The organism is Alteromonas sp. CNT1-28, from assembly GCF_022348345.1.
Lineage (GTDB): Bacteria > Pseudomonadota > Gammaproteobacteria > Enterobacterales > Alteromonadaceae > Alteromonas > Alteromonas macleodii.
Map to the genome: position 1 here is coordinate 1 of NZ_JAKREZ010000016.1, position 57671 is coordinate 57671.

Sequence of the window (57671 nt, forward strand, 5' to 3'; positions counted from 1 at the left end):
GCGTTTTATTTTTTCGGCTGGTGTTTCTTTTGAACTTGGCATAAGTGGATGCTGAAATGGTTTCGACCAGTCGAGTCTACCATGCTTTCTGAGCCAAACTAATACCGTCGACCTTCCTTGTATTCCGAAGTGAGCTTGTCCCTGTTTATAAGTGAATTCGCCTTTTTCTACACGCTCAACCACACCCAATTTAAAAGCTAATGTGTAGTCACGCTGTGTGCGCTTAGGTCTTTGATTACTTGAAGTTGTCATAAAGAAATCCTCTTTATGTCAACGTATTTTAGGACGGGACATAGAAACGAAAAAAGGCGAGCATCCTGCTCGCCTTTTTCCGAAAGAACTTAAACTTAATTAGTTAATAATTAAGCTAATGCGCCTTTAGCCGCTTCGACTAGTGCGCTGAAAGCTGCTTTGTCATGTACTGCGATGTCGGCAAGGATCTTACGATCGATTTCAACAGACGCTTTCTTCAAACCGTTAATGAAACGGCTGTATGACATACCATTTTGACGAGCAGCAGCGTTGATACGTGCAATCCATAGTTGACGGAATTGACGCTTGCGCTGACGACGGTCACGGTAAGCATATTGACCAGCTTTAGTTACAGCTTGTACCGCTACGCGATATACACGTGAACGTGCGCCGTAATAACCTTTTGCCTGCTTGAGGACTTTTTTGTGACGAGCACGTGCGATAGTGCCGCGTTTTACTCTAGCCATTAATCAGTCTCCTAAGTCTTATACGTAAGGCAACATGCGCTGAACCAATTTGGTATCAGAGTCATGAACCAGTTTTTTGCCACGAAGGTGACGTTTACGCTTAGAGCTCTTCTTAGTCAGAATGTGACGTAAGTGAGACTGTTTGCTTTTAAAGCGGCCAGAACCCGTTTTCTTGAAACGTTTGGCGGCACCGCTTACAGTTTTCATTTTAGGCATTGCTAAAACTCCGCATTGTTTAATATCGGTATTTTTCGTGTTGCAGTCACTTCATACCGGTTAATGTTTAGCAGCAAGGTGTTTAAGGGTGCAGATTCCTTAAAACTTTAGACCGTTACTACTTCTTATTCGGGGCTAGCACCATGATCATCTGACGGCCTTCCACACGACGTGGGAAAGACTCGCATGTAGCGATATCTTCTAAATCGGTTCTAACGCGGTTTAGTAAATCGATACCGATGTCTTGGTGCGCCATTTCACGACCGCGGAAGCGGATCGTAACTTTGGCTTTATCACCACCTTCAAGAAAGCGACGCAGGTTGCGCAGTTTGACCTGGTAATCGCCTTCATCAGTGCCAGGGCGAAATTTAATCTCCTTGACCTGAATTTGCTTCTGTTTTTTCTTCTGCTCTTTTTGAGCTTTACTTTTTTCGAAGAGGAATTTGCCATAGTCCATAACTTTACAGACTGGCGGCTCGGCATTCGGACTGATTTCTACAAGATCTAGGCCCGCTTCTTCTGCGTTACGAGTAGCTTCTGCTAAAGAAACCACACCAACCTGTTCACCGTCTTTGCCAATTAATCTTACTTCTCTGGCTTTAATCTCATCGTTAATGCGGGCTTTGTCGCCCTGAGCCTTGTTGTTAGCGCCTTTAATGTGCTATTCCTCCAAACATTTAATTCTTTTGCCTGCTTTTGGGAGGTCGGTTGACCCAAAGTAAAACCAAAGCAGACACCTTAATTGTGTATTATACACAATTTGCTCAACTACTTAATCGTCTTTTCAACAACTTCTTGTTGAGCCATGGCAATAAAGTCTTCCAGGCGCATTTTGCCTAGGTCGTCGCCGCGACGAGAGCGCACTGCTACTTCGCCCGCTTCCATTTCTTTATCGCCCACAACTAGCATATACGGAATACGCTTCAAAGTGTGCTCGCGGATTTTAAAGCCGATCTTCTCATTTCGCAAGTCAGACTTTGCTCTAAAACCTAATTCTTGCAGTTTTTTTACACAATCTGAGGCATATTCAGCTTGTTTGTCGGTAATATTCATTACCACAACCTGCTGAGGAGCCAACCAGAGCGGGAAGAAACCTGCAAATTCTTCGGTCAAAATTCCAATGAAGCGTTCTAGTGAACCCAAAATAGCGCGGTGAATCATAACCGGCACTTTGCGTTCGCCATCTTCTGCTACATAAGTAGAGCCCAAGCGACCTGGCATTGAGAAATCTAGCTGTACGGTACCGCACTGCCATGCACGGTCTAAGCAATCGTGCAGCGTAAACTCAATTTTTGGTCCGTAGAACGCACCTTCTCCAGGCTGATAATCGAACTCGATGTCATTGGCTTTAAGTGCATCTGCAAGCGCAGCTTCTGATTTGTCCCAAATCTCGTCAGCACCTACGCGCTTTTCTGGGCGAGTAGACAGCTTAACTTTAATATTTTCGAAACCAAACGCAGCGTATGTCTCGTACACCATCTTAATACAGCCACTCACCTCTTCTAGGATCTGTTCTTCAGTACAGAAAATGTGAGCATCGTCTTGCGTAAAGCCACGAACTCGCATTAAGCCGTGTAGTGCGCCCGATGGTTCATTACGGTGACAGCAGCCGAACTCAGCCATACGAAGAGGCAGGTCGCGGTACGATTTCAAACCTTGATTGAAAATTTGTACGTGGCCTGGGCAGTTCATTGGCTTAACGGCATATTCACGCTTTTCAGATTCAGTCGTAAACATGTTTTCAGCGTATTTGTCCCAGTGACCTGACTTTTCCCAAAGCGAGCGGTCCATCATTAATGGGCCTTTTACTTCGTCGTAACCGTATTCGCGTAGTTTCTTACGCACGTAGCTTTCAAGCTCGGTATAAATTGACCAACCGTCGTTGTGCCAAAACACCATACCCGGCGCTTCTTCTTGCCAATGGAAAAGGTTAAGTGCTTTACCAATTTTACGGTGGTCACGCTTTTCAGCTTCTTCTAAGCGCTGTAAGTAAGATTTAAGCTGCTTCTTATCTGCCCACGCAGTACCGTAAATACGCTGAAGCATTTTGTTGTCGCTATCGCCACGCCAGTAAGCACCTGCCACTTTCATCAGTTTGAAGTGATGGCAGAACTTCATGTTTGGCACGTGAGGGCCTCGACACATATCTGTGTATTCTTCGTGGTGATACAGTGCTGGGCGGTCGTCCTTGCTGATGTTCTCATCAAGAATTTCCATTTTGTAGCTTTCACCGCGCGCTTCAAATGCATCGCGTGCTTCTTGCCAGCTAACTTTGTTCTTAACCACGTCGTAATTGGTTTTAGCCAGTTCAAGCATACGCTTTTCTAGTTTGGCTAAATCTTCCTGGGTTAGGCTTTCTTCCATATCAACATCGTAGTAGAAACCGTTGTCGATAACAGGGCCGATAGCCATTTTGGTGTTAGGCCAAAGTTGTTTGATAGCGTGACCTAACAAGTGCGCGCAACTGTGACGAAGAATTTCTAAACCTTCATCGTCTTTTGCAGTAATAATTTGAAGTTGTGCGTCCGCGTCAATCATATCAACGGCGTCAACTAACTCACCGTTTACTTTTCCTGCAATGGTTGCTTTGGCTAAACCAGGGCCAATATCATTTGCAACATCTAGTACAGAAACAGCGTTATCGAAAGCGCGTTGGCTTCCATCAGGAAGGGTAATTACAGGCATTTTAATTCCTTTACAGTGGTGACGCCTACTCTGCGCCACATGCATATTTTTGAAAATTTAATCGTGCTTTATAGCACTCGAAACTTGCTTTATTTGAAGCGACTAAAGTACAGCAAATAAATACAGCGCATTGGTACTGCAAAACTGTATACGCGTCGAACTTACTGAGTTTTCTCAGTATTAAAGCAAGTTGTGGATTATAACCAGTGTAGGGGCAACTTCAATATCGAAAAGCCTTTATTGGCTAATTTGTGAAGGTTTGATTTCGTTTAGGAAGATTTTGAGTAGGAATTTATGCATTTCACCGTTTTTATCCCATACTTTAGTGTAAGGCGATAAAGGTTGCAGGACTGGCTCTTCGCTGGTGTTCTAGTGTGCCATAGGAAAGTAGTCACTCAACACTCCAATCGCCTTGAAAAAAGCATTAAAACAAGCAGAGCGTGCAATATGTGGCATTTTATCAGCGAGCATATTTCAGATGAAACCCAGCAGTTTTTTAGCTGCCAAAAAGCCGAACGAGTAAGTGGCGGAGATACACACGAAAGTTACATCATAAAAGATACGACCCATCGCTACTTTGTTAAAACCCGCAAATATGATGATACTCAGCAATTATCTCATGAAGCCGAAGGACTAGCGGCCATCGCTAACACGCAAACCATTGCTACCCCGCGAGTCATTTGCCATGGAATTACAGCCAATGAAACGCCTAATATGGAATATTTGGTACTTTCTCACGTTCGATTTATTGAACCTACTGATAATGACTATTTCATTTTAGGGCAGCAGCTCGCTGCACTTCATGCGGTTAACGCCTACACCAGCTATGGATGGCCGCATGACAATTACATTGGTGCCAGTGTACAAACCAATGGAAGAATGGCGTCTTGGGCTGACTTTTTTGCGGAAAAACGGATTGGTAGCATGCTAGAACGCTTGGCATCAATTGGTACATGGAAAAGCGGAGATGGCAATATAGACGATATTGTTACTCGAGTAAGACATCTCTTGAGCTTACATCAACCCCACCCTTCACTACTTCATGGCGATTTGTGGGCGGGCAATGCAGGCTTTAATAAAAAAGGACCGGTGTTATTTGACCCCGCTGTGTATGTTGGCGATGCGGAAACCGACCTTGCCATGGCCGAATTGTTTGGTGGCTTTCCCCAATCATTCTTTGAGGGTTACCATCAACACACCCCAATTGAAAAAAATTACCGATTAAGAAAACCAATTTACCAGCTTTACCATATTTTAAATCACGGGTTATTATTCGGCGCGCATTACATTACGCAAGCCAAACAAATAATAGATGACATTTACAAGCATTGATGTGACAAACAAATTCGCTTGCATTTGTTGCCCATCAGCCGTTTTACCTGCGGATTAAGAAAGAAAGCACCGCAAACTGTAAATAGATATAAGTCGATTTTAAATAGAGAGTAGCTTTTATTATGACAAACTCAGGCCCTGTAGCACTCATTACCGGGGCAGCAAAGCGAATTGGCGCCGCCATGGCATGTCAGCTTCATAGCGAAGGCTATCGCGTTATTATCCATTATGGGCATTCTAAAGACGAGGCACTTGCACTGGCTGAAAAGCTAAATAGTCAACGGGAGGACTCTGCTACCTGTCTTCAAGCCAACCTTTGTAATTCAGACGAAGTAAGTGCACTTGGGCAGCGAGCATTAGGCATTTGGGGTCAGATAAACGTTTTAGTAAATAATGCTTCTAGTTTTTACCCCACTCCGGTGGGCGAAATTTCAGAAGACGACTGGGTATCTCTGATAGGCAGTAACGTGAAGGGGCCATTGTTTTTGTCACAAACATTGGCCCCCGCATTAGCGGTAAGTAAAGGCTGCATTATCAATATGGTCGACATGCATATTGACCGTCCACTCCCCAAACACAGTGTTTACCTCATTGCTAAATCCGGTCTTGCCTCACTAACCCAATCGTTAGCTATAGACTTAGCCCCCAACGTTCGCGTAAATGGTATTGCGCCAGGAGCAATTTTGTGGCCAGAACGGGAAATGGACGAGGACGAAAAAGACAAACTGATATCGAGTATTCCACTGGGTGAACTAGGTACACCAAATGACATTGCTAAAACATTGTCGTTCTTGGCATCGGCCCCTTACATCACTGGACAAATCATTTATGTCGATGGCGGGCGCGGACTTCATACTGGTGCCTCCGCGTGAATATTTCCCAAGCGAAACCATGGCACCTAAAAGTTTCGCAACTAAGAAACGCTTGCCGCGCTGGTGTCATCAGTGTTGCCATGTTTGCTTTGCTAGGCTGTTTTGGCGGTAGTACCGTAAAGCAAAGCATTGACGATTACGCCGCACGACTCTCGCGTGTACTCGATACGCCCCTCCCCGATTCGTTTAACGATAAGATTACCACCCCGCTTCCCAAACTTGCTGACTCCGCCACGCTTAAACACGCTATTGAGGGCGTGAGTATAAACCTGCGTGAGTTTTATGCGCTGCAAGATTGTGAGCTGGGCACTGTAGTTGCCGAACGCAATACGTCGCTAGGAAAAAGTCAGCTGCCATCACAGCGGCTTGTTTATGAGAGCAAGCTGCTTACTGTACTCAAAAGCTGTGAAGCAGCGCTCACGAAAGAAAACGAGTCTAACAAGAGAAACGCGGCACTGGCAGCAACCATCGCATCGTGGCGTGAACAAAAGACACAAGAATACAGTAAAACGTGGGCAAACCTAGTCCAAGGGAGCCAAGAGTTGCGTCTGGCGCTTAATACACCTGAACGTCTTTTCTCAGTTGAGAATAATAAAGACGCACTTTCTAGCGTAAACGCGCTTTATTATATTAACAACTTAAGTAACAAAGAATTGCTCTTGAGCGATGTGTATTCTTCCAATACAGCATCGAGCGATACAGAAACAGAGGCTACGAATGAAAATAATAGTGAGAAGATTATTGAGAGCAGCGAGCTTGAACAACAGCTAAAAATTATACGCTCAGCCAGGTTACCCGCTACACTTTGGCATACACAACAAACCTTAACGCAAAACCTCTCATTGCTTACGGATATGCTTGAAACCGAGCTTGATGCTGTAAGCTGCCCAGAAGGTCGCGCTAGCGACAAAGCAAAAATATTGCGTAATGTATTCTACCTTTTCTTTATTGAGGAAATACAACCTGTAGGAAGTTTGGTAAATCAATACCATTACAAACTAGCCCCATTATGGGAAGACTGGCTTGCGCAGCCGTCGCTGCACGAGGAATTCAAACGCTACATCAGGCAACAGTCACAAGACGGATTCAACCAATACAGCAGCGTCATGAAAGCGCATGTCAACTTATGGCAAGGATTCCTTGGTAGATGTAATCTATCGCCCGTCGCGCCTGTTTAATAGCGCGACGAGCAAATCCACTAGCCCAGCTTTTGCTAAACATCTCCTCACCTCTGGCTAGCTTTGCCGAAGCACGTTCAATATGTTCGGTTCCCTTCTAGATTTGAAAAAGGGCAAATGACACATTCCAATAATCCTTCACATAACAAATGTTAAAGAATATTTTCTCCTGCTTCCGGATCTCTCGAATTCCGAGCCTGCTCTCGTATCTCATGGGCTTCGGAAGACACATCATCATTGATTTTCGATTCTTGTGGGCGCGTATTTCCAGCCTCTTTTGCACTTGACCTTTCGTTTCGATTTTCTGTGGCTCCACTATTCTCTTCGCTATCCAAGCTTTTTACGTTCTTTTGTTCTGTCGTACTTTCACTTAACTCATTTGCTACGTTTTCTGAAGGGTTAGCGCTTGAAGCGCCTTTTTCGGAAGCATGATAAATATGCATACCCTCAGGGAAAATGCGCTCTCTCGCATCATCAGGCATACTGATATTCGCCTCTAAGAAGGCCTGAGTGATTTTACGCATCAGCACCGACGCCATTTTTAGTACACTCGTTTTCTCTACATCCACCCAAAAATAAACCTTGATGTTGTAGGTCGAGGGGCCTAATTCATCGATAAGAATTTGCGGTTCAGGGTCGATTAACACGTTGTCTTGTGCTGACGTAATTTCTTGCGCCATCTGCTGAGCGTGTTGTATATCAGCATCGTAGCCAACGCCAATAACAAACTGACCACGCATTAGCGGGTTGGCCGTAAGGTTTTTGATTACCCCTTTGTAAATAGTCGCGTTAGGTATTTGAATATGGTTGCCGTCAAAATCCACCAGTGTAGTCGCACGTGCCGTAACTTTCTGAATGATGCCGGTGAAATCGTTGATTTGTACGATATCCCCTATTCTAAAGGGGCGTTGAATAGTAAGCAGTAGGCTTGAAATAAAGTTCTCGGCGATGTCGCGAAAGGCGAAACCAAGAATAAGCCCCACCACACCTGTACCACTCACCACCGCGATTGCAAATCCGGTGAGCCCAGCTAAGAACAAAAATAGATAAATACCGAGTAAAATTAAGACTAAACTGACACTTCTTTGAATGACTGAGCGCAGCAGTGGAGATGTGGTCGTACGGGTTAACGGTTTAACTAAAACCTTGGCAATATGCGGCGCTAAAAGGATAAACGCCGCCATGATAACTAAGCCTAGTGCCAACCCCGGTAATCGATAAACAAAGTTCTCCCAAAGCTGAGAGAGTAGCGACTGTGCACTTGATAAACTGCTTATTGCGCCACCTTCGTCACTTTGTTGAAGCAAAGTTTGTATAAAAGGTTCGCTGTCGGTTTGCGAGAAAGAAAGCCCCGCTCGATTATTTAAAATAGAGGGTTGTAATATTTGTTGCGCACTGAACATCACCTCACTCCTTGGCGTTCATGTGTTTCGGTTTTTAATATAAATAACTACGACGCGATAACTAAATAAGATCCCAGCCCGATGGTAAATAAAAAACTGCCCCATATAGCGTGTTCTATAACCACCACGGGCGTCGAGTTAGTTTGCATATACCTATAACCGAAAATGCCACCGCCAATCCAAGAAATGACTACAGCAATCCAGTTACCGTACACTAAGTGGGCTAGACCAAATAAAAAAGTACTTAAGGCCCACCTTGCATATTTCGAAGGTAGTATTCGCTTGTAACGGTGGAAAAAGTACGTTCGAAAAATGATCTCTTGCGGGATGACCGACACTAACGGATAAATCAATAATGTAGCTACCCACATCCATGGCTGGTTCATAGGCCAATGTAGGAACAATTCCGGTTTAAAAAAGTAAACTACCAGCGCCAGTAAGCTCGCCCAAGGCAAAAATAACCTTAACGTACTTTTTAAATGCGTTCGATAGTCTTCCCAATGCCACAATTTAATGCGTTTAAATTGCTTATCTGCTAACAAGATAGCTAAGCAACAAAGTCCCATAACACCTAAAATAGGCATGAGATAATTTGCAAAATGCTTTATCCAGTAGAGAACGGCAAAGGGAATCACCACAAAGAGCAAGATCAATTCAGACCACAGCTTTGCCACAACTCACCTCTTTCTCTCAATCATGCTAGGTTCGCTGATCTATTCCCCAAACGTTTTTACTAACTAGAATCGATGCTAAACCAACAAGGTAATTACCAACCGATGACACTTTTGTGAATTTTTACGGTTTATGTCTATGAAAGTGTAGTGCCAATTTGCAAAGCATGAGTGATTAATTAAGTGCTACTTTAGCCCTATACTTTACTGCGCATTCGTAACTCTCTATATAGATAAGGTTTTTTAAGAGCAGTGGAAACTTGTAAGCGTTTTTTAGTAATGAGCAACAACGCTTATTATAATGTTCTACTTCAATAGTCGGCTTCGAAAAACCTATTTTGAAGTACGTGAACGCGTTGAATTCAGGTAGTGTTTGTATATCGCACAAAAGTCGTGAAATAATTGCATAAGATGTATAAGGCGATACCAATGACAAAAAATAGCCCTAGCGACGTTTTACAGCAAATTGAAAACCACTATGCCTCTTTGTCCCCTTCGGGCAAGGCTATTGCGCATTATATTCAGCAGAATCCTATCGCAGTATTAAGTCAATCTACGTCTTTAATCGCAGAAAAAACGGGGACGTCAAAGGCCACAGTCAGTCGCTTCTTTCGCCAGCTGGGGTTTGACTCGCACCAGCAAGCTAAAGAGGCGCTTGTTCAGCTACGTGAGCAAGGCGTGCCTGTTGTAAGCCCTTCAAGTGGTGTACTTCAGCATGAGAATGATAGTAAGAATTTGGCCAATACATTTGATAGCACTTCCTCAGAGGCGTTGACAGATATTGCTAAATTGCTGGCATCAGCAGGCCAGGTCACCTTGATTGGTTTTAGAAACGCCTACCCCATTGCACTTCATTTCAGGCAGCAGCTCAAACAAATTCGTGCGTCGGTCCGTGTGCTTCCTCAGCCCGGTCAAACACTTAGTGAAGATATTATCGACCTGACCGAAAATGATCTTGTCGTACTTTTTGGTTTTCGTCGTAGAACCCGACAATTCAAATTTGTTTTAAATAGCATTAAACACTGTAAAACCGTATTAATTACCGATCCAACGGGCCAAGGATATCGTCACGATGTCGACCACCTGTTGGTTACCCACATTGGCAGTGACTCGCCTTTTGATAGTTACGCGGCTCCAATGAGCCTGGTTGCATCACTGTGTAACCTTACCTACGAAGTATTAGGAAGCCAGGCCGCAGACCGCGTCGACGCGATTACTGACATCTACATTCAAATGGATGAGCTAGAAAGTCCAAAGCGTTAACCCTTCCCACAGAACACTTTTTAAGCAATACTATAAAGAGAGCGGATAGCAGAGAATTGTTATTTTGCAAGCGTAAAGGGAACTAAAGCGCTTAAAAATGGGTATAAGTATTAATTCACAACGCTTATTTTGGGTTTTAATGCATAAAAACGTACCTGTTAATTTAATTTCACTGCTAAAAGCGTGTGGTTGGAGTTGATATGGATAAAACGCAAGTAGTCATGGAAGAAGCTAACGGTGTGCTAGACTTTTGGTTTGGAGAACTCTCCCCAGAGCAATGGTTTAAGGAAGATGCAGCACTAGATAAAACGATCACTTCGCGATTTTCAAAATTGCGCGCAGCAGCCATAAAGGGCGAGTTGTGGCCTTGGCGAGCGACGGCTACCGGTCGTCTTGCCGAAATAATTCTTCTCGATCAATTCTCGCGAAATATTCATCGCAATGACAAAGATGCATTCAGTGCAGACAGCATTGCTTTGGTTCTTGCGCAAGAAGCGGTAAGTGTTGAAGCCGACAAGGTACTTACACCGCAGCAGCGCGCGTTTCTGTATATGCCGTTTATGCATAGTGAATCACTCGCAATCCACGACGTCGCATTGGAACTATTTTCACAAGAAGGCCTTGAAAGAGAATTCACCTTTGAAAAGCGCCATCAACAGATTATTGAAATGTTTGGCCGCTACCCCCACCGCAACCGAATTTTAGGGCGCGAGTCGACACCAGAAGAAGTTGCATACCTGAAGCAAAACCCCCAAGGTTTCTAGCAACTTATCTAGTTTTTTATCAATTTACTCAGCGCTTTACCAATTATGTAACTCACAGAAAATAATGTACGTACTAAAATGTCCAATGAAGTAACGCTCGTTTCTCTTGACTTTTTAATGAAACAGTTGTTTCATTAATCTAAAGACGAATAAAGAAACAATAACGAATAAGTAACGCGCTGTGAGCTCTCCTTTTGTACTGAAGCCCTGTGATGCCAAGTTCACACAGGCAATTAAAAACCTAGAAATCGCATTCAGTCTTGACGGTAGTGTTAAAGATGACGCATTTTCGGCGTCAGGAAAAGCGCTGAATCAGGCAAAAAGTCAAAGTAAATTGCCGCTTAGCGGACTAGGTCTGGCAGTAAAAGATTTGTTTCACATTGAAGGATTACCAACCGCAGCAGGAAATCCTGATTGGTTAGCCACACACGCGATTCCGAAAAACACAAATCGTTGCGTAGCAAAGATGCTTCAAGCGGGTGCCGCGTTCAAAGGCAAAACCATCACTGATGAACTTGCCTACAGTTTACACGGGCAGAATAAGCACTACGAAACACTGGTAAACCCAGTGGCACCAGCTCATATACCTGGTGGTTCTTCGTCAGGTTCAGCGGTGGCCGTTAGCGCGCACCTTGCCGACATAGGGCTTGGCACCGACACCGGCGGCTCTATTCGCGTACCGTCTAGCTATCAAGGGTTATGGGGGCTTCGCACCACGCACGGCGTTGTGGCCTGCGACAATATGGTGGCACTTGCTCCGTCGTTTGATACCGTGGGCTGGATGACACGCGACCTAAACACGCTGACTAAGGTTGCCAATGTCTGCATAGATAGCGCTACACAAAGTGAAATATCAGGTTCGCCTCGATTTGGCATAGCAGCGCATTTATTTGAGCAGGCCGCTCACAAATCGCTGTGCAAAACATGGCTTGCAGCGCTGGCAGATAACAACGACTGTATTGTATTGTCAGAGACACAGCTAGATTTAAAAACCTTACAAACTGCCGCTACCTTTCGTACCTTACAGGGCAATGAAATATGGCAGCAACATGGCGAATGGATTGAATACACTCAACCCGATATCGCCAAAGATATAATGTTGCGCTTGAATTGGTGTAAAACCATAACAACGCAAGAAGTAGAGCAAGCTAGAGCGCAACAATCTGTGGTAATCAATCATTTAAACACGCTGTTTGAAGAAATAGATGTATTGATTATTCCCACGACACCCGGTGTAGCACCTCGATGTGATGCCGATGAAACAACGCTGGCAAATGATAGAAACGCTCTGCTCGCACTCACGGCGATAGCTGGGCTTGCGGGATTACCCCAACTTCATTTGCCGTTGTTTACCCTACACAACGCCCCATGCGGATTATCGCTAGTGGGCAAAAAAGGCAACGATCTTGCACTTCTCGCGTTAGCAAAAAAGCTAACCACTCGCTAAACGTGTAAAGCGCGCCTGTTTTTTTTAAGTTGCACCTAAAAAAGCATTAGCGCCCTATCGCATTCAAGTTGAAACTAGAAAGCGGAAGTAAGACCCAAGCGCCCGTCATTTTGCCTGATTTGGGCTTAAACTGACTGCGCGGTTGCCGAGTTTTTGAAGGAATTAAAAATGAGTGAAAAACCAAATATAGCGTTTACTGCCCCTCACTTTGCGGCATCGCAAGTGGGCTTAAACATATTAGAAAAAGGCGGCACCGCTATTGAAGCTATGGTAGCTGCTGCAGCCTCTATCGCGGTTGAATACCCGCACATGAATGGCATGGGCGGTGATGGATTTTGGCTAATCAGTGAACCTGGTAAAAAGCCGATTGGCATTGATGCATCTGGCGTAGCAGCAAAGGGCGCCACACCTTCTTTCTACGAGGGTAGCGATGCCATACCTAGTCGAGGCGGAAAGTCAGCATTAACCATGGCAGGCGCAGTTGCTGGTTGGCAAGCCGCGCTTGAATTAAGTCACAAATGGCAAAGCGGTTTACCGTTAAGTACATTGTTCGATACAGCGATTAGTCAAGCTAACTGGGGGATTGAAGTTACCCAGAGCTTGGTGGATGCCAGCAACAAAACCTTTGAAGAGCTAAGTGCGGATGAAAATTTCGCTCAGTTTTTGATTAAGGGGAAAGCCCTTAAAAAAGGTAAAATTTTAAAGCTAACAAAGCTCTCTGAAACTTTGAAGCATTTAGCAGAAAAAGGGTTAGATGATTTTTACCACGGTGAGTTAGCTTCGCAGCTGGCAGAAGACTTAGAAGCCGCCGGCTCCCCTATTCGCCTTGAAGATTTCAACAATTACAAAGCGACAATTGTTGAGCCATTGTCGGTGTCCACCAGCAAAGGCAAGCTTTATAACTTGCCCGCGCCCACACAAGGTGTGGCGTCGCTCATTATTTTAGCCTTGTACGACAAAGTTCAGCATTTAGGCAGCACCGATGCTGACATGGTGCATTTACTTATTGAATGCACGAAACAAGCCTTCATTGCGCGTAACGCGAACGTAACCGACCCATCTCGTACGCCTGTTAGTCTTCAAAGCCTGTTAAGTGACGATGTGCTTGATGAAATGGTGAAGAACATCTCATTAGATAAAGCACTTCCTTGGCCCCATGAAGCCAAGCACGGCGATACTATTTGGATGGGTTGCTGCGATTCTGAAGGCCGAATGGTGAGCTACATACAGTCACTTTACTGGGAGTTCGGCTCGGGCGTAGTGAGCCCGCAAACAGGCATTGTTTGGAACAACCGTGGCACTTCGTTTTCACTCGATCCAAACAGTAACCAATATTTGACCCCAGGCTTGAAACCATTTCACACACTTAACCCCGCTTTCGCTGAGCTTGTTGACGGTCGACGCATGAGTTACGGCACCATGGGTGGTGAAGGTCAGCCTCAAACCCAAGCGGCGCTGTTTGCTCGTCATGTCTACCACGGCCAACCTATCGCCAAAGCTATTTCCCTCGGCCGTTGGCTACTTGGTAGAACCTGGGGCGATCAGAGTCACAACTTAAAAGCAGAGCGTGACTTAGTTGAGTATGTAGGTGAGAGCTTACTGGCACGGGGCCACGATATGGTGACGGTAGATCCTTGCAACGAACTTATGGGTCATGCTGGTGCAATTATTCGCGACACAGAAGGTACGGTGAGTGGCGCAAGCGACCCAAGAAGTGACGGCAAAGCCTACTTTGGACATCGCTAGTTTATTCGCAGTGGCTACGACGCAGCACTGACAAATAGTTAAACCAACAAACGTTAAAGAGAAAGAAATCACATGCAGTTTTTAATGGATAACCTAACGGTTATATTATCGCTAGCAGGAACAGGCGTGTTCGCAGGCATACTAGCAGGAATGCTTGGCGTAGGTGGCGGTATTGTCATCGTGCCGGTACTGTTTTTCTTGTTCCAAGCCCTCGGTGTGTCCCCTGAGAGCGCAATGGTTATAGCCACGGCAACGTCTCTGGCAACCATCGTCCCTACTTCAGTAAGCTCTATTCGTGCTCATCACAGTAAGGGCAATGTAGACTTTGCATTGCTAAAAGCGTGGGCAGTGTTCATTTTAATTGGCGTGCTTGCCGGAAGCTATGCGGTGACGGCGGTTAACCCGACGTTCCTTACCTTACTGTTTGGCATTATTGCAACCTTGTCTGCCATTAATATGCTCATTGGCAAGAAAGACGCGCTATTTAAAGGGCTACCGGGCCGCGCAGGTCAGTCGATTATGGCAACCTGCATTGGGCTATTCAGTTCTATGGTAGGCATTGGTGGCGGTACGTTAACCGTGCCGACTCTCACATTTTGTAACTACCCAGCACACAAAGCGGTGGGCACCGCTGCTGCAGTCGGTTTAATTATTTCGCTTCCCGCGGCGCTCACGCTGCTATTTGTTGGTACCACTCCTGTTGATGCGCCCTTCGCTACGTATGGCTATGTAAACTTGCTGGGGTTTGTCTGCATTGTTCCGCTCACCGTTTTATTTGCGCCTGTCGGTGCAAGCATAGCCAATAAGCTAGACGCTGGCTTACTTAAAAAAATCTTCGCCGTTGTTCTCATCATCACTGGCTTGCGCATGCTAGCGCAAGTCCTTATCTAGGAGTGCCCACATGTCTCAAGAAGCTTCTAACAGAACGTTTGCCCCACTATCCCCGCCGCCTCGCTTGCTAATGGGTCCGGGCCCAATTAACTGCTACCCCAGAGTCTTAAGCGCCATGTCTACCCAGTTAGTAGGTCAATATGACCCTGTAATGACTGGCTACATGAACGAGGTCATGCAATTTTACCGCGATGTTTTCAATACGAAAAACCAGCAAACCTTTTTGGTTGACGGTACGTCGCGCGCTGGAATTGAAGCTGTATTGGTGTCGGCAATAGAGCCAGGCGATAAAGTCCTCGTGCCTATCTTCGGGCGTTTTGGGCATTTGCTTGCTGAAATTGCAGAGCGCGCCGACGCTGAAGTTCACACCATTGAAGTGCCGTGGGGCGAAGTGTTTACGTCTGAACAAATTGAAAACGCGATAAAAGACGTAAAGCCAAAACTGCTTACCATTGTTCAAGGGGATACGTCCACCACCATGCTGCAACCGCTTGCAGAAATTGGCGCGATTTGTGAAGCAAACGATGTGTTGTTTTACTGCGATGCAACAGCGTCAATAGGTGGGAACCCGCTAGACGTTGATGCTTGGAAATTAGATGCGGTGTCAGTTGGCCTGCAAAAGTGCTTAGGAGGCCCATCAGGCAGTGCTCCTATTACACTAAGCGACAAGTTTGTTAAAACCGTGCGTACCCGTCACCACGTTGAAGCCGGCATTCGCGATGCTCACCATGAAGCTGCGCGTGGCCCTAAAATTCGTTCTAACTACTTCGACTTGCCCATGATCATGGATTATTGGGGCGAGGAGCGACTAAATCACCACACCGAAGCGGCCAGTATGCTCTATTGCGCCCGTGAATGCGCGCGCCTGCATTTAGAAGAAGGCCAGGAGAGCGTGATTGCTCGTCACAAAGTAGCGGGCGACGCGATGCTAGCCGGTATTCAGGCCATGGGACTTGAGCCCTTCGGCGACCTGAAACACAAAATGTACAACGTTGTAGGTGTTCATATTCCCGAGGGTGTTCATGGCGAAGAGGTACGCGAAACCTTACTTCTGCGTTTTAACATTGAAATAGGCACTAGTTTTGGTCCGCTAAAAGGAAAAATTTGGCGCATTGGCACTATGGGCTATAACGCCAGAGAAGATGCCGTGTTACATACCCTCCAGTCCCTTGAAACTGTGCTTCGTATGCAAGGGTTTGCGCTACCTGCTGGTAAAGGTGTAGATGCTGCGCTTAGCGTTTATGCTAAGGCTAAAGCGGCGGGAGTCACCAATGGGTGAATTCGCAGAATTTGCTGAATTGGCTACGCAAGTCATGGCAAGGTGCGAAACATTAGGCACCTTAAGCCAGGACCCAGCCTGTCTAGACCGGCGCTATTTGACCGAACAACACAAGCTTGCAAATCAACTCGCCTCAGGGTGGATGATTGAAGCAGGAATGACAACCTGGCAAGACGCCGTTGGCAATATATGGGGGCGCTATACATCAAGCGTGCCCAACGCACCGCGATTAATTCTAGGTAGCCACCTCGATACTGTGCCTAACGGCGGAAAGTACGACGGCATGCTAGGCGTGGTCGCCGCTATTTCACTGGTCGCTATGTTTGACGGCACGCAAACCAAGTTCCCTTTTCATATCGATATTGTGGGTTTTTGTGATGAAGAAGGCACGCGATTTGGCACCACCCTTTTAGGAAGCCGCGCGCTCACCGGTAAGTGGCAAGAGCAATGGCGTCATCTAAAAGATGAAAATGGCGTGAACTTAGAGCAAGCCATGGCGAACTTCGGCCTTAATTTCGACGCAGTAAACAGTGCCGCCATTTCCCGTACCGACATTTTGGGCTACATAGAGCTTCACATTGAACAAGGCCCTGTTTTAGAGCAAGAAAATCTGCCTGTTGGCGTTGTCAGTGCTATTGCAGGTGCAAAACGTTTTAATTTTTCAGTAGAAGGCATGGCGGGTCACGCTGGCACTGTGCCGATGTCTATGCGACGAGATGCGTTGTGCGCAAGTGCAGAGATGCTATTGGCTGTCGAGAGCATTAGTTTGCAGCGTCCGGGCGTTGTGGCCACGGTAGGTAAAATTGAAAATGCGCCAAACGGCGTTAACGTCATTTCTGGTCGCACACGTTTTTCTCTCGATATCAGAAGCGAAGATGATGAATTGCGAGATTCTGTATTGGCAGAAATATTGCAAAAGTTTGATGCCATTGCGCATGCAAGACAAATAACGCTAACACGGGAGCAAACCCACAGCGCACCTGCGGTGCATTGCGATAGCCAGCTAAAAGAAGCACTCGTTCGAGGCGTAGAAGAAAGCGGAATTAAGCCAAGAGTACTTGCCTCGGGTGCAGGTCATGACGCTATGGCTATTGCTGATATTTGCCCTGTGGCCATGTTGTTTACACGTTGTAAGGGCGGAATAAGTCACCACCCTGCAGAATCTATTACCATTGATGACGTGGCCGCAAGTTTGTCAGTACTTTATAAAACCATTAGCAAGCTCAAGCATACGTAGTGGTCAAATCAGCAAAGTTTCAATGAAGGGTTAATAATGAAAATAACAAGGATTTACAACGATGAAGCAGGCAAAAGTCACTTTGGCGAAGTGGAGATTGCGCTAAAAGACGGCGGTCCTATCGGTATGCTTTCAGAGAAATTCGGTGCAGATAAAATAATTTTTCGCGAAACGCCTGCAGATTATGATTTTAAGTGGCATCCAGCGCCGGCGCGACAACTCCTTTTCATTATTAAAGGGCGTGCTGAATTTACGGTGTCTAACGGTGAACGCCACGTGTTTGGAGCAGGTGACGTACTATTGCTAGAAGACACAGAAGGCGAAGGCCATTGTTCCCGCGCAATGTACAATGAAGTGCGCCACTCAATTTTTGTGACGTTAGATGAAGGCGTAGTCCTATAAAACGACCGTTCGCACTGCTCTGAAAAAATGCGCTAATTTAGCGCATTTTTTTGTTTAGGCACCAAAATGGGGCTTACGAATTGCCTAATTATTTGCTCCTGACCCAAACCCACATAAAAAACACTTTAAAACAACAACTTAAAAACACATTACTAAGCAGACCAACTGGTCAATATCTTGCAACCATAGAGCAACTATTGCTAAGAAAAATTGCTCATGTCATTTGTTGTACGAACCCTGTTCATTTTGTCTTTATCCCTTGTTGGTCTTTATTCCGCCGCAAACCCCTTTCCTACTGAAGAAGACGCAAACAATTGGTTTAAGCAATATACACAGTCATTGACCGACTCACAGACCTATCAACTACTTAAACAGTTTCCAAAAGGCGGTGACTTGCACCATCACTTATCAGGGTCGGCGTACGGCAAATGGTGGTATGAGCTAGCAACTAATCAAGCGCTAAACGGCGGCTATCAGTACTTCACGAAGGTGAATCATAGCGAGTGTGACTCGGCGCCGTCTCCGTCTTCGCCAATTAAGGAAATAACAAGGAATAACCATGTCTTCAAATCACAGCGAACTACTTTACGATTTACATGATAGTCCGGCATTTCTTCCTTCACTTACCGCGGCATTTCAGCATTTACTTGCAAGCTTTGTCGGTGTCATTACGCCGACTCTTATTGTTACATCAACACTGGGCCTTACTGAATACACGCCTTATCTTATCAGTATGGCCTTGTTTGTAAGCGGCTTAGGCACGGCAATTCAAACAAAGCGTATAGGCCCAGTAGGCAGTGGATTGGTAGCCATCCAAGGTACCAGTTTTGCGTTTATTAGCGCATTGATACTGGCAGGAAATCAGGTCAAGGCGGATGGAGGAACATCCGAAGATGTCTTGTCTTTGTTGTTTGGATTAACTATGGCGGGTGCCATGGTCGAAGTGGTGTTTAGTCTACTTGTACATAAACTCAAACGTATCATTACACCATTAACTACAGGAATTGTAATAACCGCTATTGGGCTAAGCTTGATAAACGTAGGCATGACTGATCTTGCGGGCGGCTTTCACGCCGCTGACTTCGCCAGCACAGAAAACTTAGCCGTCGGCCTTGGCGTGTTGCTCATTATTGTTTTCTTGAACGCCTCAACAAATCATTGGCTGCGTTTAAGCGCCATCTTTATTGGTATGGCAATTGGCGCAACCTATGTTGGCATTACAAAAGGATTAGATTTCAGCGGCCTTGCTGCGCTTTCCGTCGTAGCGATCCCCACCCCTTTTGCCTTTGGCATTGCATTTGATATCACTCTCTTTTTACCTATCGCGCTCATCTATTTGTTTAGTGCAATAGAAACGGCCGGCGACTTAACCGCAAATAGTCTTTTCTGTAAGCAGCCTGTGAGCGGTCCGATTTATCTTGCAAGGGTGAAAGGCGGGATTTTGGGCGACGGCGTTAATTCGTTACTTGCTGGCATGTTCAACACCTTTCCAAATACTACATTTGGCCAGAATAACGGGGTTATCCAATTAACCGGCATCGCCAGCCGTAAGGTCGGCTTTTTTGTTGCAGCGCTATTCGTTGTTATTGGGTTCTTCCCCATTGTAGGTGGTGTGCTGCAGGCTATTCCCAAACCAGTTCTTGGCGGTGCTACTCTGGTTATGTTTGCCATGGTGGCCGTGGGCGGTTTAAAGCTTTTAGCCAGCTACGCACTTGATAGGCGCAGTAGTTTGGTGACAGCGTGTGCGCTAGGTATGGCGATTGGTGTAATGATGGTTCCAGAAGCCCTTGCTCAATTGCCTTCATGGCTTGAAAATATCTTACTTTCCCCAGTAACCTCGGCCGGCCTTACCGCCGTCATCCTTGATTTAACCTTACCTGGAAAAAAGCCCCTTGCTTCCCCACACGCTAGTGCACAAAAAATTGAAAGCAGCACTGGCGTTGCTCAGGACAACCCTGCTTACGAGCCTATTCACAACCCAAAGCCAGAAGGTAACCGTAGGGCGCCGAAAGCACTCAATGAAAAAGCCGTTGTAAACCATGAGGTTGTTAAGCACTCAGCTCACTCGACACACATTTTAAGTATAGACGGACAACCGGGCGTAACCTCTGCTCTTTTTAGTGCAAAAGCTCGCTAAAAATCACCTTATAAGTGCATGCATTTATGCGATTGAGTTTATTTACATAAAAATAACACTATAAGAACAACATTATATATTTTTATCCTTATAATTCAGCAACTTAAGAAAAGGTTAAAAGTTGACCAACTGGACAAGTAGTTGGCACTCATCCTGCTAACTCTCTTGCCAATAACAAAACGCATATAAAAATGCGTGAAAAGAGCCCTAAAAAGGGGCAACTAAAAATAACGAGGAAACCATGAAAAACACTACATTCAATTTATCTCCTCTAGCAAAAGCTTTTGCAATGACTACCGCGGTCGCGCTATCGTCGCAAGCTTTTGCTCAAGAAGAGACAGAGGTTAAAGAAAAAGACGTTGAAAAAATTCAGGTAACAGGATCCCTTGGGAGCCTTCCTGGCCAAGACGTTGAGTCAGTTTTTGGCTTTGGCAAATCTATTCTCGAAACGCCTCGCTCAGCGTCCACGATTTCTCAAGAGCAAATGGAGCGCTTCAACGTTTCAGACATTGATGAACTCGTCGCGTTCGCACCAGGTACATTCACACAGTCGTTCTTCGGTGTTGCAGGCTCTCTGGATGTGCGGGGCACGCCCGGGGAAGTATATTTTCGAGGTGTACGCCGCTTAGATAACCCTGGAAACTACCCAACGCCCATTGGTGCGTCGAGCAGTGTTGATATTGTACGTGGCCCAGCTTCGCCAATTTACGGCCCAGCTAAAATCGGTGGCTACTTAAACTTTAATCCTAAGTCAGCAAAAGTAGGCAGAGGACAGTATTTAGACAGCCCAACGGGACAATTTTCTTACACTACAGGCTCTTGGGATAAGAATGTTCTCACTGCCGAAGTAGGAGGGCCAAGCAAACTTGCTGGTAAGGAGCTTGGTTACTATATCTACGCTGAACAAGAAAACTCAGACTCTTATTACCGCAACAGCGAAACTGACCAAACTGTGCTCCAAGCCGCTTTCGATATGGACTTGACTGAAAACCTAAGTGTTGAGTTTGGCGGTATGTATCACAAGTACGATGGTAACCAAAATGCAGGGTGGAACCGTGTTACGCAAGATTTGATCGACAACGGCACCTATATTACTGGAAACGCTAAGCCACTTGATGCAGACGGCGACGGAAGCATTAGTCATTTTGAATATTTTGCAGCAAACCTCTTTGTAGAAGTAGACCCACTTACTGAAGATGGTTCAAGTTTCAGCGATGATATGGCCTTGGTAGATGTGGGCACTGCTCAACTTGGCCGCGATCAAACGCTCATTGCTGCCGATGACGTTTTGGAAAATGAAGTAACCACGCTTTATTTTGATATGATTTACTACGCGGATGAATGGGAAATCAAAAACCAGTTTTTCTATGAAAGTTATGAAAACTTGAACGAAAATGCTTACGGCTTCTCACAATTTCATGATGCTTATGTAATAGAAGATAAAGTTATTTTTGCAACTGAATACGAAAGCGACAGTCTATTCGCACAATTTCAGTTCTCCCCATCAGTTCGATACACAGATTTTGAAAGCGGCGATGATTTCATAAACGAATTTTTTGATCGCCGTGACTTAACAGGTCCTTCAACGGCGTTAGATAGACGCCTTCTCGCAACTAGAGCTGGATTTGGTTACTCAAATTATGACGTGGGCAACTATCTGAACCTAGGTGTTGCAGCAATGACAGACCTAACTTGGGAAAATGGCTGGAATGTCGTACTAGGATTGCGTTATGACTCAGTAGACGTAGAGAGTACAACGCCAGGTGGAATTACTCTATTTGGTGGCGACGAAGATGTAACAGCTGAGGACAAAGAAGACGGCATTTCATGGAATGCTAGCGTTTCATATAAGACAGACTTTGGCTTAATTCCTTATATTACTGTGGCAGAGCAAGCTACGATTGTTGCAGGTCAGGGCGCAAATATAGACGTTGAAAATATTCCTGGCGGATTCTTCGATACGTCGGAGCTTTTCGAGTATGGTGTCAAAGGCTCATTTTTGGATGACAGCTTATACGTTGCGTTATCTATTTATGAACAAGAACGTACTGACATCAACGCTCAATCAACTGTAACAAACAACACTACACTGAATGAGGGCACAGAGTTTGAGCTTCGTTGGGTAGTAAATGAACAGCTTGTATTAACAGCAGTTTACACCAACATTGAAGTTACTAATTTGACAGTACTTGACGGTGGTGGTTTCCAATTTGGTTTCTTTGGTGCCGAAGACTTTGCAAATATCGAAGATCCTTCAATCTTCTTTGGGGGCACGCCAAACGGTAATACGGCATATGGCAACCTTTCTGCCATCAAAGCGGGTATTCCAGAAAACACCTATGGCTTAACTGCAACTTATGACTTCTTAAACGGGTATGCTGCAAGTGTTAGTGTCGTGAATGCTGATGAAGTATCTTCTGGTTTCTCGGGTTCAGTGACTCTCCCTTCGTACACGCTAGTGAATGCAGGTGTATCTTACCAAGCCGAAGATTGGAGTGTTAATCTAACCGTTAAAAACTTAACTGACGAAGATTATTTCCGGTCGAACTTCCCTGATCTATTTGGTAGTCAAATTGTATTACCTGAACTTCCGCGTCACTGGAATGCTAAATTTACTTACTCATTCTAAGTTCGCATAGTCTTTGAGCGTGGTCGTGCTTCATGTGTAGATTGAACGTTCGACATACGCTCTCAGGCCTGTAAGTTTTTTCGATAAGAAGCCCAGTTTGATAATGCTGGGCTCTTTTTTAGGAGTACTAAATGCATCTTTCTTTTTATCCACTGCTTAAACAAAAACGGTCTGCCTTTTTCAACGCTTTGCTTATATTGGCTATGTTTTTGGGTTTCTGTAGCAGTAGTTATTCTGCCAGTGTTAAAGCCAATGACGCTAAGCCGCCAATGAAAGTGAAGGTTGTTGTAGTAAGTATGTTCGAAATTGGCAACGACGAAGGCGACGCGCCTGGTGAATTTCAATTGTGGAAGGCTCGCCAGAATCTCACAACCCAATACCCTTTGCCTCATGGCTTTCACGATATTTACGCCAATCCTGATACAGGTGTAATCGGTATGGTTACGGGAATGGGCATTGCGCGCGCTTCAGCAGCAATAATGGCACTAGGTCTTGATCCTCGCTTTGATTTATCCCAAGCCTATTGGTTGGTTGCAGGGATCGCGGGAGTCGACCCAGCGGATAATACCATTGGTAGTGCAATTTGGACCGATTACGTAGTTGATGGCGACCTAGCACATCAAATTGACGCTAGAGAAATTCCGTCTCAGTGGAGTACGGGTTATTTCCCCCTCTTTACTCATGCGCCCTTTGAAAACGCTGACGCTGTAGACGTAAACAACAGCCCAAATGGCGAGGTGTACGCGCTGAACTTACCGTTAGCAAAGTGGGCCTATTCGTTGACAAAAGACACCAAGCTTTTAAACAACGAAGCGATGGATGCATTGAGAGCCAAGTACACCAACTCAGCTAATGCGAGGGCACTTCCCAATATATCTATGGGTGCGCATTTATCTGCTTCTACCTTTTGGCATGGCGAAAAACTAAATACGTGGGCAAACGATTGGGTGGCATACTGGACGCAGGGCAAAGGAAATTTTGTTACCTCGGGCATGGAAGACTCAGCAACACTTCAAAGCTTGAGCTACTTGGACAATGCAGGGTTAGTCAACAAAGACCGCTTACTTATTCTTAGAACGGCGAGCAATTTTACCATGCAGCCACCATCGTTGAGCGCTGCGGAGAACCTAAAGTTAGAGAGTTCTGGCGATGGATATGCAGCAATGGGAGCCGCTATAGAAGCCGCCTATAATGTCGGCTCGCAGGTTACAGACTATATTGTAACGCATTGGGAAACCGTAAAAGATACGCCCCCTTCAGCGGAATAAACGTACTTTAACCTCTACGCTGTCACTGATTTTGCATTTAGTGCATGGCGCACCTGAAGGGTAACGTCATTTTGTACCACGGGCTTGGCAAGAAAATCGGTCATGCCCGCATTGCTACAATTAGTTTTATCTTCAGGCGTTGTATTTGCCGTTACAGCCACAATACGACCGTGTTTGGGCAATAAGTTTTCTTGGACAATAATCTTAGTAGCACTTACCCCATCGAGCACTGGCATAGCGCAATCCATAAAAATAATGTCATATTTTTTAGCTCGGGCCATTTGAACGGCCACTTCGCCATTTTCGGCTTCATCTGGAAGGTAATTAAACTTCTCTAGCATGGATGCAAGCACGAAACGGTTTATGTCGTTGTCATCAACAACCAAAACGTTAAGAGGAACGCTAAGTAGGTCTGAAGAGAGGACAACGTCACTCTGCTTTTCTTTATCTAAAACTGCCATTTCTACAGGTATAGCAATATCGAAACAGGAGCCTTTCCCTGCGCTTGACCGCACTTCAAGCTCGCCATCCATTTTGCCAACAAGTTGATTGACGATAGACAACCCTAAACCGTTTCCATTTAACTCTTCAGAGGCACTGGCGGTATCGTTTTGAAATGGTCTAAAAATACGTGACAATATTTCATCACTCATGCCCACCCCAGTGTCTTCAATTGACGCAAGTAAGATAGGCACATCGCCTTGATGCTTTAACGTAACTTGCACCGAAATATACCCTTTCGGCGTAAATTTAACCGCGTTCGATAGTAAATTTGTAATGACTTGACTGATTCGGGCGGCATCTCCGTGAACATAAGTGTTTTCGTCAAAAGACAGCACTGCGTAAAGCCTTACGCCTTTCTCTACGCATTTTGTTTTAAATACATCCAGGATATCTTCAATTAACGAACGTGCACAAAAGTCGCTATATTTTAGTGAGAATTCGCCGTTAATGATGGAGGTGTAATCCAAAACATCGTTTATAAGAGACAATAAACGGTCTGCGCTATGAAGCGCCACATCCGCTTTGCGCATTCGTACATTTTCTTTATTTTCGAACTTAATCGCCTGCAACATGCCGGTTATGCCATTGAGCGGCGTCTTTAACTCGTGGCTTATACGAGATAACAATATGCCACGTTCTTTAGACGCAGCTTCGGCTTCTCTTCTTCTCTCTTCCAATTCGAGTCTAAGTTGCACCGACTTGTTTACGTTTTGGCAAGTTCCAAACAAACGAATACACTTTCCGTGCTTCATCTCGGCCATACCGTGAGTTTCTATCCAAACCGAATTACCTTTGGCGGAGACAAGTTCAAGCGTTGCACTCCACGGTTCACCCGTAGCCACTGTGTGGGAGACAATGCGGTTTATCTCATCCCTATCAAACCCCTCTTTATAGAAGTTGATAGCTGTTTCTAATGTGGGTACAAAGTCTTCTGAGACTTCGTGAATAAGCCGAGTTTGTGAAGACCAGCTAAGTTCATTAGTGGTCAAATCAACTTCCCACGTGCCTATGTTCGCTACACTTTGTAACTTTTCGTACAACGTGTTTTGATTGGTCTCTGCTTTTTCGAGATGAAATTTATCCAATATCACGCTCAGGCAATCGTCTAACAGCGACAGCTTGTCGAGGTTAACCGGCTGTTCCGGGCACGCATTAATAAAGACTAAGCACACTTGGCTTCCATCTAGGGTATGAACACGGCCTCGTATGTACTTTTCGGCATTAAAATAAGTAGAAAACCATTGTTTAAATGCTGTAGAACACTTAGCGCTGTTTACAGGGAAACAGTGGTCTACAGGCACACAGGTAGAGAAAGAAGGGACCGACTTAAAGTTGGGTGCATACGCCGACGAAGCTTTAACCAATATATTAATTGTCTCTTCGTCCAGCTGTAAAAGTAAACCTTGAAACACGCCAAAAGAATCGCAGCCCCGCTGTACCAAACTGGTTAGCGATGCCGTCAACTGGTCTTCCAGTTTCACATTCAAACTCGATTGTTCGTCAAAATAAACCATGGTGCGCTACCCAAGCGTAAAGACCACAAGATTTTTGCCGCCTTGCTCGATTCATGCACAGCGGCCCCGCATTTATAATGATAGCTTGGGATTTGAATACGGGATATTAAACAATAGGCTAGAAATTCTATTTTTATGATGGGAAATTGGGCGGTGGCCTCAGCCCTTGGCTTGGTTTCGCCCTAATTCTTTTGCTTCAAACAGTGAAATGTCAGCGTCTTCTATAAGCGCAGCCACATCGTCTTCAACCACATCCGTAGCTTTCCAGACTGCAAAGCCTGCACTTATTGATACGCGGTTTTCTATCCCTTTACCATGTGGAATTCTTGCATTGGCAACAGCCTCAACAAGCTGATGTGCAACTAACTTTGAGCCCTGATGGTCGATATAGGGGAGGACGACTAAAAACTCTTCGCCGCCAAAGCGAATAACGGCATCTTTCGGCCGTTTAACCGTGTCCGATACAATTTGCGCGACTTTTTGAAGACAAATATCGCCTTCGAGATGCCCGTACGTATCGTTGAAAAGCTTAAAATAATCGATGTCGATCATTATTGCTCCAACCGTACCTTTGTCTCTCGCAACTTGCTTAATGAGTAACGGAATTTCCTTGGTTAAGTACATACGATTGTACAAACCCGTTAGCTGATCGTGAAATGTCATCATTTCAAGGAATTCGGTGCGAAGCTTATTTTGCAGATGTGTTTTGATGCGATGCGTTAACGTAGAAGCGTTAACCGGTTTCATGACAAAGTCTGACGCCCCTACTTCCCAGCACGCATTTTCACTCTCAATATCCATTGTAGACGTAACGAAAATGACAGGGATATGTTTCGTTTCAGGCGACGCCTTTAAGGCTGTGCAAACGTCTAGACCATCAATATCTGGCATGTTCATGTCCAGCAGAACTAAATCCGGCAAATTTGCTTTACAGTAAGATATGGCCTCTTCTCCCGACTCGGCTGTAGCACAGTTAAACACCGACTCTAGAATGGATTCAAGCAGCATACGACTCATCGGCTCATCGTCCACAATAAGTACATTACACTCTGCGTAGGGTTTTATTTCTTTTCGATTCATCGGGTACTTTTATTGTTACTACACCAAGGTGACCATTCTCGCTTCCGTTGTTTCTGCTTTTTACAATATCAAAGTAATAACAACGTTTTACGCAAGTCTAACACCTTACATCCAAATTTGTATTGAAAAGTCAGCTAGTTTGCTTTCAAGTAGGTATGGTTTGAACGACAAGGTTATAAAGAAGGTCTATCGATAGCGCTCTACACGCCGCCGAGTGAACCTTACGCAACTTGGCAATCATCGATGAACTTTGTGAAAAAATCCGCCATCGCCATAGGACGACACATAAAATACCCCTGCCCTAAGTGACATCCAAGAGCTTTGAGCGCAGCAAAGTGAGATTGGGTCTCTATCCCTTCGGCAACAATGGTTAACTCTAAGCTTAATGCTAAATGCACTATTGCCGTTACGATGTCGTGTGCCTGCTGTTCTTTATCCATATCAATAACAAAAGAGCGATCTATCTTAAGCACATTCAATGGGAACTGACGTAAATAAGAGAGACTCGAATAGCCCGTACCAAAATCATCCAACGCAATAGTAACGCCCAATGAAGCCAAGTCGTTCAGGATATCTCGGGTTTGTTCAAAGTCGTGCATTAGAGCTGATTCCGTTACCTCCAATTCTATAGATGACGCGGCGATACCCGCTTCGTTGATAATCTCAGCAACTTCTTTTGCGAAGCCTGGGTTTGAAAGCTGTTTAGCAGCTACGTTTACCGCCACTTTGAAGTCTTGGCCCAATTCATTGCATCTAGCGACAAACTCACAGCTTTTTTGTAACACTTGCTTACCTAGCTGATGTATTAGCCCAGTCTCTTCTGCTAGCGGAATAAACTCATCAGGTCCAATAACTTTACCATTTTCGTCGAACATTCTAACTAAGCTTTCGGCACTTAATACTGCACTATCGTCAAAGTTATACTTTGGCTGTAGGTAAATGGCGAGGCTGTCGTTCTCTATGGCATTTCTAAGCTTTATCTCCATTTCCACACGATGATGCATGGCATGCTGCAGGTCTTTTGAAAAGAAGCTGAAAGTGTCTTTGCCTTTTGATTTAGAACGGTACATGGCTGAGTCTGCATGGCGCATCATCTCTTCCGCATTAACAGCATCTTGAGGATAAAGGCTAATTCCAATACTTAAGCTAAGTTGATGGGCCTTACCGTCTAAATCAATGGGCTCTCTACCGGCCTGCAAACACGCCATAGCAATACTGTCTGCACTGTAACCCGAACCAATTTCAGTAAGTAAGCAGGCAAATTCATCGCCACCCACGCGGGCGAGCGTAGCGCTTTCTCCAACAACCTTAGCAAGGCGCTTTGCAATAGACGCAATAATATAATCGCCGACTTGATGCCCAAGACTGTCATTGAGGTATTTGAAATTGTCGATATCAATTAACAGTAACGCCATGCTTTGCTTAGAAGTAAAACAACGAGTGATAGCCTGAACAACTCTATCGTGCAGCAGCACTCGGTTTGGCAAGCCCGTGAGCTGATCATGATTGGTTAAATGCGTCATCTTTACTGCCATTTCAATGGCTTCTGACACATCTTGGAAAACGATAACGGCGCCAGACAGATGGCCATCTTCATCAATGATGGGCGACGCTGTATCTTCTACCCTGAATACTTGATTATGTCGGCTTACCAGCGTGGCGTTGTAAGACATAGCTACCGGACGCATCACTTCTAGTGCGTAAAGAGCGGGGTTTAAAAGACGCTCATTTGTCGAGGCATCTCTTAAATTCATAACCTCATCGATAGGCTTGCCAAGAGCTTCAGCTTCACTATATCCTGTTAACCTCTGCGCTACCGAGTTAATAAAAGTTACATCCCCTGCTGCGTTAGTTGAAATAACGCCATCAGCTATAGATTTGAGGGTAATAGCAAGCTGCTTTTTCTCTGCTTCTAATTCTTGATTAACACGAGCAAGCTTTGTTTTTTGATCTTGGATAGTGAGATGATTTCTCACTCGCATCTGGCACAACCCAATATCAATGGGCTTGGAAATGAAGTCGATGGCCCCCAGTGATAACGCAATATGCTCATTTTCAGAATCATTATGCGAGGTAACGAATATAACGGGAATAGCTGCCGTTTCTGGGCAAGCTTTTAACTGCTCGCATACATCAAACCCCGATAATCCAGGCATGCTTATATCTAGAACGACCAAATCGGGTTGATGTGCTCTTACCACTGAAAACGCATTCGCGCTTTGCGAGACCGTAACAACCTTTGCTAGAGATTCTACTGCACTTTCTAATAACAAGAGTGTTGTTGGTTCATCGTCAATGATGACTACTTTCTGTGTCTCATTATCCATGAGAAATACCACACTATGAAACTGATGACAGAATAAGTATCGCCCGAGATACGTAAAAAAAATTAGTCTTTCGTCTAGGTTTTGCCGGATTATGAACCGTTGTATGCTAAGCCACTAAACTTGCTATTTCTTGATTAGAACATGTATTGTACACTGGCATAACGCTTCAATTACGGTGGCACATATGGACACATCTAACTCAAACGATACGCCCACTCGAGAACAATTATGGAACCGCGATGCTGCAATAAGCAGGTTGGGTGGAAATGAGGGGTTATTGAACCGTATTGTTGAAATGTTCCTCGCGCAAATAGAACAAAAACAACAAGCACTTCAAAGTGCTGCGACCGCATTGGATGTTGAAGCAGTTAGATTCAACAGTCATGCTATGAAAGGTGTGTCGGGCGATGTAGGTGCCGATGCCATTCGGGAAAAGGCATCGTCTATTGAAAACAAAGCCAAGCAAGACGATTTAAGCGAAATCGTTCAAGACATCACAGAATTAGACAGTTTGATTAAGCAAACTATTGCAGTCATGAAATCGTAAAATCACATTAGCTCCTCGCATTAATCGCCAGAAGCTAACGCGACTATCTTCCACTCCTCGCCTTGCTAGGCTGAAAGAGCCTTTTCAACAAGCTGGTTTTTCTGCTCCTGCGGCAAAAAACTTGCCTTAAAGCTATTTGCTACCAACGTACGAACTGTTTTTTCATCAATACCCAGAGACTGGTGCAACGCTTCAAAATTGTCATTTAGGAAGCCACCAAAATACGTAGGATCATCAGAGTTAACCGTGACCAGAAGCCCAGCATCAAGAAGCTGGACAATATTGTGGTCTTTCATATCATTTATCACACACAGCTTAAGGTTACTTAACGGACAAACAGTGAGTGGAATTTGTCTTTCTTTCAAGAGGTCCATAAGCGCCTCGTCTTCTTGGCAGCGTACACCGTGGTCAATACGATCAACGTCCAATAGCTCGATGGCTTCCCAAATGTAAGATGCCGGTCCTTCTTCTCCAGCATGGGCGACAATTTTAAATCCCAGCGCTTTGGCTTTTTTGAATACGCGTTCGAACTTTGATGGCGGATGCCCAAGTTCGGAGCTATCTAACCCTACCGCTGTAATGTGCTCGTAATAAGGCTCTGCTGCAGAAAGCGTATCGAAGGCAGCATCTTCTGGCAAATGGCGAAGGAAAGACATGATTAAATAGCTACTGATACCGTATTCATCTTTTGCTTTTTCCATAGCCTTCAAAAAGCCTGGCATGAAAATATCGAAACCTATGTCACGCTCTGTATGGGTTTGCGGATCAAACATAATTTCTGTGTGGACGATATTGTCTTCATGACACCGCGTTAAGTATTCCCACATTAAGGCAAAGAAATCATCCTCATCGCGAAGCACGCCCGCCCCTGCATAATATAAGTCAAGGAAGCTTTGTAGATCTTCAAAGTTATACGCCGCTTCTATCTCTTCCACGCTAGCATAAGGAAGTGATACACTGTGCTTTTCAGCTAGGCGCCACATAAGTTCAGGCGTTAAGCTACCTTCTATATGCAGATGCAGTTCGGCCTTAGGAATGTTTTTAATTATTGATGACAGCGACATGGCCCCTCACTTATTTGCACCACAACAATGCAATGGCATTTAATTGGTGCGTAATAGTTTATCTTTAATGCTATCTGTAAACGAGTTCTATTGCTCATTTAGGTTTTGTTTGCGGTTTTTTTGACTTCATCTATGTTGATTACTAACCGTTCGGCTGGCTTTGTGCTGCCTGGCTAGTGACCTTGAGTCACGCAATGGCTATTAATTAGTCATTGTACTGAAAAGTAAGTTAGCACAAAACACACCAACAAGTTGACTAATTGGTCAGTTTATTGCTTTCAACGCACAAAACACACAATGAAATACTAACAGAGAACTCTTGATGTCCAACAACGTAATCGAACGGCTATTTAAGCTGCAGGAACACGGAACAACAGTAAGAACAGAGATCATTGCAGGACTTACTACGTTCGCAGCCATGTCTTATATACTCGTGGTGAACCCAGGTATTCTTGGGTTAAGTGGCATGCCCGTAGAGGGCCTAATTACAGTGACAGCAATAGCGGCGTGTATTGGCACTTTAATGATGGCGCTAATGACTAACTACCCTATTGCGTTGGCACCAGGTATGGGCTTGAACGCCTTTTTCGCGTTTACCATTTGTCTTGGTCGTGAAATTCCATGGGAAGCAGCGCTTGGTATTGTTTTCTGGAACGGCATTCTCTTTTTACTCCTTTCTCTCACCGGAGTTCGAACCAAAATAGCCGAGTCTATACCTCCTTCTCTCAAAATCGGCGTGCAGTGTGGCATAGGTTTGTTCATTGCCTTTATCGGCCTTAAAAATGCGGGGCTGATTGTTGATAATCCTGCAACCTTCGTACAGCTTGGCGACCTTTCTGAGCCAGCAGTAATGTTAGCGCTCATCGGCATTATCTTTACTATCGTTCTTATGGTGAAACGCGTTACTGGCGCTATCTTAATCTCTATCGTAACACTCACCTTAATTGGTGCTTTTATCCCCACTGAAAACGGTACCTTAACTGCAACGCCTTCTGCTGTAGTTGGCATGCCAGAATCTATTTCAAACACCTTTATGGCAATGGACTTTTGGTACCCAATCGATCACCTTGCTGAAACGTGGGACCTCATTTTCGCACTTATGTTTGTGAACATGTTCGATACCATTGGCACCTTAATCGGCGTATCTCGAAAAGCCAATCTACTTACTCCCGAAGGCAAGCTACCGAAAATTGGCTCAGCAATGACAGCCGATGCATCAGCGAGTATTGCTGGCGCATTAGTGGGTACATCTCCAGTAACTAGCTATGTGGAGTCCGCTACGGGCGTATCGGCGGGCGGCAGAACCGGGCTTACCGCAGTAGTGGTTTCTGTCTGCTTCTTACTCTCGCTATTTTTAACACCGCTAATGAAAGTTATCCCGCTAATGGCCACTACGCCAGCGCTATTGATGGTAGGTATTTTAATGATGGAATCGATTCGACAGGTTGATTTCGACGACTTAGGTGCGTTAGCCACTGCTTCTGTTGCACTTATCGCCATGCCGCTCACATTCAGCATTAGCGAAGGCATTGCCCTTGGTTTTATTACTTATGTTGGCATTAAGGTAGGTACGGGAAAATTTAAAGAAGTAACACCGCTCACTTATGCACTGGCGATTGTTTTCTTATTACGATACTTATTGGATTTAAAATAATTCAACGGCGCTTATTGCGTGCCTGTAAGTTAACGCTTTAGATACAAAAAAGGTGGCTTTCAACGCCACCTTTCTTATTAAACTAAGCAAGTGAAAAAGATATACGTTTACTTCAATCCATCGTAAGTGAAGGTAACGGCTTTATCACCCATAAATACAATTTTAACGTGCTTACTGTCTTCATTGCCCCATGTACATGCCATGGTACCCATTGTTTTTCCGCAGTTGTCAGCTGAACCCAGAATTGCTTCAACTTCGTCCTGAGACATACCCATTTCTAATTTATCGTAGTTTTCTTTAGTCAGCTTTGAGCATGCTGTCAGCGCTAGCGCCCCAAGGGCAATAATGGCTAGTTTTGTTTTCATGGTTTTGTCCTTTGTTCAGTGAAGGCGGTAGTAATCCATCTGTTTCACTTTCGTCTCTTCACTTTACTGTACTTCAAATATAGTAGGCGTACTGTAAACGCTACGTACGAGGCTTGTCACCACCATCTTTAGGATGAAGCTCCAACCAGTGACGGGCAATTTGCTCTCGTGTCGCTAGCCATACTTTATCATGAGACTTAACGTACTCGATAAAGCGCTTAAGTGCGGCGAGTCGAGCAGGCCGTCCTATTATGCGATTATGAAGGCCGATAGATAGCATCTTAGGCGCTTCTTCTCCTTCTTCATACAACACGTCAAACGCATCTTTTAAGTAGGTGAAAAACTGTTCCCCACTGTTGAAGCCCTGAGGCGTGGCAAAGCGCATATCATTGGTGTCTAATGTGTACGGCACCATTAATAACGGCTTGCTGTAATGGCAGTCGTAGTAAGGTAAGTCGTCAGCATATGAATCGGCGCAATATAAGATATCGTCGCGCTCTGCAATCAACTTCAGCGTATTCGGACTCGTTCTTCCTGTATACCAACCTACAGGTTTACTGCCCGTTAACTGCTCATGAAGAATAATCGCCTCATCAATTTGTTTACGCTCTTGCTCTTCGTCCATGTCTTGATAATGCACCCAGCGCATGGCGTGGCTGGCGATTTCCCAACCTGAATCCATCATGGCTTTTACGGCGTCAGGGTGTCGTTGCATAGCCATAGTGACGCCAAACACAGTAACGGGAATGTCGTATTTATTAAGCAAACGGTGTAAACGCCAAAACCCTGCACGACTGCCGTATTCGTAAATAGACTCCATGCTGAGGTGGCGGTCTTTATACGCTTGTGCGCCGATAATTTCCGATAGGAATATTTCCGACGCCTCGTCACCATGAAGCACGCAATTTTCGCCACCTTCCTCGTAATTTAATACGAACTGAATCGCGATTTTTGCTTCGCCCGGCCACTTAGCGTGAGGTACATGTTGACCATAACCAATCAGATCACGAGGGTAAACAGACTCTGTCATGCTACACCTCGAAGTTTTCTGGCACAGATAACCCACAGCCACCGAGCACGAGTTTTACCACTTGTTTTGTAGCGTCTTCAAAATCTGATTTTGTCATCTTTTTACCGCGTAGACGGGTTATTTGCGCAGAGAAGTCAGCATAGTGCTGGGTACTAGCCCAAATAGTGTAAAGCAAGTATTCACCTTCAACAGGTGGCAGTTTGCCGGCCTTTACCCATGCATCAATAACCGCAAGTCGCCCTTTCATCCAAAGCGCATGCTCTTCATCAAAGTAGCCACTTAAGTTTTGTGCACCATTGATAATTTCCATCGCAAAGATCTTAGAGGCCATTGGATGCGTTCGCGACACTTCCATTTTCTCGGCGATATAATTGGCGAGTACCTCGGCAGGGTCGTCTTCTACTGTGGCTTTATCAAAACGTGAGTTCCACAGCGAGAGGGTTTCTTCTAGTACCGCTACGTAGAGCTCTTGTTTTGTTTTGAAATAATACAAAACGTTGGTTTTAGGAAGTCCTGCTTCATCAGCAATTTTTTGTACTGCTGTACCTTTGAAGCCAAACTGTGCAAAACATTTTTCAGCGGCTTGGAGTATTTTTCTTCTGTTCATAGCGCCAACGCCAGCGTCAGCACTTTTTACCTTCATCATTATTATTAAAATTCCTTTGCAATCTACTTTGCAAGCGCACGGGCAGTATAAATGCTGCATGCCTTTTCGATAGGTTAGCATTTATTGCCGACGAGTTGCTATGCTCTTATAGATCATACATACCCTATGCAGGGAGTGTTAACCATACTAAAACACGAATTACGCGAATAGTTCAAAACCTTGCACGAATCTTGCCTTATTCTTTATTAACAAATCGACGTAGTGCTTAGCAAAAGAAAAATAGAAAGGTATCACTTCTTTTTTCCAATCAAATTTGCGCAAAATCATGGCCTTTTAGAACTCGGCCTTTTTTTATAAGCAATAAATTGACCAAATGGTCTACTTTTATTGAAAAAATACAGCTATATTAATGAATACAAGAATGAATATAACAAGAAGGTGTGAGTATGATTCGCTTTCTAATAAATAACGATGTCGTTGAATTAAATGAAGCGCGGGCCGACCTCACCCTTCTACAATTTATTCGCGAACATCGCAAAAAAACAGGCACAAAAGAAGGCTGTGCAGCAGGAGACTGCGGTGCATGTACCGTAGTACTTGTGGAACCAGCCTCTTCAAATAGCTCTGCAGAACTTAATTATCGAACAGTGAATAGCTGCATCACGCTAATGAGTGCAGTTCATGGAAAGCAGCTTTTATTTGTTGAGCATTTAAACGATGGTAAACACTTACACCCCGTACAGCAGGCGTTAGTTGATCACCATGGTTCTCAGTGTGGCTTTTGCACGCCTGGGTTTATCATGTCGATGTTTGCCTTATACCACAGCAATACAAAACCAAATCGCGACGATGTGCTGCACGCTTTATCAGGCAACTTATGTCGCTGCACAGGCTACCGCCCTATTATCGATGCTACGATGGCGGTGTGCGAACAAACACCTGATGATCAATTCACTGCACGCCAAGCTGCCACCCTTTCTACATTGCTATCATTATCTGGTGAGAAACCCACTGGTACGGGAAATATCCATACGCCAACGTCTCGCGAAGAACTGAAGACTCTGATTCAAGCGCATCCAACTGCACAGCTAGTCGCTGGCAGCACGGATTTAAGCCTTCAGTTCACGCAACAGCTAAAAGATGTAGAAACGCTTATCAGTGTGACGCATATTGATGCACTAAAACAATGCACCAAAAGCGAGCATTCTCTTATTCTTGGTGCAGCTGTACCGCTAAATGATGCGGCACCTTTATTACTAAATGCATTTCCGCAAGTGGCTGAGCTTGTTACCCGATTTGCCTCGTTGCCTATCCGCAATCAGGCTACCATTGGCGGTAACGTGGCTAACGCTTCCCCAATTGGTGATATGCCGCCGTTATTACTCGCATTGAATGCCATACTGCATTTAGATAACGGCGAGAGCGTTCGTATGATCCCAATTAGCACATTCTTCACAGGCTATCGCGAGACCATGCTGGCGAAAGATGAATGGATAAGTGCAATAGAAATACCATTGAAACAGCCCAATCAAGTATTAGCTGCATATAAGATATCGAAACGATTTGAAGATGATATTTCTGCAGTATGCGCCGTATTTAATGTCACACTCGACAACGGCAAGGTAGAAGCCATTAGCAGTGGCTTTGGTGGTGTAGCAGCAGTTCCGTCAACCTGCAATGCGCTAGAAAACGTTTTGAAAGGTAAGCAGTTCGCTAGCAACGAATGTTTAACATTGGGCAAACAAGTCTTATTCGATGCATTTTCACCTATCGATGATGTGCGCGCTACAGCCCAATACCGTAAAACTGTTTTAGCTAACCTGTGGCATCGCTTCTGGTTAGAAAACCAAACAGCAAACCAAATTGAAACACGGGTGGTGCAGCATGCGTAAGTTAATTGATGCCCCTAATCCACTGCAACAAAACGACAAGCAAAGTGTCGTTCATGTATCTAAAAAGCACGAGAGCGCAACACGCCAAGTACAAGGCAGCGCCAACTATGTTGACGATGTTATTGAACCTCAAGGCACTCTTTATGCTGCCGTTGGTGTAAGCCAATGCGCAAAAGGTACGATTAACTCGATAAATCTTGACGCTGTTCGCCAAAGTGAAGGCGTTGTAGATGTGGTTACGATTGACGACGTGCCTGGCCATAAAGATATTGGTCCTGTGTTCGAAGGCGATCCGTTACTTGCTAATGGCGAAATCAAATTCTTCGGTCAGCCTGTATTTGCAGTGCTTGCCACTTCGGTAAACCTTGCCCGACAAGCTGCGCTAAAAGGGAAAGTAGAGGTGAGTGAAGCCAAACCTATACTTAGTGCCGAAGCTGCCCACCAGCAGCAAACGTTTGTGCGTCCCCTACATCGGTTTGGCCAACATACTGACCGCGTTGAAAGTACATTTGAAAAAGCGATCCACCAAGCACATGGCACGCTCAGTATTGGTGGACAGGAACATATGTACTTAGAAGGACAAGTGAGCCTTGCGATCCCTGATGAAGAAGATCGCATGAAAATCTATACGTCTAGTCAACATCCCAGTGAGGTACAAAAACTCGTTGCCGAAGTGCTCGATGTAAAATTGCACCGTGTAATGGTAGACATGCGACGTATGGGCGGCGGCTTTGGCGGAAAAGAAACGCAAGCCGCGCAATGGGCCTGTATAGCGGCTTTACTGGCATCGCGAAATCAATGTGCGGTTAAGCTTCGCTTACCACGCTTCACCGATATGCATGTTACTGGCAAACGTCACCCGTTCGAAAACGAGTTCGACGTGGCCTTTGACGAGACAGGTAAAATTGAAGCCACCCGCATGACAATTAATGGTATTTGTGGGCACTCGCCTGATTTATCTGACGCCATTGTCGATAGAGCCATGTTCCATGCGGACAACGGTTATTTCTTAGGTGATAGCGACATTGTTGGCCACAGATTGCAAACCAATATGGTATCGCACACCGCTTATCGAGGTTTTGGCGGACCGCAAGGTATGATTATGGCTGAAGCCATGATTGATAAAATTGCCCGTGCTATTGGCAGCGACCCCCTATCGGTAAGAAAACGTAATTTATACGGCCCCACGACAGGTAGTCTGACTCCCTATGGAATGAAGGTAGAGCACAACCTCTTACCCGATATGATTGCCGAGCTAGAAGAAACCGCTCAGTATTGGCAGCGCCGTGAAGCTATTGCAGCATTTAATCGCGAAAGCCCGGTGATTAAGAAAGGTTTAGCGCTAACGCCTGTCAAGTTTGGCATTTCATTTACCGCGAAGCATTTAAACCAAGCTGGCGCTTTAGTGCACATTTATACTGATGGTAGTATTCAGGTGAACCATGGTGGTACTGAAATGGGACAAGGGCTTCACACCAAAATAGGCCAAATTGCAGCCAATGAATTTGGACTAGATTTGGATATGATTGAAGTCACTGCAACACGCACTGACAAAGTACCTAACACTTCACCAACAGCTGCTTCAAGCGGCACTGACTTAAACGGAAAAGCCGTACAAAATGCGTGTATTACGCTAAAAGCCCGTTTGGCCGAGTGCTTTGCCAAAAGCTTAGGTCTAGAGGACCGCGCTGGCGACGTGCTATTCATTAATGAGCACGTGGTATTGGATGAGCACAAAATTACCTTTACCGAGCTTGTGCAGCAAGCGTATTTTGCTCGTGTATCTTTGTCTTCAAGCGGTTTCTACAAAACCCCAAAATTACAGTATAACCGCGACACCGGTGAAGGCCGTCCGTTTTTCTATTTTGCCTATGGCGTCTCAATGAGCGAAGTCTCTGTCGATACACTTACCGGTGAATATACGGTAGATAAAGTTAACGTACTCCACGATGTTGGCAACAGTCTTAACCCTGCCATTGATATTGGCCAAATAGAAGGCGCGTTTATTCAAGGTATGGGTTGGCTTACCACAGAAGACCTTAAATGGAATGAAGCGGGTAAGCTGATAAGTGAAAATATGGCGACCTATAAAATTCCAGCTATTGGCGATACGCCAAAAGAGTTTAATGTGAAGCTGTTTGGTAGAAAGAACGCTGAAGACAGCATTTACCACTCAAAAGCGGTTGGCGAGCCACCATTTATGCTGGCTATTTCAGTGTGGTGCGCCCTTAAAGACGCCATATCTAGCCTATCTGGCTACACAGTTGATCCGCAGCTAGATACACCAGCCACACCAGAACGGGTGTTAAATGCAGTAAGTGCTATGCAGCAGTCGTCCAGTCGAGGCGGTGTTTTATGACATTCACGGCAGCAACGTCATCTCGCGCACCCCAATCATTTCGTGCAACAAACTGGCATGAGGGAATAGCCGAATGCCAAGCGCGTAATGAAGGCTATGTGCTTGTGACTGTGGTTGGCACTGCAGGCTCTACACCTCGTGAACCCGGGAGTAAAATGGTGGTTACCGCGTCGCATAGTGTAGATACCATTGGCGGCGGGCATCTTGAGTTTGATGCCATTGCCCGCGCACGAGAGTACCTTGCCAAAGGCGAAGCATGCACTGAACTTCACAGCTACCCGTTAAGCAGTTCTTTAGGACAGTGCTGCGGTGGTGCGGTAAAGGTGCTATTTGACGTGTGTAACGTTCATCAGCAGCACATCGCCATTTTTGGTGCAGGCCATGTTGCAAAAGCACTGGTGCCTATTTTGGCTCAATTGCCTGTACGCATTTCGTGGATAGACAGTCGCGAGGAACTGTTTCCATCGTCTTTGCCAGCCAACGTGCACAAAGTCGTGGAAGAAGCACCAGAGAGCGAAGTTAGACACCTTGATGAGAACAGTTGGCTGATTATACTCACCCACGATCATCAATTGGACTATCGAATTACAGAGCAGGCGTTAAAGCAACCTTCGCTCCCCTTTGTTGGGTTAATTGGTTCAGACACCAAAGCAAAGCGCTTTATTACCAAGCTAACTCAGCGCGGGTTTGACGACAATGCGCTGACTAGGCTAGTTACCCCTATTGGCAATCGAGATATACCTGGCAAGCGCCCCATTGAAGTTGCTGTCTCTATATCTGCTCAAATTATTGAGCGTCTTCATATGAAAGAACCAGCGGGTTGCGCTGTTGGTAAATCAAGCGTTTCAGTGGAGTACGCCGAGAATAAGCGCCACAGACAGCAGACGCATCATTCCAATGAGAGACAACAAGTTTCGGCGCTTCAAAATAAAAAGGACACCACCAGTGACATTAAATGATGTAAATGTGCTAAGCACAGAAGAGGCTTCGTCGTGGTTTGAACAATGCTGCGCGTCGAAAACCTGGATTTACCAGATGGTGAAAGCACGCCCCTACAGCGATATCGATGCACTTACTAACCAAGCCACAAGCGCCTGGGCCAAATGCAGTGATGACGACTACCTTGAAGCTTTTACGGCACACCCCATGATTGGTGACGTTGATTCGTTGCGCAAAAAGTTTGCAAATACCAAAGCCATTGCTGCGGGCGAGCAGTCGGGTACAGCCAGCGCGTCCGAGGCCGTTTTACACCAGTTAAAGGAAGCCAATCACGCCTATTTAGACAAGCACGGGTTTATCTTTATTATTTGTGCCACCGGTCTTTCTGCGCAGACTATGTTAGAAGCATTACAAGCTAGGCTACCCAATACCACACAGCAAGAGATTACCAATGCTGCTGCAGAGCAAATAAAGATAACCCTATTGCGTATTAACAAAGCACTGGATTAACCCCCGTATTTTCAAAAATATGGTCAATACGCATTGAATAGTTTTTAAGGAAAATAGTATGAATACGCTTTCTAGCCACGTACTCGACACTACATTAGGTAAGCCAGCACAAGGCATTGCCCTTACACTTACACTACCTGACGGTAGCACCCTTTCGGGTGAAACGGATAATGATGGGCGTTTTAACAAGTGGGGCGTTGAAGACGGTTTTGCCGCAGGCGTTTATACCCTGCGCTTTCACTGCAAGCCTTACCTTGTAGAAACGCATGGCAAAAGTTTCTACCCACACATTGATATTACATTTGAACTTGATGAGAATGGCGGCCATTATCATGTGCCACTTCTTATCTCTCCATTCGGTTTCAGCAGCTACAGGGGCAGCTAACAAACATGCAGCTTTTTCGTGCAAGCATTGCGCACTTTCCTAACCAAACTACACAGTTCGATAATGACATCGCTATATTCAAAGACGGTGGTTTGTTAGTAGACAATAAAGAAATAAAGGACATTGGCACATTTGAAGAGATAGCAAAGCGCTACCCGGCTGCCAATGTGACAGATTTTTCAGGCAAGTGGATTTTGCCAGGTTTAATAGACAGCCACCTGCATTATCCGCAAACGCAGAGCATAGCCCATTATGGCGAGCAGCTGTTGAGCTGGCTTGAAAACTATACGTTTCCAACAGAAATGCAGTTTGCTGACAGTGAGCACGCCGAAACCATTGCTAACGTATTCTTAAGCCAATTGCTAAAGAACGGCACCACCACTGGTTTTGTTTTCACTACGGTTCATAAAGGTAGTAGCCAGGCGTTATTCAGCGCAGCTAGTGAAATCGATATGGCAATAGTGGCAGGTAAAGTATGCATGGACAGGAACTGCCCTAGTGCGCTTAATGACTGCGCCGACACAGCACAAGCTGACAGTGCAGAATTAATCGAAACCTGGCATAACAAGGGCCGCAACCGCTATGCGCTAACGCCCCGTTTTGCGCCAACCAGTACTGAAGCTCAGCTTGCTGCATTAGGGGAACTTGCCAAGCAGTATCCCGATGTTTTCATTCAAACACACTTGTCTGAGAACTTAGACGAGATTGCATGGGTGAAGAGTTTATTCCCTAAAGCGGACGGCTATTTAGATGTATATGACACCTACAACCTTGTGCGTGAACGTGCGGTGTTTGGCCATGGCATTCATCTTACGCCTAACGAATGGGCGCGCTTAGGCGAAAGCGGCGCTACGGTGGCCTTCTGCCCTACATCTAACCTGTTTTTAGGAAGTGGCCTTTTTGATATGACCGCAGCGCGTGCTAACAAGGTCCATGTGGCTATGGCCACCGATGTGGGTGCAGGCACTACGTTTAACATGTTTAAAACCTACGGCGATGCATACAAGGTTAGTCAATTGCGCAGCGAGCCCATCAGCCCGTTAGAAGGCTTTTATCTTATGACCCAAGGCGCGGCTGTAGCTCATGCGCTTGATCATGAAATAGGCAACTTAAACCCAGGCACCACCGCTGACTTTATCGTGGTTGAGCCTAGGTTTGACGAATTGACACAATTGAGAATAAAAGAAGACGCAGACTTTGACGATGTGTTTTTTGCCTTGAGTATTTTAGGTGATGACCGCGCTATCGACCAAACGTGGATAAGCGGCACCTGCCGCTATAAAAAAGAACATCATTAATAACAGGCTGCTGTAGGGCCTTTTGGCCCTAAATAAGGAGAACAATAATGCCGTGGCTAGATTGGATAAGTTTATTTGTACGTTGGTTCCACGTTGTAGCGGGTGTAGCGTGGATTGGCGCGTCATTTTACTTCATTTGGTTGGATAACAATCTACGCACGCCACCTAAATGGAAGCAGGACAAAGGTATCAAAGGCGACTTATGGGCTATTCACGGTGGCGGCTTTTATGAAGTCGCAAAATACGCCTATGGCCCAGAGAAAATGCCAGAAACACTGCACTGGTTTAAATGGGAAGCCTATACCACGTGGTTGTCGGGCTTCGCACTACTCATTATTGTTTATTACTTTGGTGCTAGCGCTTATCTTATCGACCCATCGGTAAACGCCATGTCACCGACCACGGCAATATCTTTAGGTTTAGGGTTAATCTTTGGCGGACTAGCCTTATACGAATTTGCGTGTCGTAGCCCATTGGCAAAATATCCACTCGCCTTTGGTATTGGATTAGTCGCGCTTGTTTGTATTGTCAGCTACCTGTCTACCCAGTGGTTTAGCGGTCGCGGTGCCTATATTCACGTTGGCGCACTTATTGGCACTATCATGGCAGGGAATGTCTTTTTCAACATCATGCCGAACCAGCGCAAAATGGTAGCAGCTGTAGCCAATAAGAAAGATATTGATCCTAATTGGGGGGCGAGCGCTAAACTGCGTTCGGTGCACAATAACTACTTTACGCTGCCACTGCTGTTTATCATGATTTCAAATCATTACCCCATGACGTATCAACACCCGCAAAATTGGCTGGTACTGATTGCGATAATGGCCGCTGCAGCTTGGATACGTCATTTCTTTAACTTGCGTCATGTGGGCACCACTAAACCTGGTATTTTAGTGTCTGGCGCAGTCGCCATGCTAGCAATCGCCCTATGGGTGTCATGGCCACAGTCGCCATCACATACATCGAATGAAGGACATGAAGATGTGAGCCTTGTCGATGAAGTAGGTAAAAAAGTAACGGCTAACAATGCAGTCGCTCAAGCGAGTTCTGAAGTAAGCAATGAGCGCGTAGTAAGCTTAATTACAACCCATTGTGTGGGTTGCCACTCGCGCACGCCAACCGACGATATCTTTAAAGTCGCGCCTTTAGGCGTAGTATTAGATACATGGGAAGATATTGAAAGGTTTGCGCCACAAGTGGTTCGAAGAACCACCGTGACCAAAGACATGCCATTTTTAAATAAGTCAAAAATGACAGACGAAGAGCGTCAGGAAATAGCGCGCTGGTTCGCTCAAAGACAAAAATAAAATGGCGAAAGCGATGTAGATATCGAGTCTCAGAAATAGCTATCTACATCGCTTTATCAATCGCGGTTAAAACTTGCTGATAACGCTTTTTTCCGTACATTACCTCGTCGGCCTTATCTAGCCACTCCTGCACAGTTTCAATGCCTTCGCTCCACTCAACCCAGCCTACGCTAAAACTGATAGGCACTAGCTTCTTACCATCTACATCGACTTCAAATTTGCAATCAGCAACACGGTTGAAAAAAGCTTCGGTCTCTTTTGCATCTGTTCCATACAATAAAATTACAAACTCATCTCCGCCAATACGTCCAAACCTATCACTATCACGAAGCAAACCACTCATTCTTTCAGAGAATTCAACAAGCGCCTTGTCTCCTACCTTATGACCGTATTTATCGTTAATTTCTTTGAATTTGTTTAAGTCTATATACACGAGCGTTGACGTTTGTTGGCCACGATCCATACGAGAAATTTCGTCACTTAACTGGCTAAATATCTCTCTCCTATTGGCAAGTCCAGTGAGCGAGTCGGTTTTCGACAGGTGCTCTAATTTAGTGACGGCGCTCATCAAAGCTTGTTGCTGCGTTTTCTCTCTTGTTATATCGTCGGCCGTACCTAAAATAAGCGACTGCATTTCACGGTCGTCAAATATCAAGCTTCCGCGATCGTGAAGGTACTTCACTTCGCCCTTCGAGTCGTATATACGATATTGAATATCCCAATTCTGCAAAGGGCGTTGACTGAACAGTTTTAACACCCGTGCTTTATCATCCTCATGTACATGATCAATAAAGCTCATAGGGTTACAGTAAAGTTCGTACTCGTTGCGACCGAATATGTTTGAATAGCCATCGTTAACGTATTGCAGTTTAGACAAGTCTGGCGTCGCCACCCATATAAACGTTCTATCAGAAAATGCGCTAACAATTTTGCTAAACAAGGCATCAATTTGAAAGAGCTCAGACTGTATGCGCTTCTTCTCGTCGATATCTTCCACAATAGAAATAAAATAGTCTGGGTTGCCGCGCTGATCTCTTACTAAAGACACTGTTAACTTCGCCCAAACTTGCTCCCCATCGCGTCTTACATATCGCTTTTCAATCGCATAGTCATCGATATCACCTGACATCAGGCGCTCTAAGTAACTTAGATCTTCATCAAGATAATCTGGCGCAGTTAACTCTTGAAAGGTTAACGTCGTTAGTTCTTCATCAGAATATCCTAAAAAATCACACAGTCGCTTATTCACACGTATAAAGCTTCCATCCACGCTTACGTGAGCGAGCCCAACAGGACAAAAGTGAAAAGTTTTTTCAAACATAGGGCATCGCCCCGTTCGGTAATTGCATTCCGTCGCCTCAAGAGGTGGCACTCAAAGGATAATGAGTACTTTTTATACTTTGGTATAAGTCATTATAGATTAACTTTTTTCATTCGCTAAAAAATGCATCTAAGAAAAAGGCTTAGATAGCGTCTAACTGCGGCATAGCGGTAAAAGGCATTTGATGGTGGAGATTGCTTTTCACCTGAAAAAAGTTGCTAGTCAGCTTTAAACGCTAACCATTACTCCTTTAGTTGCCTATGTTAGCGTTTTTTCTTAATAGGACAGTAAAATGATCGAGTTTTCAGTCGTAATCTATTCTCAACCAAACCAACAAGATGCACTTTTAGACGCACTGTTACCCTTGGTTAAATCAAGCCGAGAAGAAGTCGGCGCAGTGATGTATGACCTACATGCAAGTGAAGAGGGTGTGTTTGTTATTACGGAGAAATGGCAATCTCAGGATGCCCTTGATGCTCATGAAGCTACTGAACACTTTGTTGGTTTCCAAGAAAAAGCCGGAGAGCTTGTTGAAAAAGTACTTCGATTACCGCTAGTGTCGGTCTAGCGCTTTATAAAGCAAATGCGGTGAGATAAATGCTCACCGCTAGCGGTATTCAATCATTCGTGTGGTTTTCAGACCAGACTCTTAGCTGTTCAAGAATATCTAGCGCTGAGCGCCCAAACTCGGTGAGACTATAAGCAACCGCAATTGGACGAGAGTCGATAACGTTGCGGATCACCATACCGTTGTTTTCCAGCTCTTTAAGGCGCTGATCGACCATCTTCCGGCTGGCGCCGCCAAGCATTCTACACAGGTCGTTAAATCTAACAGGCTCATCTTTGAGATGATAAATAATAGAACCCGTCCACTTTCCACCAATTAGGCGCATTCCACGCTCTATAGCACAAGGCTCTGTACACGTATTTAGAACGGTTTTTCTACCCTTAGCGTCTGTTTTTATTTCACTTTCCATCTATTTTCCTAAAAAAGCCACCTAGTTACTAAAAGTATACTAATTGTTTGTTTGAACAAGGTAACTAAAATAGACCACATAAGCAAGTTTGGCCTCTAGTATACCTTTAGTTAATTAGTCTAACTCCAATTCGAAAGGTTCATTCGGGCGTCTATGGAGTAAGCGGTTATTAAAGGGAGAGCCAACGCGGCCAGATTTTAATAATACCAATTAAAACAGGCAAAACAGACCGTTCAAACCAAGTACAGCGCCTTGGCGAGAGCATATTAAACATTAACTTCACGGTGACACAAACCATGATTGAATTTACGTTAAATGGAAAAAGAGTGCAGACAAATGCCGCATCAGATACGCCTCTCGTTTGGGTAATACGCGATGAATTTGGACTAAAAGGTACCAAGTTTGGGTGCGGTGTAGCGATGTGTGGCGCATGCACGGTACATATTGATGGTAACGCTATTCGCTCTTGCTCCTATCCCGTTTCGTTAGCTAAAGATAAGAACGTAAACACTATTGAAAGCTTCAACAACGCGCATCCGCTGCAATCTGCTTGGGTAGAAGAGCAGGTTCCTCAGTGTGGCTATTGCCAGTCTGGCCAAATCATGCAAGCAGCGACATTGCTAGATAGAAATCCAAACCCGAGCGACCAAGATATTGTTAATCACATGAGCACCAATTATTGCCGCTGTATGGCTTACGCGCGCATAAAAAAGGCGATTAAGCGCGCTGCAACGTCTTCTGTTCAATACTTTGATCCAACCGCTTCATCAGAAGGGGAAAACGCATGAGCATGAAAAATATCTCTCAAGAAAAGAAAGACATGATCAACTTATCTCGCCGGTCTTTTATGGTGGGATCAGTGAAAACGTCTTTATTCATGGCATTTGGTGCTGCCGCTATTCCATCCCTGCTGTCGGCGAAAGAAAGTATTGAAGCCAAACAGTTTTCTCCAAATATTTGGTTTGAAATGGATACAGATGGCAACGTTACCGTCAACATAGCCAAAGCTGAAATGGGTCAGCATATCGGCACGCCAATCGCTAGAATCTTGGCTGATGAGCTTGAGTGCGACTGGGAGAAAGTGTCTATAGTGCACGTTGATACAGACCCGAAATGGGGCTACATGGTAACAGGCGGCTCTTGGTCAATTTTCCATACTTACAAGCCAATGTCTCAGGCGGGCGCCGCTGGCCGCATGGTGTTAATTGATGCAGGTGCGAAGCTACTTGGCGTGCCTGCCGATAGTTGTAAGGCAGAAAAAGGCTTTGTTATCTCAGGTAACGAAAAAATTAGCTACGGTGATATCGTAGCGAATGGCAAAGTAGACAAAACATTCAGTGCAGATGAGCTTGCTGAATTGCCAATTAAACCGGGTAAAAAACGCCACCTTATCGGTGTTAACGCAGACTACAAAGCACTCGACATCCCGCCTAAAACTAACGGTACTGCGGTATACGGCATTGATGTGGAAGTGGAAAACATGCTTTATGCACGCCCCATTCTGCCTCCGACTCGTTATGGCAGTACAGTAACAAATGTCGACGACAGTAAGGCTAAGAGTCTACCGGGATATAAAGGTTATAAAGTGCTTACCGATCCGAGCGGTACCATCGAAGGCTGGGTCACTGTATTGGCTACAGACTACCCCACAGCGATTAAAGCCGTTGATATGGTGAAAGTCGGCTATAACGCCGGTAAAACCGCTAATGTTTCTGAAGCTGATATACAAAAAGAAGGCGAAAGAATTGTACGCGATCGTAAGGAAGGCACCGTTTTTGTAGACGAAGGAAATATAGAGCTGGCGCAAACACAAGCGGCACAAACCATTGAAGCTTTATACACCACAGCGACTGCCAATCATTTCCAGCTAGAACCACTTAACGCCATTGCTGAATTTAAAGGTGGTAAATGGCATATACATACGGGTAACCAGTGGCAGAGCCTAACACTTCCTACTGTAGCTAAAGCTGCAGAAGTGCCAGAAAGTGATGTGGTCCTTCACCAGTATTATCTTGGCGGTGGCTTTGGGCGACGCCTTTTTGGTGATTGGGTTGTTCCAGCTTTGCTTACAGCTAAAGCTGCTGGCCGGCCAGTCAAACTGGTGTTCATGCGCCCGGATGATACATTATTTGATCAACCCCGCTCTGCCTCTACTTCACTGTTTAATGCGTCGTTCGATGAAAATAATCAGTTTTTAGGCATGGAGCATGCGCTAGCGGCAGGCTGGCCAACACTAAAAATGGCACCAGGATTTCTAGCACCAGGAGTAAACGGTGAAGGGAAAGTCGATATGTTTTCGGCATCTGGTGCCGACCACTGGTACACCATGTCTCACCATCGCGCACGCGCGGTTAACAATAAGGTAGCGCAAGATACGTTTACGCCAGGTTGGCTGCGTTCGGTAGGTCAAGGTTGGATTGTATGGGGCTTAGAATCATTTATTGACGAAGTGGCAATGAAAGCGAACAAAGACCCCGTCGACTTCAGACTTGCTATGTTAGACGGTAAAGGTAAACAAGGGGGCAAAGCGCCTGAAAGTGTCGGCGGTGCCACACGACTTGCCAATACGCTTGAAATTCTTAAGAAAAAGATGGCGAATGTTAAACTTGGTGCTGATGAAGGCATTGGCTATAGCGTAAGTGCAGGTCAAGAACGCACTATGCCAGCTTGGCTCGCGACTGCAGCTCATGTTCACGTTAATAAGCGCACTGGAAAGATAACGGTTAAGAAGTTATGGGTTGTGTCTGATGCTGGTATTGTTATTCATCCAGATGGCGCGATGGCACAACTTGAAGGTTCACTGCTGTGGGGACTGAGCTTGGCACTGTTTGAACATAACGAAGTGAAAAACGGTCAGGTTTCAAAAACAAACTTACATACCTACCTTCCTCTACGTATGAACGATGTCCCAGAGATGGATATTGAACTTGTTGAAAGTGAGGAGTTTCCAGTAGGACTGGGTGAACCAGGCGTTATTGGTGTCGCGCCGGCTATCGGCAATGCCGTGTACCAAGCCATTGGTGTACGGCTACGTCATTTGCCCATGCTTGCTCAACACGTTACCGCAGCATTAAAAGCATAAGGGCAGTATGATGAAAATGATAACAGTCCTATTAATTGGTGCTCTCTCATCATTCGTCCTGAGTGGGTGTATTGCAAATAAAAATGACGATAGCGACCATAGTAATTTGACCGCTAGCGATTCAAAAGCAGCTAACTCAACGCCTGCTTTTGAAGCTTATGAGCAAGACCCTAACCCAATGACAGCATTTAACTACTTGTTCGATGTAGCAACACATCCACGGTGTGTGAACTGTCATGGTGTTATTGAAGATGGCGCTCACCGACCGACAGTGGGCGACAACAGCGTCCCCCACCCTATGAACATTACCTCTGTGAATAACTTGAAAATGGCGGTGCAAGATGGAAAGTTTGTTCAGGTTGGCGAAACGCACCCCGTAAACTGCCGCGGATGTCACCAAGATGAAAATGCGCGTGAACCTGGCAGGCCACCTGGCGCAGCAAACGAGCTAATGCCAGGTTTCGTATGGCACATGCCGCCTCCTACCATGATAATTGGCAGCGACATGACACCCTCAAAATTATGCAACAATTGGTTAAACCCGCGTTTGAACTCTTTTCTTGCTCAACGTGGAGGAAGAGATGACATGAAAACGTTCAAAAAAGAATTTGAACACCATGTCAGTGATGATCCATTAGTGAGATGGGCATGGAACCCCGGCCCAGGCAGAACACCTGCTCCTGGCACACATGCACAGTTCGCTAAGGCAATGTCGGTTTGGATTAACGGCGGCGCACCTTGCCCGACAGAAAGTTAAGTTAAAAAAGTCTTTGCCAAAAATGAACAGCCCGCGTTTTAAGCGGGCTGTTCAACAAAAGAAGTAGGCATTGCTTGTTTAGGCGAGATTAGAAATGGTAGTGAGCGCTCAATACAAACGATTCTGAACCAGGGTTCGTGTCCCCTAGCCCACCGTTAGAAATGTGGCCAATTTCAGCTTCTAGCGAAAAAGATTCAGAGAAATTGTAGAGTCCGGAAAGTGATGAATAGAACTCAATGGTGTCGCCTAAATTTTCAGATTCATCAACAATGCCCGCGTGAAAGGCAACGCGTACTGAAAAGTCATTGTATTTGTAGACATCTTTTGCCAACCCCGCAGCGAAATAGTGTTGGCCTTGATCTGCGTTTACCAAGAGAACTGTTGGTCGAATTCCGTAAAATGATTCGAGCGGTTTGTGAACATAAGCCACATGCAATGCGTAACGGTCTGCGTCATCAAACAAGTTCCATACCGCAGCCCCAGCTTTAAGCTCACTTCCTTGCGGCAGGGCTTGAGTAGAAAGAGAAACAAGGGGAGAAAGTAAAGATAATGCAAGTGCGAGTGTTTTTACTGGTGTTTTCATGTTTATACTGTCCTAGGGCCTGCTGACCTTTGCTGTACAATTTTGCAGCGGTCTGTGTGCCATCTAGACAAGACGAATGTTTGACGGTCTAGTGGTTCTAAATCGAAAACATTCAACGCAGTATAGGTGGCACACAGGCGCTGCCCAAAGGGGTCGTCATGGAAGCCTTTTACTCTTTGTTACAGTCCTTTAACTTAGCCCACTAGGCTTGCAGGACTGTTTCGCGATTAAAAGGCTTCCATCTAGACCAAAATTTGTACATCAAAGGTCAACAGGCCCTAATCAAAAGTTAAAAATAGTGTTCCGTCGACGCTTCTATTCGAAGCTGTTTTTATACGTGAGTACATAATGGTAATCAGGTTACTTTTTTCAACCTAATAAATATTAGTAACCTTATAACTTTGAGGAAAAACACATTCTTATTTGCTCTAAACGTACAGATTGAATTAATGAATAACCTAGGGTCTTTTGACCTTTGCCGTGTTTTGCACATCAAAAATCAACGGCTCCTTATAGCTCAACGAGAGCTGGCTGTAGTACTGAGTAGAAATGTATGACTGACGAGAACATCATTGAAAGCAATGTAGAGAGCACTAAGAAAAGTAAGAAAGTACTGGTTCTCTTTGCCCATCCCGCGCAAACCCGTTCAGAAGTAAATGTGCCGCTTTTTCACGAAGCAAAAATGAATAAACACGTTACTGCTGTTGACTTGTATGCAGAGTATCCAGATTTCAATATTGATATTGAACGGGAGCAGCAGCGTTTAATCGACCACGATGTCGTTGTTTTTCTGTTTCCACTTTACTGGTATTCCACACCTTCAATCTTAAAAGAATGGCAAGATCTAGTGTTGGAATATGGTTTTGCCTATGGGCATGAAGGCACTGCACTTAAAGATAAATTATTTCTTTGCGCATTAAGTGCAGGCGGTAAGGAAGAAGCCTATCAAACTGATGGCTTTAATCATTACACCATCAGGCAACTGCTCCAGCCTTTAGAGCAAATGGCTCAGATCACGCACATGACCTACATTGCTCCTTTTGCAATATTTGGCTCTCGTACTGCGCAAGAAGAGCATCGCGTTGCTGAACATAGAGGCAAGTGGACAACCTTGCTAAACAAATTGACCACTAACACCCTGAATCTAGAAAAAGCAAAGCACATCGAGAATCTCGCAGACCTTTGTACACCTCAAGGAGATTAATGTGACTGGCTATTTTCTATATGCATTTATCTATCTGGTCGCCGCCGTAATTGCAGTGCCCATTGCGAAGCGTCTTGGATTAGGGTCTGTACTAGGCTATTTAATAGCAGGGCTAGTGATTGGCCCGATATTTGGCCTTGTTGGTGACGAAACTGTTGCCATTCAGCATTTTGCTGAATTCGGTGTAGTCATGATGCTGTTTTTGGTTGGGCTAGAACTAGAACCTCGCTCGCTGTGGGCGATGAAGTCAAAATTAATGGGATTGGGCGGCCTTCAGTTAGCGTTAACCACCGCCCTTATCACAGGCGTAGCCATATTGCTTGATCAGCCTTTTAGCATTGCCCTTACAATAGGCCTTATATTCGCCCTTTCTTCAACTGCCATTGTTTTACAAACGTTGCAGGAAAAAGGGCTGCAAAAAACGGAAGGAGGCAAAAGCGCTTTTTCTGTGTTGCTGTTTCAGGATATCGCGGTTATTCCCATGCTTGCGCTTATCCCTCTTCTTGCCATACCCGAACTGGTCGAAGCAGGAAATGCACATGGCGGCGATACAGGGTCACACGATAGCTTTAATTTAGTTGAAGGGCTTGCCCCATGGGCTTCAGGTCTTGTGATCATTAGCTCAATTGCCTTTTTAACCATCGGAGGACACTACTTAAGTCGCCCCTTATTTAAGTTTGTTGCTGCATCGGGTTTACGGGAAATTTTTACCGCCACTGCGCTCATGCTCATTATAGGAATTGCAGCACTAATGGGACTTGTAGGTCTCTCTCCCGCCCTTGGTGCATTCTTGGCTGGTGTAGTTTTAGCAAACAGTGAATTCAGGCATGAACTTGAAGCTAATATCGAGCCGTTTAAAGGCTTACTGTTAGGCCTCTTTTTCATAACGGTAGGCGCAGGCATTAACTTTTCCGTACTTAGTGAGAGCCCAATGCTAATAGCAGGGCTAACCGTAGCTGTTATGCTTGTGAAAGCCATTGTGCTGTTTATCATCGCCTTAATTTTTAAAATAAAAGGCACTAACAAATGGCTATTCACATTAAGCCTTGCTCAGGCGGGTGAATTTGGCTTTGTGCTATTAAGTTTTGCCTCGCAAAACTATGTGCTGCCCAGCGACATTATTTCTGTTCTTTCGCTGGTTGTTGCCATTTCAATGTTCCTAACGCCAGGACTTTTTATTCTTTTCGACAAGGCCATCATTCCTCGCTACAAAAACGCGAAATCACAGCGAGCTGAAGATGAAATTGACGAGAAAGGCACAGTCGTTATTGCTGGAATTGGGCGCTTTGGACAAATCATTAACCGTCTTTTAGTGGCCAACGATGTAAATACCGTTGTGCTTGATATTCGCTCTGAGCAAATAGACCTTATCAGACGGATTGGCACCAAAGCCTATTTTGGCGATGCATCTAAACCAGACATTTTGCATACTGCTGGCGCTCATGAAGCATCGCTATTAGTTATTGCTATAGACGATAAAGAAACCGCTGCCGAAATGGTGAAATACGCCAAGCACGCATTTCCTAACATTAAAGTGCTTGCGCGTGCCTTTGACCGCGGCCATGGGTATCGCTTGCGCCAGTTGGGCGCAGATTTTGTGGTATCAGAAACGTACCACAGCGCTCTTGAAATGGGCGCAGAGGCACTTCGCTCACTCAACATTCACCCTTTCCAAGTTGAACGGCAAAAAATGGCGTATAAAAATATTGAGGCTCAGCAAAACGATGTGCTTTATCACGCGTGGGCGGATGAGGCCAGCGGAGAACGAGTAGACAATAATTATCTGAAACTCTTTATTGAACTTGAATCGCTAATCGAAAATGCGCTAAAAGCAGATTTACACGACAAGCATTCGAAAATGCGTGGCTGGACTCCACCGCCTAAAGGATATGCTGAAAAACTAGCGCCCGATGAAAACCCTGATTAGGGTGAATTGCGAACTAGCCGGCGGTATTTCGAGAAGGTAATTGTCTGATAGTGACCGGTCACCCACGAATATTTATGGGCGGTAGCATACTATCGCCTTGTAAAAATAAACAAAAAGCTGATCGAAAAGGGAAAAAAGCGCTATAACCTGTATGTATATCAAACTTGTCGTATATTGGCTTTTTATCTTTCACGTTCAGAAGTTGACACGCGCCTTGTACAAGATAACCCATTGCCTAAGTGGGAATAAAAAGTGGTCTATTTAAATGGAGAGTTACCATGTTGTCTGAAAAAAGTCTCTTTCACAGCTTAGCCCTGCGCACTGTGATGGTATTTACTGCACTCGCTGGATTAAGTGCGTGTGAAGAAGCCCCTACGCCACCCAAGGCAGTCTCATCAACACCGGTAACGCTTTATAAAGTGCAGCACTCAGACGAAACCATCGCCAAATTCCCGGGGCAAGTGGAAGCGGCTGAGTATTCAAACCTTTCGTTTCGCATTGGCGGCAAACTCCAAGAACTCAAAGTAAAAGCGGGCGAGGAAGTTAAAGAGAACCAGCTTATCGCTAGACTTGATGATAGAGACGCGAAAGCACAGTTAGCCACCGCCCAGTCTCAGTTTGACGTGTCATCGGCTATGTTTGAACGTATGGAGGCTTCCGTTGAAAAAGGCGCGGTAAGCCGCTCAACTTTTGATGAAGCGAAAGCCAATTTTTTAGCCGCTAAAGCCAGTCTGACCAACGCACAGGATCAGCTAAGCTATACGGAGCTTCGCGCACCGTTTGCGGGGCTTATTGCGTCTGTTCCTGTTGAAAATTACCAAGTCATTGTACCGCAGCAAACCATTGCCGAGCTTCATATGCCGGGTGCAATCGACGTTACGTTTCAATTGCCAGAGCAAAAAATGCGTATGATTGATCGCTCACGAGCCCGTGAAAATCGAACATCTGAAATGGCATGGGTGAGCTTTTCAGGTATGCCAGACAAGCGTTACGCGGCCATGTATAAGGATCACGAAAGCACCACGCGACAAGGCGAGCTTAGCTATGAGGTAACAATTACTCTGCCAGAACCAGACGACATCAATGTTCTAGCGGGCATGAGCGCCACCGTATTACTTGATATGTCGAAACTCATTGAGTCTAACGCAAAGCTCTGGCTAGTACCTTTTGGTGCGGTGGTTACCGACAATGCAGATCCAGACAAAGCGATTGTATGGCGTTTTAAACCCAGTGATAGCGACGCAACGAAGGGCACCGTAGAAGCAGTAGAAGTAATGATTACGCGCGGTATTTCCAACGGTCTGTTAGTTGAAGGCCCGCTAAACGACGATGATAAAATCGTTGCTGCTGGAGCTCATCTTGTAAAAGAAGGCCAAGCTGTTACGGAGTGGACGAAAGAAGGGGGCCTATAAGCCATGGTCGAGTATTTTTTTCGTCAAAAAGTAATTAGCTTGATGGTCGCCATCATCTTGGGTGTTGGCGGCATTGTGACTTTTCTTGGCTTAGGTCAGCTAGAGTTTCCCGAATTCACCATTAGAAATGCTCTGGTTATTACTCAATACCCAGGGGCAACGCCTGAGCAAGTTGAGGAAGAAGTTACGCTGCAGCTTGAAAAGGCGATTCAGCGTATACCCAACGTAAAACGAATCAGCTCAGTAAACATGGTTGGGCTATCGCAAATTACTGTTGAGCTTAAAAGTAGTGTCCAGGCCAAGGACCTAGAGCAATACTGGGACAACTTGCGCCGTAAAGTGGGCGATGCACAAGCATCACTGCCACCTGGCACCAGCACCTCGATTGTAAATGATGACTTTGGTGACGTTTTTGGCCTGCTGCTTACCCTTAAAAGCGAAGACTACTCCCTTAAGCAAATGGAAGACTTTGCAGATTTAATGCAGCGAGAGATTCAGCTTGTTGACGGTGTAAAAAAGGTGTCGATTGCTGGTACCGTTAATGAACAGATTATTGTGTCGTTAGATCACGATAAAATGAAAACCCTAAACGTTTCTGCAGAATCCATTGCTGGCCTTTTAACCGCGCAAAATGTAGTGGGCAATGCGGGTTCGATCAAGGTTCAGGGCAAGCGCCTGTCCATACAGCCCACTGGCGAATTTGATAACCTAGAGGCGTTAGGTCAGGTGGTAATTGGCTCACCTGCAAGCGGCCTTATTCGCTTAACAGATATCGCGACTATTGAGCGCAAGCTTAACGATACCCCTTCAATCCTTTATCACAGTTCTGGCACGCCGGCCCTGTCGATTGGTGTGTCGTTCGCGTCGGCGGTAAATGTAGTTGATGTAGGTAAACGACTTGATAGCAAAATAGCCGAGCTAGAGCAGCGTATGCCCCTAGGTATGACGCTGGATACCGTTTACAACCAGCCCACAGTGGTCGACGATTCTGTAACTGGCTTTCTTATCAACCTTGTTGAAGCCGTGGCCATCGTTATTTTCGTGCTGCTACTTTTCATGGGCTGGCGCAGTGGCGTTCTGATGGGGCTCATTCTTGTGCTTACCATTCTTGGCACTTTTATATTGATGTCGGTAAAAGGCATTGAGTTGCAAAAAATCTCCTTGGGTGCGCTTATTATTGCTCTTGGCATGTTGGTCGACAACGCCATCGTGGTCACCGAAGGCATGTTGATTGGTGTGAGAAAAGGACAAACCAAGCTTCAGGCGGCAAAAGACGTGGTGTCGCAAAATGGGTTGCCGCTGCTTGGCGCGACTGTGATTGCCATTACCGCTTTTGCGCCAATTGGCCTATCGCCAGATGCCACAGGTGAATTCGTCGGCTCCCTCTTCTGGGTACTGTGCTTTTCGCTTTTCTTAAGTTGGATCACCGCACTTACCATTACCCCTTTCTTTTTCGACTTACTGTTTAAAACTGAGAAAGAGCGCGGTGCTAATGACGAAGATGACGACCCATATAAGGGCATTATTTTTACGGTGTACAAGCGTGTGCTTACTGCTGCTATCAATCATCGTTACGTGACAATTGTATTGGTACTTGTTGCATTAGTAGGCAGCATGGCGTCAGGTAAATTCGTAAAAAATGCATTTTTCCCAGATTCATCCACACCGCTGTTTTTCGTCGATTTGTGGTTGCCTGAAGGTAGCGACATCTTAACCACCGAGCAGTCTATTCGTCGCTTAGAAGATAACGTGTTAGGCATGGAGAGTATTACCAACGTAACAAGCGTTATTGGCGGTGGAGCACAGCGCCTTACCCTCACCTATGCGCCAGAAGACAGATATGCCAGTTATGGTCAGCTTATCGTTGAAACTGATACGGTTGAGTCTCGTGATGCTCGTATGCGAGAAATTATCGAGCTGGTGCGAGAAGACTTCCCTAATGTGCAATACAAGGTAAAAGCGCTTCAAGTAGGCCCTTCTGCAAAAGCGGCAATTGAAGCGAGAATTTACGGGCCAGAGCCTGAAGTTTTGCGTGAGATAAGCAGCGACATTGAAGCCATATTTCAAGAAGAGAAAACCATGGACAGCGTTCGCTTGTCGTGGAGCAACAAAGTCCCATTTGTTGAACCTGTGTTTCTGGAAGAACAAGCCAGGCGTATCGGTGTAACGCGAGATGCCGTTCACACCGCATTTTTACTGAACAATGAAGGTGAAACTGTGGGCCTTTACCGCGAAGGTAGCGATTTAATACCGATTGTCATGCGCAACGATCCAAACCAGCGCTATGACATAGATAACCTCGCCTCACTCAACGTATGGAGCCAAGAACAAGGTAAATATATAAGCATGGCTGATGTTATCAGCAATGTGGATGTATCGCTTGATAACCCTATTATCCAACGCCGCAACCGGGTACGGATGCTGGCGGTTTATGCAGAGCCCATGCCTTTATCCGGTGAAACGGCTGCGAGCGTGCAAGCTAAAGTTCGCCCTCTTGTAGAAGAGCTTAAACTGCCTGATGGCTACCACATTGAATGGGGCGGCGAATACGAGACATCAACAGACGCACAAAGCGCCCTATTTGCAAGTATGCCTATAGGTATATTAGGTATGTTCATTATCACCGTTTTGCTGTTTGGCAAGCTTCGTCAGGCGTTAGCGATATGGGGCGTAATTCCGCTCACCACTATCGGCATTATTGGCGGCTTGGTGTTAGTTGGTGCACCCTTTACATTCATGGCACTACTCGGCAGCTTAAGCCTTATTGGTATGGTGCTTAAAAACGGGATCGTATTAATGGAAGAAATAAACGTACAGGCAGAGGGTAAGAGTGGTGCATTCGATGCCGTAGTAGCCGCGTCAGTATCTCGTGTACGTCCCGTTTCAA

General features: G+C 45.3%; 48 protein-coding genes and 1 pseudogene (1 of these 49 running past the window's edge). 32 read left to right on the forward strand and 17 right to left on the reverse strand.

Features of this window, described 5'->3' with window-relative positions; genetic code table 11:
• From MHN02_RS11135 to thrS, 5 genes and pseudogenes are all read right to left on the reverse strand, one after another.
• A pseudogene (locus MHN02_RS11135) lies at positions 1-252 on the reverse strand (IS3 family transposase); the annotation flags it as partial.
• 110 nt (positions 253-362) lie between these two features.
• Positions 363-719 carry a 50S ribosomal protein L20 gene (gene rplT / locus MHN02_RS11140; RefSeq protein ID WP_012518092.1) on the reverse strand — a complete coding sequence of 119 codons (357 nt, stop codon included), beginning with the start codon at positions 717-719 and terminating at the stop codon, positions 363-365.
• 18 nt (positions 720-737) lie between these two features.
• On the reverse strand, positions 738-935 hold the full coding sequence (gene rpmI / locus MHN02_RS11145) for a 50S ribosomal protein L35 (RefSeq protein ID WP_012518091.1): 198 nt from the start codon (positions 933-935) through the stop codon (positions 738-740).
• A 118-nt stretch (positions 936-1053) separates the two neighbouring features.
• The gene (gene infC / locus MHN02_RS11150) at positions 1054-1593 is read right to left on the reverse strand and encodes a translation initiation factor IF-3 (protein ID WP_239246306.1); all 540 of its coding nucleotides are present in this window, start codon (positions 1591-1593) and stop codon (positions 1054-1056) included.
• A 110-nt stretch (positions 1594-1703) separates the two neighbouring features.
• Positions 1704-3620 carry a threonine--tRNA ligase gene (gene thrS / locus MHN02_RS11155; protein WP_039230082.1) on the reverse strand — a complete coding sequence of 639 codons (1917 nt, stop codon included), beginning with the start codon at positions 3618-3620 and terminating at the stop codon, positions 1704-1706.
• Positions 3621-4067: 447 nt separating this feature from the next.
• Between thrS and MHN02_RS11160 the strand changes: the two genes are divergently transcribed.
• From MHN02_RS11160 to MHN02_RS11170, 3 genes are all read left to right on the forward strand, one after another.
• The gene (locus MHN02_RS11160) at positions 4068-4952 is read left to right on the forward strand and encodes a fructosamine kinase family protein (protein ID WP_239246108.1); all 885 of its coding nucleotides are present in this window, start codon (positions 4068-4070) and stop codon (positions 4950-4952) included.
• Between the two features lie 122 nt (positions 4953-5074).
• Positions 5075-5824, forward strand: coding sequence for a pteridine reductase (locus MHN02_RS11165; protein WP_131136258.1), 750 nt, complete (start codon positions 5075-5077; stop codon positions 5822-5824).
• Positions 5825-5904: 80 nt separating this feature from the next.
• Complete coding sequence (locus tag MHN02_RS11170; RefSeq protein WP_275444900.1) at positions 5905-7002, forward strand: DUF3080 family protein; 1098 nt, start codon at positions 5905-5907, stop codon at positions 7000-7002.
• 152 nt (positions 7003-7154) lie between these two features.
• On the opposite strand, the gene MHN02_RS11175 is transcribed toward MHN02_RS11170, so the two are convergent.
• Together MHN02_RS11175 and MHN02_RS11180 are read right to left on the reverse strand one after the other, a co-directional pair.
• Positions 7155-8405, reverse strand: a complete 1251-nt coding sequence (locus tag MHN02_RS11175) for a mechanosensitive ion channel family protein (protein WP_239246112.1) — start codon at positions 8403-8405, stop codon at positions 7155-7157.
• 47 nt (positions 8406-8452) lie between these two features.
• Complete coding sequence (locus tag MHN02_RS11180; RefSeq protein WP_014976215.1) at positions 8453-9079, reverse strand: CPBP family intramembrane glutamic endopeptidase; 627 nt, start codon at positions 9077-9079, stop codon at positions 8453-8455.
• A gap of 426 nt (positions 9080-9505) precedes the next feature.
• Here MHN02_RS11180 and MHN02_RS11185 point away from each other — a divergent pair, with 426 nt between their 5' ends.
• The 12 genes from MHN02_RS11185 (at position 9506) to MHN02_RS11240 (ending at position 24139) form a co-directional block, all read left to right on the forward strand.
• Positions 9506-10339: a MurR/RpiR family transcriptional regulator gene (locus MHN02_RS11185; protein WP_039230095.1), complete on the forward strand. Its 834-nt coding sequence runs from the start codon at positions 9506-9508 to the stop codon at positions 10337-10339.
• A gap of 200 nt (positions 10340-10539) precedes the next feature.
• Positions 10540-11103 carry a DUF924 family protein gene (locus MHN02_RS11190; protein ID WP_039230097.1) on the forward strand — a complete coding sequence of 188 codons (564 nt, stop codon included), beginning with the start codon at positions 10540-10542 and terminating at the stop codon, positions 11101-11103.
• A gap of 181 nt (positions 11104-11284) precedes the next feature.
• Entirely contained in the window at positions 11285-12550 is a 1266-nt protein-coding gene (locus tag MHN02_RS11195; RefSeq protein WP_239246114.1) for an amidase, read from the forward strand.
• Between the two features lie 168 nt (positions 12551-12718).
• The gene (locus MHN02_RS11200) at positions 12719-14296 is read left to right on the forward strand and encodes a gamma-glutamyltransferase family protein (protein WP_039227171.1); all 1578 of its coding nucleotides are present in this window, start codon (positions 12719-12721) and stop codon (positions 14294-14296) included.
• 72 nt (positions 14297-14368) lie between these two features.
• Positions 14369-15187, forward strand: a complete 819-nt coding sequence (locus MHN02_RS11205) for a sulfite exporter TauE/SafE family protein (protein WP_014949089.1) — start codon at positions 14369-14371, stop codon at positions 15185-15187.
• A gap of 10 nt (positions 15188-15197) precedes the next feature.
• The gene (locus MHN02_RS11210) at positions 15198-16466 is read left to right on the forward strand and encodes an alanine--glyoxylate aminotransferase family protein (RefSeq protein WP_239246116.1); all 1269 of its coding nucleotides are present in this window, start codon (positions 15198-15200) and stop codon (positions 16464-16466) included.
• Positions 16459-17703, forward strand: coding sequence for an allantoate amidohydrolase (locus MHN02_RS11215; RefSeq protein ID WP_014949087.1), 1245 nt, complete (start codon positions 16459-16461; stop codon positions 17701-17703). Before MHN02_RS11210 ends, MHN02_RS11215 begins: the two co-directional genes overlap by 8 nt.
• A 36-nt stretch (positions 17704-17739) precedes the next feature.
• Positions 17740-18105, forward strand: a complete 366-nt coding sequence (locus MHN02_RS11220) for an AraC family ligand binding domain-containing protein (protein ID WP_014976207.1) — start codon at positions 17740-17742, stop codon at positions 18103-18105.
• 216 nt (positions 18106-18321) lie between these two features.
• Entirely contained in the window at positions 18322-18705 is a 384-nt protein-coding gene (locus MHN02_RS11225; protein ID WP_239246118.1) for a hypothetical protein, read from the forward strand.
• Complete coding sequence (locus tag MHN02_RS11230; RefSeq protein ID WP_239246120.1) at positions 18665-20242, forward strand: nucleobase:cation symporter-2 family protein; 1578 nt, start codon at positions 18665-18667, stop codon at positions 20240-20242. Before MHN02_RS11225 ends, MHN02_RS11230 begins: the two co-directional genes overlap by 41 nt.
• Positions 20243-20483: 241 nt before the next feature.
• On the forward strand, positions 20484-22871 hold the full coding sequence (locus MHN02_RS11235) for a TonB-dependent receptor (protein WP_239246122.1): 2388 nt from the start codon (positions 20484-20486) through the stop codon (positions 22869-22871).
• A gap of 131 nt (positions 22872-23002) precedes the next feature.
• The gene (locus MHN02_RS11240) at positions 23003-24139 is read left to right on the forward strand and encodes a purine nucleoside permease (RefSeq protein WP_239246124.1); all 1137 of its coding nucleotides are present in this window, start codon (positions 23003-23005) and stop codon (positions 24137-24139) included.
• Between the two features lie 14 nt (positions 24140-24153).
• Here MHN02_RS11240 and MHN02_RS11245 read toward each other — a convergent pair whose 3' ends face one another.
• The 3 genes from MHN02_RS11245 to MHN02_RS11255 all read right to left on the reverse strand — a co-directional run bounded on the left by MHN02_RS11245 (position 24154) and on the right by MHN02_RS11255 (position 29564).
• Entirely contained in the window at positions 24154-26157 is a 2004-nt protein-coding gene (locus MHN02_RS11245; protein WP_239246126.1) for an ATP-binding protein, read from the reverse strand.
• 159 nt (positions 26158-26316) lie between these two features.
• Complete coding sequence (locus MHN02_RS11250; protein WP_239246128.1) at positions 26317-27237, reverse strand: diguanylate cyclase; 921 nt, start codon at positions 27235-27237, stop codon at positions 26317-26319.
• A 221-nt stretch (positions 27238-27458) separates the two neighbouring features.
• On the reverse strand, positions 27459-29564 hold the full coding sequence (locus tag MHN02_RS11255) for an EAL domain-containing protein (protein ID WP_239246130.1): 2106 nt from the start codon (positions 29562-29564) through the stop codon (positions 27459-27461).
• A gap of 184 nt (positions 29565-29748) precedes the next feature.
• Between MHN02_RS11255 and MHN02_RS11260 the strand changes: the two genes are divergently transcribed.
• Positions 29749-30111, forward strand: coding sequence for an Hpt domain-containing protein (locus tag MHN02_RS11260; RefSeq protein WP_239246132.1), 363 nt, complete (start codon positions 29749-29751; stop codon positions 30109-30111).
• A 65-nt stretch (positions 30112-30176) separates the two neighbouring features.
• Here MHN02_RS11260 and MHN02_RS11265 read toward each other — a convergent pair whose 3' ends face one another.
• Positions 30177-31175 (reverse strand): adenosine deaminase, encoded by a 999-nt coding sequence (locus MHN02_RS11265; RefSeq protein ID WP_239246134.1) that lies wholly within the window; start codon positions 31173-31175, stop codon positions 30177-30179.
• A gap of 322 nt (positions 31176-31497) precedes the next feature.
• On the opposite strand from MHN02_RS11265, the gene MHN02_RS11270 reads away from it, so the two are divergent.
• Complete coding sequence (locus MHN02_RS11270; protein ID WP_014949076.1) at positions 31498-32829, forward strand: NCS2 family permease; 1332 nt, start codon at positions 31498-31500, stop codon at positions 32827-32829.
• Between the two features lie 107 nt (positions 32830-32936).
• Here the strand turns inward: MHN02_RS11270 and MHN02_RS11275 are convergent, their stop codons facing one another.
• From MHN02_RS11275 to MHN02_RS11285, 3 genes are all read right to left on the reverse strand, one after another.
• A complete protein-coding gene (locus MHN02_RS11275) occupies positions 32937-33194 on the reverse strand; it encodes a hypothetical protein (RefSeq protein WP_014949075.1) in 258 nt (85 codons plus the stop codon).
• Positions 33195-33294: 100 nt separating this feature from the next.
• Positions 33295-34224, reverse strand: a complete 930-nt coding sequence (gene puuE, locus MHN02_RS11280) for an allantoinase PuuE (protein WP_014949074.1) — start codon at positions 34222-34224, stop codon at positions 33295-33297.
• 1 nt (position 34225) lies between these two features.
• Positions 34226-34870 carry a TetR/AcrR family transcriptional regulator gene (locus tag MHN02_RS11285; protein ID WP_014949073.1) on the reverse strand — a complete coding sequence of 215 codons (645 nt, stop codon included), beginning with the start codon at positions 34868-34870 and terminating at the stop codon, positions 34226-34228.
• Positions 34871-35277: 407 nt separating this feature from the next.
• Here MHN02_RS11285 and xdhA point away from each other — a divergent pair, with 407 nt between their 5' ends.
• Genes xdhA through MHN02_RS11320 form a run of 7 tightly spaced genes read left to right on the forward strand, consistent with a single transcriptional unit; the run spans position 35278 to position 43521 of the window.
• A complete protein-coding gene (gene xdhA / locus MHN02_RS11290) occupies positions 35278-36723 on the forward strand; it encodes a xanthine dehydrogenase small subunit (RefSeq protein WP_014978976.1) in 1446 nt (481 codons plus the stop codon).
• Positions 36716-39082, forward strand: a complete 2367-nt coding sequence (xdhB, locus tag MHN02_RS11295) for a xanthine dehydrogenase molybdopterin binding subunit (RefSeq protein WP_239246136.1) — start codon at positions 36716-36718, stop codon at positions 39080-39082. The genes xdhA and xdhB overlap by 8 nt, the downstream gene beginning before the upstream one ends.
• Positions 39079-40041 carry a xanthine dehydrogenase accessory protein XdhC gene (gene xdhC, locus MHN02_RS11300; RefSeq protein ID WP_239246138.1) on the forward strand — a complete coding sequence of 321 codons (963 nt, stop codon included), beginning with the start codon at positions 39079-39081 and terminating at the stop codon, positions 40039-40041. Before xdhB ends, xdhC begins: the two co-directional genes overlap by 4 nt.
• Positions 40028-40531 carry a 2-oxo-4-hydroxy-4-carboxy-5-ureidoimidazoline decarboxylase gene (gene uraD / locus MHN02_RS11305; protein ID WP_014978973.1) on the forward strand — a complete coding sequence of 168 codons (504 nt, stop codon included), beginning with the start codon at positions 40028-40030 and terminating at the stop codon, positions 40529-40531. The genes xdhC and uraD overlap by 14 nt, the downstream gene beginning before the upstream one ends.
• A 58-nt stretch (positions 40532-40589) precedes the next feature.
• Positions 40590-40916 (forward strand): hydroxyisourate hydrolase, encoded by a 327-nt coding sequence (gene uraH, locus MHN02_RS11310; protein WP_171338196.1) that lies wholly within the window; start codon positions 40590-40592, stop codon positions 40914-40916.
• A 5-nt stretch (positions 40917-40921) separates the two neighbouring features.
• Positions 40922-42214, forward strand: a complete 1293-nt coding sequence (gene guaD, locus MHN02_RS11315) for a guanine deaminase (protein ID WP_171338197.1) — start codon at positions 40922-40924, stop codon at positions 42212-42214.
• A 47-nt stretch (positions 42215-42261) separates the two neighbouring features.
• The gene (locus MHN02_RS11320; protein ID WP_171338198.1) at positions 42262-43521 is read left to right on the forward strand and encodes a urate hydroxylase PuuD; all 1260 of its coding nucleotides are present in this window, start codon (positions 42262-42264) and stop codon (positions 43519-43521) included.
• Between the two features lie 43 nt (positions 43522-43564).
• On the opposite strand, the gene MHN02_RS11325 is transcribed toward MHN02_RS11320, so the two are convergent.
• Positions 43565-44842 (reverse strand): diguanylate cyclase, encoded by a 1278-nt coding sequence (locus tag MHN02_RS11325; RefSeq protein WP_171338199.1) that lies wholly within the window; start codon positions 44840-44842, stop codon positions 43565-43567.
• Positions 44843-45134: 292 nt separating this feature from the next.
• Between MHN02_RS11325 and MHN02_RS11330 the strand changes: the two genes are divergently transcribed.
• Entirely contained in the window at positions 45135-45410 is a 276-nt protein-coding gene (locus MHN02_RS11330) for an antibiotic biosynthesis monooxygenase (RefSeq protein WP_014949064.1), read from the forward strand.
• Between the two features lie 49 nt (positions 45411-45459).
• Here MHN02_RS11330 and MHN02_RS11335 read toward each other — a convergent pair whose 3' ends face one another.
• On the reverse strand, positions 45460-45819 hold the full coding sequence (locus tag MHN02_RS11335; RefSeq protein ID WP_014949063.1) for a helix-turn-helix domain-containing protein: 360 nt from the start codon (positions 45817-45819) through the stop codon (positions 45460-45462).
• 296 nt (positions 45820-46115) lie between these two features.
• Here MHN02_RS11335 and MHN02_RS11340 point away from each other — a divergent pair, with 296 nt between their 5' ends.
• The 3 genes from MHN02_RS11340 to MHN02_RS11350 are packed head-to-tail and all read left to right on the forward strand — an operon-like array spanning position 46116 to position 49658.
• A complete protein-coding gene (locus tag MHN02_RS11340) occupies positions 46116-46607 on the forward strand; it encodes a (2Fe-2S)-binding protein (RefSeq protein ID WP_171338200.1) in 492 nt (163 codons plus the stop codon).
• Positions 46604-48901 carry a molybdopterin cofactor-binding domain-containing protein gene (locus MHN02_RS11345; RefSeq protein WP_239246140.1) on the forward strand — a complete coding sequence of 766 codons (2298 nt, stop codon included), beginning with the start codon at positions 46604-46606 and terminating at the stop codon, positions 48899-48901. The genes MHN02_RS11340 and MHN02_RS11345 overlap by 4 nt, the downstream gene beginning before the upstream one ends.
• Positions 48902-48908: 7 nt before the next feature.
• A complete protein-coding gene (locus MHN02_RS11350) occupies positions 48909-49658 on the forward strand; it encodes a hypothetical protein (protein WP_069944077.1) in 750 nt (249 codons plus the stop codon).
• An 88-nt stretch (positions 49659-49746) separates the two neighbouring features.
• Here MHN02_RS11350 and MHN02_RS11355 read toward each other — a convergent pair whose 3' ends face one another.
• Positions 49747-50241: an acyloxyacyl hydrolase gene (locus MHN02_RS11355; RefSeq protein WP_014949059.1), complete on the reverse strand. Its 495-nt coding sequence runs from the start codon at positions 50239-50241 to the stop codon at positions 49747-49749.
• A gap of 553 nt (positions 50242-50794) precedes the next feature.
• On the opposite strand from MHN02_RS11355, the gene MHN02_RS11360 reads away from it, so the two are divergent.
• The 4 genes from MHN02_RS11360 to MHN02_RS11375 form a co-directional block, all read left to right on the forward strand.
• Positions 50795-51445 (forward strand): NAD(P)H-dependent oxidoreductase, encoded by a 651-nt coding sequence (locus MHN02_RS11360; RefSeq protein ID WP_069944076.1) that lies wholly within the window; start codon positions 50795-50797, stop codon positions 51443-51445.
• Between the two features lies 1 nt (position 51446).
• Positions 51447-53372 (forward strand): monovalent cation:proton antiporter-2 (CPA2) family protein, encoded by a 1926-nt coding sequence (locus MHN02_RS11365; protein WP_110287923.1) that lies wholly within the window; start codon positions 51447-51449, stop codon positions 53370-53372.
• 278 nt (positions 53373-53650) lie between these two features.
• Positions 53651-54784 (forward strand): efflux RND transporter periplasmic adaptor subunit, encoded by a 1134-nt coding sequence (locus tag MHN02_RS11370; protein WP_039225671.1) that lies wholly within the window; start codon positions 53651-53653, stop codon positions 54782-54784.
• A gap of 3 nt (positions 54785-54787) precedes the next feature.
• On the forward strand, positions 54788-57671 hold the 5' portion of the coding sequence (locus MHN02_RS11375; RefSeq protein WP_239246143.1) for an efflux RND transporter permease subunit. The gene runs 164 nt beyond the window's last position; 2884 of the gene's 3048 nt are visible here — the first part of the coding sequence; the start codon lies at positions 54788-54790; its stop codon lies beyond the right edge, outside the window.

Bases quoted from the DNA above. Each gene is read 5' to 3' on its own strand.
- MHN02_RS11175 (WP_239246112.1), bottom strand. From the start codon at position 8,405: ATGTTCAGTGCGCAACAAATATTACAACCCTCTATTTTAAATAATCGA.
- MHN02_RS11190 (WP_039230097.1), top strand. From the start codon at position 10,540: ATGGATAAAACGCAAGTAGTCATGGAAGAAGCTAACGGTGTGCTAGAC.
- MHN02_RS11360 (WP_069944076.1), top strand. From the start codon at position 50,795: ATGACTGACGAGAACATCATTGAAAGCAATGTAGAGAGCACTAAGAAA.
- thrS (WP_039230082.1), bottom strand. From the start codon at position 3,620: ATGCCTGTAATTACCCTTCCTGATGGAAGCCAACGCGCTTTCGATAAC.
- MHN02_RS11160 (WP_239246108.1), top strand. From the start codon at position 4,068: ATGTGGCATTTTATCAGCGAGCATATTTCAGATGAAACCCAGCAGTTT.
- MHN02_RS11220 (WP_014976207.1), top strand. From the start codon at position 17,740: ATGAAAATAACAAGGATTTACAACGATGAAGCAGGCAAAAGTCACTTT.
- rpmI (WP_012518091.1), bottom strand. From the start codon at position 935: ATGCCTAAAATGAAAACTGTAAGCGGTGCCGCCAAACGTTTCAAGAAA.
- MHN02_RS11215 (WP_014949087.1), top strand. From the start codon at position 16,459: ATGGGTGAATTCGCAGAATTTGCTGAATTGGCTACGCAAGTCATGGCA.
- MHN02_RS11165 (WP_131136258.1), top strand. From the start codon at position 5,075: ATGACAAACTCAGGCCCTGTAGCACTCATTACCGGGGCAGCAAAGCGA.
- MHN02_RS11205 (WP_014949089.1), top strand. From the start codon at position 14,369: ATGCAGTTTTTAATGGATAACCTAACGGTTATATTATCGCTAGCAGGA.
- MHN02_RS11275 (WP_014949075.1), bottom strand. From the start codon at position 33,194: ATGAAAACAAAACTAGCCATTATTGCCCTTGGGGCGCTAGCGCTGACA.
- MHN02_RS11350 (WP_069944077.1), top strand. From the start codon at position 48,909: ATGATGAAAATGATAACAGTCCTATTAATTGGTGCTCTCTCATCATTC.
- puuE (WP_014949074.1), bottom strand. From the start codon at position 34,224: ATGACAGAGTCTGTTTACCCTCGTGATCTGATTGGTTATGGTCAACAT.
- MHN02_RS11325 (WP_171338199.1), bottom strand. From the start codon at position 44,842: ATGTTTGAAAAAACTTTTCACTTTTGTCCTGTTGGGCTCGCTCACGTA.
- xdhA (WP_014978976.1), top strand. From the start codon at position 35,278: ATGATTCGCTTTCTAATAAATAACGATGTCGTTGAATTAAATGAAGCG.
- MHN02_RS11265 (WP_239246134.1), bottom strand. From the start codon at position 31,175: ATGTCGCTGTCATCAATAATTAAAAACATTCCTAAGGCCGAACTGCAT.
- uraH (WP_171338196.1), top strand. From the start codon at position 40,590: ATGAATACGCTTTCTAGCCACGTACTCGACACTACATTAGGTAAGCCA.
- MHN02_RS11355 (WP_014949059.1), bottom strand. From the start codon at position 50,241: ATGAAAACACCAGTAAAAACACTCGCACTTGCATTATCTTTACTTTCT.
- xdhB (WP_239246136.1), top strand. From the start codon at position 36,716: ATGCGTAAGTTAATTGATGCCCCTAATCCACTGCAACAAAACGACAAG.
- MHN02_RS11270 (WP_014949076.1), top strand. From the start codon at position 31,498: ATGTCCAACAACGTAATCGAACGGCTATTTAAGCTGCAGGAACACGGA.
- MHN02_RS11210 (WP_239246116.1), top strand. From the start codon at position 15,198: ATGTCTCAAGAAGCTTCTAACAGAACGTTTGCCCCACTATCCCCGCCG.
- xdhC (WP_239246138.1), top strand. From the start codon at position 39,079: ATGACATTCACGGCAGCAACGTCATCTCGCGCACCCCAATCATTTCGT.
- rplT (WP_012518092.1), bottom strand. From the start codon at position 719: ATGGCTAGAGTAAAACGCGGCACTATCGCACGTGCTCGTCACAAAAAA.
- MHN02_RS11240 (WP_239246124.1), top strand. From the start codon at position 23,003: ATGCATCTTTCTTTTTATCCACTGCTTAAACAAAAACGGTCTGCCTTT.
- MHN02_RS11250 (WP_239246128.1), bottom strand. From the start codon at position 27,237: ATGAATCGAAAAGAAATAAAACCCTACGCAGAGTGTAATGTACTTATT.
- MHN02_RS11230 (WP_239246120.1), top strand. From the start codon at position 18,665: ATGTCTTCAAATCACAGCGAACTACTTTACGATTTACATGATAGTCCG.
- MHN02_RS11340 (WP_171338200.1), top strand. From the start codon at position 46,116: ATGATTGAATTTACGTTAAATGGAAAAAGAGTGCAGACAAATGCCGCA.
- MHN02_RS11335 (WP_014949063.1), bottom strand. From the start codon at position 45,819: ATGGAAAGTGAAATAAAAACAGACGCTAAGGGTAGAAAAACCGTTCTA.
- MHN02_RS11225 (WP_239246118.1), top strand. From the start codon at position 18,322: ATGTCATTTGTTGTACGAACCCTGTTCATTTTGTCTTTATCCCTTGTT.
- MHN02_RS11245 (WP_239246126.1), bottom strand. From the start codon at position 26,157: ATGGTTTATTTTGACGAACAATCGAGTTTGAATGTGAAACTGGAAGAC.
- MHN02_RS11345 (WP_239246140.1), top strand. From the start codon at position 46,604: ATGAGCATGAAAAATATCTCTCAAGAAAAGAAAGACATGATCAACTTA.
- MHN02_RS11200 (WP_039227171.1), top strand. From the start codon at position 12,719: ATGAGTGAAAAACCAAATATAGCGTTTACTGCCCCTCACTTTGCGGCA.
- MHN02_RS11235 (WP_239246122.1), top strand. From the start codon at position 20,484: ATGAAAAACACTACATTCAATTTATCTCCTCTAGCAAAAGCTTTTGCA.
- MHN02_RS11185 (WP_039230095.1), top strand. From the start codon at position 9,506: ATGACAAAAAATAGCCCTAGCGACGTTTTACAGCAAATTGAAAACCAC.
- guaD (WP_171338197.1), top strand. From the start codon at position 40,922: ATGCAGCTTTTTCGTGCAAGCATTGCGCACTTTCCTAACCAAACTACA.
- MHN02_RS11320 (WP_171338198.1), top strand. From the start codon at position 42,262: ATGCCGTGGCTAGATTGGATAAGTTTATTTGTACGTTGGTTCCACGTT.
- MHN02_RS11370 (WP_039225671.1), top strand. From the start codon at position 53,651: ATGTTGTCTGAAAAAAGTCTCTTTCACAGCTTAGCCCTGCGCACTGTG.
- MHN02_RS11285 (WP_014949073.1), bottom strand. From the start codon at position 34,870: ATGATGAAGGTAAAAAGTGCTGACGCTGGCGTTGGCGCTATGAACAGA.
- MHN02_RS11330 (WP_014949064.1), top strand. From the start codon at position 45,135: ATGATCGAGTTTTCAGTCGTAATCTATTCTCAACCAAACCAACAAGAT.
- MHN02_RS11170 (WP_275444900.1), top strand. From the start codon at position 5,905: ATGTTTGCTTTGCTAGGCTGTTTTGGCGGTAGTACCGTAAAGCAAAGC.
- MHN02_RS11255 (WP_239246130.1), bottom strand. From the start codon at position 29,564: ATGGATAATGAGACACAGAAAGTAGTCATCATTGACGATGAACCAACA.
- MHN02_RS11260 (WP_239246132.1), top strand. From the start codon at position 29,749: ATGGACACATCTAACTCAAACGATACGCCCACTCGAGAACAATTATGG.